The sequence below is a fragment of the Enhygromyxa salina genome (assembly GCF_000737335.2).
Taxonomy (GTDB): domain Bacteria; phylum Myxococcota_A; class Polyangia; order Nannocystales; family Nannocystaceae; genus Plesiocystis; species Plesiocystis salina_C.
Window position 1 is genome coordinate 1 of sequence record NZ_JMCC02000119.1, and the last position, 52,722, is coordinate 52,722.

Consider the following 52,722-nt stretch of genomic DNA (forward strand, 5'->3'; position numbering starts at 1 on the left):
GCTGCGAGCCGCCGCGCTGGCCGAGACCCACGCCGCGCGCAAGCGGGGGCTCCGGGCATGGATCGACAGCGAGGCCGACCTCGAGCAGGCCCAGCGGCAAGCCGAGCGCCGGGCCGCGGATCGGCTCACCTGGCTGCGGGTGGTCGGGCGCGGGAGCGCAGCAACCATCGTGCGTCAACGCCTGCGTCGCAGCGGCGCGACGTGGCGGCAAGAGTCGGAGAAGATCATGACCAAGCAAGGGCAGGAGCACACATGAGTACGCTGGCGGTGGTTGGGGCGCAGTGGGGGGACGAGGGCAAGGGCAAGGTCGTCGACGTGCTCGCGGCCGAGGCCGACTTGGTCGCCCGGTTTGCCGGGGGCAACAACGCCGGCCACACCTTGGTCGTCGACGGCGTCAAGATCGTCACGCACCTGGTGCCTTCGGGCTGCACCTACCCCGGCACGCGCTGCTTGCTGGGGGCGGGGATGGTCATCGATCCCGAGGTGTTCGCCGAAGAGATCGCCCAGCTGCGCACCCACGGCTTGCTCGAGCAGGACGAGCTGCGGGTCTCCCTCGACGCCCACGTGATCTTCGAGTTTCATCGCGAGCTCGACGCGCTGCGCGAGGACGCCTCGACCGCGCAGAAGATCGGCACCACGCGACGTGGGATCGGCCCCGCCTACGAAGCCAAGGTGGCCAGGCGGGGGATTCGGATCCGCGACCTGCTCAACCCCGCGCGTCTGCGTGAGCGGCTCGAGCACAACAAGCGCGCGCTCGATCCCGAGTTCGCCCGGTTTGGCAGCGATCGCAGCGTCAACATCGACGCGCTGTGCGAGGCCGCGGCCAAGTGGGTCGACTGGATCGGGCCGATGACTTGTGACGCCGGCGCCGAGGTCCTCGACTTCGTTGGCGCTGGCAAGCGTGTGCTGTTCGAGGGCGCGCAGGGGGCCTTGCTCGACGTCGATCACGGCACCTATCCGTACGTGACCTCGAGCTCGACGATCGCCGGCGGCGTGTGCACGGGGCTCGGGATCGGGCCAACGCTGATCGACGGCGTCTGGGGCATCACCAAGGCCTACACGACGCGCGTCGGTGCGGGTCCGTTTCCAACCAAGCTCGACGGCGAGCAGGGCGATCGCATCCGGGCCGCTGGCGGGGAGTACGGCGCAACGACGGGCCGCCCGCGTGACTGCGGGTGGTTGGACTTGCCAGCGCTGCGCCTCGCCGCGCGCCGCAACGGACTGACCGGCCTCGTCGTCACCAAGCTCGACGTGCTCGCGCAGCTTCCAGCCATCGAGATCTGCACGCGCTACCAGGACGATCTCGATCCCGGCCGCGACGGCTTTGATGACGCGGTCCCAGTCTACGAGCCGGTCGCAGGGTGGGGGGGCGCCGGTTGGGCCGAGCAGGTGAGCGCCGCGCGCTCGCTCGAGCAGCTGCCCAAGGCCGTGCGCGCGTACCTGGATCTGGTCAGTGACTACGTCGAGGTCCCGATCACGCTGGTCTCGATCGGCCCAGACCGCGAACAGACCATACGTCTGACGCCCGCGTTTTGAGCCCGCGTGTGGGTTGAGGGCGGTCGGATCTCTCGTGCTGGGCAACGCCCGGATCCGGGTGTTCGTCAAGATCCGCTGCGCGGGTTCAGCAGCCCCGCGAGCTTGTTGGTGGCCGCTGCGGACCGGGCGAGTTGGGTTCGCGGGTATCCCACGCCGGCAACTCGCCGGATCCCGGGATGCCTCGCTACACCCCCACGGGGGGTCCCAGGCGCTCATTCGCCAGCTTCTTGGCCCCGCTTGGCGTATTCTCCGCGGCCGTTTCAAATCAACCAAATTTGCACGGTTGTCGGCGAAGACTTGGTTCCATATACTGCGGCCCCACCCGGTCGGGGTAGGGGCGAACCGAGCCCCCAATTGCTTTCTCCCAATTGCCCTGACACATCGACTCCCCGTCTCCCATGACGCCTCGTTTCAACTTCAAGAGTGGGCACAGCGCCGGACCAAATCCTAGGCCTCGCGCTGGGTCCCAAGCGCAGCCATCTGACAAGACCAGCAAGCGACGATTGGCAGAGGGCGTGTCGTGAGGATTGAATGCGATAAATGCGCGGCGAAGTACTCGATCGCGGACGAAAAAGTCCGCGGTAAGACCTTCAAAATTCGCTGCAAGAAGTGCAGCAACGTCATCATCGTCCGTGACAAGGCGGCGAGCGCCGAGGCTGACGCCGGGGCGAGCGAGCCCGCGTCCGAAGAGCCAGCTGGTTGGCACTTGGCGATCGACGGCGACACGGTCGGCCCGCTCCCCGAAGACGAAGTTCGGCGGCGCTACGACGCTGGCCAGATCGACAAGTCGACCTCCGTTTGGCAAGAGGGCTTCGAGGACTGGCTCGAGCTCGGCCAGATCGAGGCGTTCGCGGATCTGCCCGATCGTGCGGCGGGAGGGGGCGGCATCGCAGCGGCTGCGGCGGCTGACGATCCCTTCGCCAGCTCCGGCTCGGACGACGCGTTCGCGGCAGGGAGCGGCGAGTTTGGTGGCGGCGGGTTCGGCTCTGAGCCAGCGCCCTCGCAGGCGGCTCCCGCGGCAGCCGAGTCACCTCGCGTCGACTCGCTGACCGGGCAGCGCAACGAGAACTCGGTCTTGTTCTCACTCGACAGCCTCAAGGCGATGGCGTCGACCTCGAAGCCGGCTTCGGCCGGGCCTGTTCGCCAAGCTCCGTCCACGACGGCGCCTTCATCCGAGGGCTCCGGCCTCATCGACATTCGGGCGATGGGCGCGATGATGGACATGGGCAGCTCCGACGGTGGCGGCGGCGGCGGCGGTGGTGGCGGCGAGGAAGAAATGCTGCCCAGCTTCGGCGGTGGCGGACTTGGCGGGCTCTCGGTCGAGCCGCTCGTCACCGAGACGCCTGTCGTGGCGCCGGTCGCTCCCGAGCCGCAGCGCAGCAATGCGCCCATGTACATCCTGATCTTCCTGCTCGCCGCAGGCTTGATCGGGCTTGGTGCCATGATCTTCCTCAAGGAAGATCCCGAGCCCCAAGTCATCAAGGAAGTCGTCACGGTCCCGGGGTCGGTCGAAGAGAAGGACTCCGCCAAGGACTCGGCCAAGTCAGACGAGAAGGACGAGGGCGAGGACGACGAGAAGGACGACGAGGCTGCCGAGGCTGAAGCTGGCGAGACCGAGGGTGAGACCGAAGGCGACTCGGCCGGCGGTCTGGCCGGAAAGTCGACCAGCACCACCAAGAAGAAAAAGACCACCTCCGGCGGCTCGGGCGGCGGCTCGGGCGGTGACTCGGGCGGCTCTTCCGCTGGCTCGTCGGGCGGCAGCTCGGGCGGCTCTAGTGGGGGCGCCACGAAGAAAGACCCGGACGTCGACTGTCTGCTCGATCCCAACCTGCCCAAGTGCGGCGGCGGTGGCAGCGGTGGTGGTAGCTCCAAGCCGGCGGTGGACACCAGCCTCCCGCCGAAGCTCACCAGCGGCGAGATCACCCCCGTCATCAAGGGCGTGAAGACGGCCGCCAAGAGCTGCGGCTCTGGCACCGCGGTCGAGGTCAAGTTCTCGATTCAAGGGTCCACGGGCAAGGTGATCTCTGCGACCCCACAGGGCGAGCACGCTTCCTCGTCGGTCGGCAAGTGCGTCGCCAATGCGCTGAAGAACGCGAAGTTCCCCAAGTTCCAAGCGGAGCAGCAGGGCGTCACGTTCACCTTCCGGCTGTGATGGCCTGATCGGCGCATCGCCGGAACCGAAAAAAGAGGGCCGCAGCAGCGGCCCTCTTTTTTTGACCCCGGCTTTTTTTGACCCCCCCGGAGAGCTTGGCACTTCGCAGGTCACTCGCTTCGCTCGCTCCCGACGGGGCGCTTGTATGCGGGGGCATGATTGGCCCCCTCGAAGGGGGCTTTTTTTGACCCCCCCGGAGAGCTTGGCACTTCGCAGGTCACTCGCTTCGCTCGCTCCCGACGGGGCGCTTGTATGCGGGGGCATGATTGGCCCCCTCGAAGGGGGCTTTTTTTGACCCCCCCGGGGAGCTTGGCACTTCGCAGGTCACTCGCTTCAAGTGCTTCAGCTCAGCACGCGACGGATGCGATCGATCGCCGTGGTGATCGCGGCGTCATCGATGCCCAGGTGCACGACCAGACGGATCTCGTCGTACTTGTTGGGGTAGCAGAGGACCCCCGCCTCGCGTAGAGGCGCGCACAAGACCTCTGCGTCTGGGCCATCGGGGAGCGCGAACAGGGCGATGTTGGTCTCGGGTTCGATCGCTCGCCAGCAGCCGAGATCTGCGAGGGCGTGGGACAGCTCGCGGGCCCGACGGTGATCATCTCGCAGCCGATCGACGTGGTGTTCGAGCGCGTGCAGACCTGCAGCCGCCAACACACCCGACTGGCGCATCGCGCCGCCGAACGCGTGACGGCTCGCGCGGGCCCGACTCACGAACTCGAGCTCGCCACACAGCAGCGAGCCGACCGGGCAGCCCAGGCCCTTGCTGAGGCAGACGCTGACGCTGTCGGCCACGCTGGCGAGCTCGGCCATCGAGCGGCCGGTGGCGACGTGGGCGTTCCACAGCCGCGCCCCGTCGAGGTGGATCGGTCGTCGCTCGGCGTGCGCGAGCTCGGCGATCGCTCGCAGCTGCTCGAACTTCCAGACCAAGCCCCCCGCGAGACCGAGGGTGTTCTCCAACCACACCAGGCCCACGCGCGGCCACCCGGTGCTCTCTTCGCGTAGACGCTGCAACAGCTGCGCGGCCGAGAATCCACGTCGATCACCGATCGGCATGGTCTGGACACCCGAGAGCCGGGCAGGGGCGGCGTCCTCGTGGACCAACACGTGGGCCTCGGGTGCGCACGCGAGCGCCTCACCGGGGCGGGCATGGGTCGCAACCGCGAGCTGGTTGGCCATGGTCCCGGACGGCACGAACACCGCGGCTGGCTTGCCAAGCAGCTGCGCGACCCGTCGCTCGAGCTCATTGACGCTGGGGTCGTCGGCGTAGCAGTCGTCGCCGACCTCGGCGCGGGCCATGGCTTCGCGCATGGCTTGGGTCGGCTTCGAGACCGTGTCGCTGCGAAGGTCGATCAGTTGCACGCGTGGGTTCTACTACGTGCACCCGCTGCCGGGTCGCTCAGGGGTCTTCCGAGGGGGGCATGAGCGGGACCGAGTGATCGTCCTGTGGATCGTCCTGCTTGGGGGGCGGCTCTTCTTGGTTGGGCGGCGGCGGAGGCGGCGACGGCTGGCCCCGCTCGGCGCGGACCTTGGCCGAGATCCCGTCCAAGATCGAGTTTGGCAGGTGCACGGGACCCGCACCGGTGTTCACGCTCATGCTGACGCTGGCGCGGCCCGCAGCGTCGTCGGTGGCGAACATCTCGAGGCTGCCCGATCCGATCCGTTGGCCCTCGAGCGGAAACTGAAACAGAATGTAGCCCGCGTCCTGATCACGATCGGTGATCTCGAAGCCGCGATCGATCCGCAGATAGCGGATCGCCGCTGGCCAGACTTGATCGAGCGGGTAGCTGAGCAGGCGTCGGTTCTCGATCAGCGCGAGCGGGGCGACACCGAAGGCCATCGTGCTCGGCGAGCTGTGCGTCGGCTCGGCGAGGGCGCCGGCGCGCGCCCCGATCGCAAGGGTGGGGATCGCCAACACCGTCAACGCGAGCGCGCCAACCACCGCTGCCGATCGGCCCGTCAACCGACTCGATCCGTGGCTTCGTCGCTCGCCTCGCCCGATCGCGGCGGCACGAGCGGTAGCTATGTTGGCTTGCTGTGAGCCGGAACCGGTCATGTCAGCACGCTAGGTAGTCCTGGCGAACTGATCAAAATTCCGGCATTTTTGAGTGGCACTCGGCGAGCGTTCGGAGGTAGACCAAGAGTCCAGCAGGAGCGTTCGGCCGTCGGTCCGTGCTCCCCGATACCGAAGGGTCAGCGAGCATTCGACCTCACGGCCATCGCCGTTCGCCACTAGCCATGGCTGTCGCCGGCAGCCCCAGCCCAGCAGCCCAGACTGTCCATCGATTCGTCGCCCGTCCAAGCGGAGGTCCCAGCATGTCACGAGAAAACTCAGCCCTGATCGCGCTCGAAGAGCTCAAGAACCTCGAAGCCCAGCGTGTCCAGCAGGTAGAGGACGAAGTCCGCGCCAGCGAAGACGCACAGCGCCGCGCCAAAGAAGAGGCCGAGCGCAAGGCTCGCGAGGAAGAAGAGCGGATCCGCAGCGAGAAAGCGGAGCAAGCCCGCCTCGCCCAAGAAGAGCACGATCGCAAAGAGCGTGAGGAGCGGATCCGTGTCGCCGAGGCCGAGGCCCGCAGCCGCGCCGAGCAAGAGGCCCGGCTCCGCGAAGAGCAGATGCGGCTCGACGCGCAGGTCAAGATGGCCGAGCGCAAGAAGACCCCCTACTGGCTGTACGCGACCGCGGCGGTGCTGTGCATCGGCTTGGTCGGCGGCGGAATTTTCTTCTACCAAAAGCGCCAAGAGGACCAAGCAGAGAAGGACAAGATCGCCGCCCAGCTGGCCGAGAAGGAGCAAGAGCTCAAAGACCTCGAGGCCAAGGCCCAAGAGCTGCAGGACAACATGGCCGCCAACGCGGCCAAGCAGGCCGAGCTCGAGGCCTCCCTCGCCAGCGCCACGTCCGACGCCGAGAAGGCCAAGATCATGGCGGAGATCGAGAAGAAGAAGCAAGAGCAAGAGGCGCTCGACGAGGCGCTCGCCGCCAACAAGAACAAGCGCAAGGGCGGCGGCGGTGGTGGTGGTGGCGGTGGCAGCAGCACGCCAGCCAAGAAGCCGGTCACCAAAGAGCGCAAGGACAAGCTCAGCATTGGTGGCGGCGACGCCCCACTCGGCGGCATCTAGCAAGATCCTGGCCGAGGCTGCCCAAGTCGCAGCTGCGCACCACGCCGACGCGAGCCTTCGCGTCGGCGTCTTCGTTTGCAGCTTGCGGGCCCTCGCGGGCCATGTTAGATGACCGGCCCCCAAGACGGCTGACTGCGGCGCGGTGGCCAAGTGGTAAGGCGGAGCTCTGCAAAAGCTCTATTCGCCGGTTCGAATCCGGCCCGTGCCTCACAAAGAAGGACCCTCCCCGGGTCCTTCGGCTTTTTTTTACCCCCACAGAGACTTTGGCCCTTCGCCGACTGCAGCCGCTGACGCGTCTGGTCGCTTCGCTCCTCGGGGCCGTTTGTTCGCATCCGCATGTGTGGCCCCCTAGAAGGGGGCTCGCGTGGCTTCGGCGGACGGGTACAGGTTGTGCTTCGCCGACTGCAGCCGCGTCAGCGGCTGCAGTCGGCGAAGGGCCAAAGTCTCTGTGGGGGTAAAAACTAGATCGCGGCGCGGGCGGTCTTTGGGAGCTCGTTCCAGCGCAGATAGATCTGCGCCATCTGGTACTCGAAGTCGCCCATCATCTGCTGCTCGAGGACCTTGGTCATGAGCTCGAGGCCGGCCGCCTGCCGACCGTCTCGCCAGCGCGCGAGGCCCTCGTAGAAACAGGCTTCGGAGCGCTCGCGGGTGTCGCTGGCGGCCTGGGTGAGGTCCCCGTAGCTGAGCTGGCCGAGCGCGTGACGGGCCAGCTTGCGCTGCCACGGCTCGGCGGCTTCGTTGGCGGCGTAGCTGCCGAGGTAGTCGCTGGCGAGCGCGGGGGCGGGCTGTCCAAGCCGCGCGGCGAGGTCGAGGATCCACAGCGAGTAGTAGACCTCGAGCTCGGCACCGCTCGCGTCGCGGGCCAGGGCGGCAGCGAAGATCTCGGCGGCCTCGTCGAGGTGGGCGTGCAGCACCGTGAACATGAGCGGCTCGGTGTAGGCGTCCGCGCGATTGGGGGCGAGCCGCTGGGTGTCGCGGACGTCGCTCATCGCGAGGTCGATCTCGCCCAGGTAGAAGAACACCCGCGCGCGCCGTAGAGAAAATTCCGCGCGCAGCTGATCGGCGAGGCCGGCGTAGCTCAGCAGCGTGTTGAGCAGGCTCAGGGCCTCGCGCAGCTCGCTGACGCTGGCCTCGCGGTCACCGGCGAGGGCCTCGACCTCGGCGAGGCTCATGCGCGCGCTGATCTGCCAGTCGTAGCGGTCGAGCTGATCGCTGGAGCTGGCCGCGAGCTTCTCGAGCCGGCGCAGCTGGGCGCGCGCGTCGTCGAGCTGGCCGCGCCGCGTGGCGATCGTGCCAAGCAGGGACAGCGCGGCGGGCTCGGGGGTCAGCGCGATGGTCTGCTCGAGCAGCGCGGACGCACGATCGATGTGGCCGGCGTTGAACTCCGCCATCGCCACGCTCATCCACGCGAACTCGATGCCGGGCGCGACCGGCCGCTGCGGCCAGGTGTGGGCGGCGCGGTCGTGGAAGTCCTCGACGCGCGCGAGCATCTGCTCCGTACCAGCGGCCCCAGACTCTGCGCGGACCTCGAGCGCGAACTGGTACAGCTGGGCGAGCTCCGACCAGGCTTGGTGGAGATCTTCGCGGTCCGTCGCGCGGGTCTTGCCCCCTAGCGCTCGCTCGTAGTGGATGATCGCGGCTTCGACATAGCTGCGCGAGCGCAGCGCCCGGCCCCGCGCGAGGTGAGCGGGCGGGTGATCGGGGAACCGCGCGAGGCTGCGAGCGGCGAGGTTGTCGACGATGCCCCAGGCCTGGTTGACGATCTCTTCGGGGAGCCGGTTGTCGGGCTCGGGGACGAACTCGCGGGTGAGCTGATCCAGATCGGCGGGCGAGCGGTTGTCGATGTTCGCGGCGTCGCGGATCAGCTCGCGCAGGGCCTGGGTCGGGCCGTCGATCTCGATCTTGTCCAGCGCCGCCACGGCCCCGTCGAGATCGTCGGCGCGCAGGTACAGGCGCGCCAACAAGTAGCCGGTGAAGGGCACGCGAGGATCGCTGACGCTGGAGAAGCTGCCCTGGCGCTGGGCGTTGCGGTAGCGCTGGAGGTAGACGTTGGCGAGCTGATCGACGAGGAAGGGCGAGGGGAAGTGGGCCGTCACGTCCTCGAGCAGGCGGTCGAGGTGATCGTCGAAGCTGGGATCGCTGCCGAACCCGCTGGTTCGTCCGATCCAGTCCTGCATCGCGGCGTAGCCTTGCTCTGCGTCGGCGCGACCCGAGCTGTCAGAGAACGCTTGAACGAGCGCGAGCGCGAGCAGGGCGGGGCGCTCGTCGCCCGCGCGGGCGACCCGCTGGTACACGCGCCCGGCCGCAGCGGCGAGCTGGGGATCGGGGCTGAGCCCGCGCAGCTCGGCGGCGACCCACAGCCCGCTGAGCTGCTCGAGCGCGTCGACGGCCTGGGTCAGCTGATCGCCCGACAGCGCGCGATCGAGGTAGCCGATCAAGTAGTCGCGCAGCTGCGCCCGCGCTGCCGGGCGGCCGACGTCATCGACGCTCAACAGCGCGTAGGCGTTGCGCGCGGCCGCGTAGTCATCGAGATCGTTGATCGTTTTGGGAGCGACGAGCAGCGGGGCGTTGCTGTCTGGACCCGTCGTCTTGGTGCAAGCCGGCGCACACACCAACAGGGGGACCAGCACAGCGAGGAGCGACACGGGGCGTGGAGCCACGGCGACAGTGTACGGAGTGGATCGGGGCGGGGCCAGGACCCGTTTTCAGCGGGGCAGATGTCGTCATTTGCGGTTCTTCGGCAGCTCACGGGCGCCGAACCCACGCTCGGACCAGCGCACGCCCAACATCACGGTGTGCACGGCTCCGGTGTACACGCCGGCGTTGGTTGGGAGCCCCCGACCTGCCAGCACCGAGTTGGCGGCGGGCGAGTTGAGGTCGGCCCCGCTGGCTTCGAATTCGATCGCGGCCGCGGGCGTGAACGCCGGGTCGTGACCGCCGGGGCCGACGCGGGTGGGAACCAAGAAGTCGACGCCATACCCAGGCACCAGCGACCATGTGCCGTTGCGACCCGGCAGGTTGAAGCTGGTGCCGATCGTGGCGAGCAAGGTCCAGCCATCGCTGTTGGTCACGGTCAGCGCGCCGGGCCGCACACCCGGGGAGTTGAAGCCAACCCCGAGCAGCAGGTCCGCCCGTGGAACACATCGCAGGCGCTTGCCGGTCGCGGGATCGATCCCCTCGCTCCCGCTGCACAACACCTTGTAGTAGGGCAGGTTGGCGCCGATCAGATCGTCGAGGCGATAGCGGGCCCACAGCTCGGCGCCGAACAGATCCTTGAAGCCCCGGTAGATCGTGGTCTCTGGCAGCGTCGACGCGTCTTGATCGAGGCCAACCAGCTCGAGCGAGCGGCTGTCTCGGTTGTCGCAGCCTTTTGGCGTTCCGCCCGGGCAGCGGTCGATCCAATACAGGTTGGCGTCGAGCGCCCAGTTCCCGATCTCGCCAGCGGCGCCAACCGCCAGCTCTTGAGGGATCTGCTCGGACAAGGTCGCGTCGATCGAGGTCGCGCCCTCGCAAGCTGGGAGCCCGCTGTCAGCGTTGCTTCCCGTTGGCAGGCACACGGCGCTCGACCCGTTGAGGGTGATCGAGCCGCCCCCAAGCAGCGGCTGCGTGCGATAGCGCAGACCAAGCACGACGCGATCGCGAATGTCGAACGCGACCCCGAAGGTCACGGCGAGATCCAGGCGCGTCGAGGGGAGCTGGTTGAGCCCAAACCAACGCAGCCGCGAGCTTCCCCTGAAGCTCAGGCGCTCCGCGCAGGCGGCGTTCTCGACCGACGCGGACTGCGGGTCACAGCCGGTGTCCGCGTTGGCCCCGGTCAGCACCGAGTCGACGTCTCGCGCGAAGTAGGTGCGCTGGCGGGGCAGGTGCACGGTCGCGCCGATGCTCATGAAGTCGAGGGCGTTCCACGCCAGCGCGATGTCGAAGTCGGTGCGCATCTCGAGCATCCCGCCCTTGCGCAGCTGCGGGCAGATCCGCGAGCCATCGAGCGCGCAGCCGATGTCGGTCTCGGACACGAGGTGGTAGTCGAGGCTGGGATCGCTGTTGATGCGAAACCGCGAACCCAGCGTGTGGACGGCGACCCCGATCGCGATTGGATCGAGCAGGAAGCTCGCGCCGATGAAGTAGTCCGCCGCCGGGTTGACGAGGTTGACGGGTCCCCCGAGCGCGTCGATCGGCTGGCCGTTGGTCGCGATCCCAAATCGACGGACCGAGAGGTGATCGACGCCAGCGCGCAGCGTGGTCTCGAAGCTCAAGCCGGGGAGCTGCCCGAGCATCGCGGGGTTGTGATAGATGCCCGTGACCGAAGCGGTCGCGGGTCCTTGCGCGTTGGGGCCGGCGAGCCGGTTCGCGACCCCCGGCGCCGCGTGGGCCTCATCGGTGACACCAAGCAGCGCGAGCCCGCACGCGAGGCCACACGCGAGGCCCGTGCCGCGCGCCCGCACGCGCCGTCGCGAACCACTGGCGCGGAGCGTGGAAGGTGGGCGGCCGATCTCGCTCGGGAGGCCGTGCGAGCGGCAGAGCATCGGCCCGCAGCATACCTCCACAGCGCAGCTGCGCCGATTCGCGCGGTGCGCGAGCGGCCGCGATGCCCTGGCGCTCGGGTCCAGTTGGTGATCCTACGACCGCCAGATCGCGCCTGCGTGAGCTGACTGTCGGACCGATCAGGCTGATCACCCGTCTGGTCGGTGCCCACGTGAGCGGCGCTTAGTTGACCCTTCGCCGACCCTCGACCTAGGCTCAGGCTTGTCGCACGGCGCAGAACCGGCGATGAGAGCTGCGCAGGCAGTTCAGGAAACGGCATGAACAAGACGGCTCACCAGTTCGAGTGCCGAGACGACATCTGGAAGCGGGTCGAGGCGCTCGCCAAGCGTCGCGGCGTATCCACCGACGAAATCGTCCAGGCCGCGTTGATCCAGTTGTTCACGCGCAAAAAATCGCCCACTGCGGCGAGCGAAGCGAACACGCCCGCACCCGCGCCGCCGCCAGGTCCGCCTGGGGGGCGTGGCGGTCCACCGCGCCCGCGGGCTGCATCGGGTGGTCGTCCGACCTTGCCTCGCCCCGGCGCCCCGGCCAGGCCGAGCGGTCCACCCAGTGCTCCAGGCAGTGGGGGAACCCCCGGCAGCGGACCCAGTCGGTTGCCGCCACCTGGTGGCCGGCCGCCACCTCCAGGCACACCGCCGCCCTCATCCGCGCCGCAGGCCGGTGAGGACCGACCGCTCTATCTGTTCTTCGAGGGCAACTGGTACACGGTTGATCAAGAGCAGTTCGTGATCGGTCGCGGGAGCAAGTTCTCGGATCTGCCGATCAAGGACGCCAACATTTAGCGACGGCACTGCGCTGTCGTCCGACGCGGCGGCGAGTACTACATCAAGGATCTCGGCAGCACGAACGGGATCGAGTTTGCCGGTGAGCGGGTGGATGATCACCACGTCGAAGAGGGCAACGTGTACTACCTCTGCGATCACGAGCTGCGGTTCTCTTTCCAAGCGCCGTACTGAGCTGGTCGCGGGGGGTGTTCCCCGGGGTGCTCGGATCTCCTAGGCTGCGTGGCGCAGATGGGCAGCGATCCCCTCGAGCGACTGCGGCTCGCGCTCCGCGAGGCAGCGACTGATCAGTTCGCCGGCGTGCTCGCCGACGATCTGGGCGCGCGGCTGCGCGAGTCGACGGACCAACTGCTCACGGCCGGGGTGGGGGCGCAAGAGCGCGAGCTTCGGCATTTTCGAGGCGGGCTCGATCGCTTCGACGAGCGGGGCCGACAGGATCGCAGCCGCGTCGTCGCGCACGGGCTGCGGCTGTGCATGACGCTCACTGCTGTGCGCACGGACGCGTCCGAGGCCGCACAGCCTCGCTCGCGTCGGCGCAAGCAGGACCTCGGGCGGCGACTCGGAAAGTCCGGTGGGGCCACGAACGACAGCGCGGGGCCGGTCGAGGGCCAGGGTAGGGGAGCGGCGAGCGATGCCGTCGCCGCGCCCCCCGACGAATCGGCGGCCGAGAAGTCTGGCAGCAAGAAAGCGGCCGAGAAGTCTGGCAGCAAGAAGTCGGGCAGCAAGAAAGCTGGCAGCAAGAAGTCTGGCAGCAAGAAGTCGGGCAGCAAGAAAGCGGGCGGCAAGTCGAGCGCCAAGCCGACGCGAGGTTCACCAGATCCAACGACGCACGCGAACGCTGACCCGAAGCGAGGCGCCAAAAAACCGACGACCTCGACACCCACGGCCACCTCGCTCTCTCCCACGCACGCCGTCGAGCTCGCGGCGCTGCAGGCCGCGGCGCAAGTGCGACAGGCGAGCGTCGAGGTACTCCCCGGCGTCGGCGGGCGGACCCGCGAGAAGCTGAGCGCCCGCGGCCTCGAGACGATCGAGGATCTCGCGTACCTGTTGCCGCTCGGCTACGAAGATCGCAGGCACACCACCTCGCTACAGGATGTAGAGGAGGGCGCGTCGGTGGTCGTGGATGGCGTGATCCGCAGCTTTCGCCAAGGTTGGTTTGGCGGCCGCTACTCGGCCACGCTGCGCCTCGAACAGACCCAAAAAAACGGCGCGCGGCTCGGGCTCGAGGCCAAGTGGTTTCACCCGGTCGGCGGCCTGGGCCAGCGCGTCACCACGGGCACGCCGATCATCCTCGCGGGGGTCGTCAAGCACTTCCGCGGGAAGCTGAGCATGGTCCACCCAGACGTGCTCGACCCGGCGCTTGGCCTTGGCATCGCGCTGCGCTACCCGATCGTCGAAGGCATCGGCCAGCGCACGCTGCAAAAGCTGTGTCGCGCGGCGATCGAGCGGCTCCACGCGGCCGAGCTGAGTGAGCCGCTGCCGGCCGAGCTCGTTCGCGCGCACGCGCTGCCGAGCCAGATCGACGCGCTGAGCATGCTCCACGATCCCCCCGAGGATCTGTCCGAGCCGGCGTTGCAAGCGTTGATGCGGCGCGACAGCCCGGCGCACCGTCGCTTGGCGTTCGAGGAGTTCTTCTTCTTGCAGCTCGGGTTGCTGCGCCAGCGCGGGGTCTATCGATCAACCCCCTGCGCGCTGCCGCCACTGGCCGCGGGCAGCTTCGATCGCGAGCGACTGCGGGCCTGCCTGCCGTTCGAGCCAACCGCGGCGCAGTGGCGGGTCGTCGCCGAGATCGAGCGTGACCTCGCGCGGGCCAAGCCGATGCTGCGGCTGGTCCAGGGTGACGTTGGATCCGGCAAGACCGCGGTCGCGTTCGCGGCGGCGCTGGCGGTGATCGACGCGGGGGCCCAGGCCGCCCTGATGGCTCCGACGGAGATCCTCGCCGAGCAGCACCGGACCAGCCTGGCGTCGTGGTGTGAGCTGGCTGGGGTCCGCGTGGGCTTGCTGACCGGGTCAACCCCGCGGGCCCAACGAGCCAGCTTGTTGGCGTTGCTCGGGGCGGGCGAGATCGATCTGTTGATCGGCACCCACGCGCTGCTGGTCGACGGCGTCGACTTCAGCCGGCTCGCGCTGGTCATCGTCGACGAGCAGCACCGGTTTGGGGTCGAGCAGCGCGGGGCTCTGCGGGGCAAGGGCGAGGCGCCGCACCTGATGGTCATGACCGCCACGCCGATCCCCCGCAGCCTGGCCCTGACCGCGTTCGGCGAGCTCGACGTGTCGGTGATCGACGAGCTCCCGCCCGGTCGCGTCGCGCCGAAGACCAAGGTGTTCGCGGGGCCGCGCTCACTCGGCCGCGCGCGGGCGGCGTTGGTCGATCGGGTCCGCGCGGGTGACAAGGCCTACGTGGTCGTCCCGCTCGTCGAGGCCAGCGAGGCGATCAACGCGTCGGACGTCGAGGCCACCGCCGCGGCGTTTCGCAAGCTGCTGCCCAAGCACGAGCTCGCGGTCGTCCATGGCCGGATGCTCGGTCGCGAGAAGGACGCGGTCATGCAGCGATTCCGCTCCGGCGAGGTCCAGGTGCTGGTGGCGACCACCGTGATCGAGGTGGGCGTCGACGTCCCCGACGCGCGGGCGATCTTGGTCGAGCACGCCGAGCGCTTCGGCCTCGCGCAGCTGCACCAGCTGCGCGGTCGCGTGGGTCGCTCGCCCGGGTACTCGGAGTGTCTGCTGCACACCGCGAACGAGCGCGGATCAGACGCGGGCGAGCGCCTGCAAGTGCTCGAGGCCAGCACCGATGGGTTTGTGGTGGCAGAGCGGGATCTGGAGCTGCGCGGGCCGGGTGAGGTGTTTGGCACCCGGCAGTCCGGCGTGCCTCGGCTGCGCTTCGCAAGCTTCTCGGGTGAGGGCATGAAGATGTTGGTCGCCGCGCGCGAGGCTGCGCTGGCGATCATCGAAGACGATCCCAACCTGGCCCGGCACCCGGTCCTGCGCATGGAGCTGCGCCTGCGCACGGGCGACGCGCAGCTGTGGGCGGGCGAGTCGGGCTGATTGATCGGGCCCGGGCCGCTCGACTCAGGGATTCGCCCCGTTGGCGATCCAGTCGCGGACCAGCGCGACGCTCTGATCGCCGAGCAGCGTCGGCGCGTTGCGGGGCATGTGGGTCTGCGTGACGCCGCCGTCGGTCATGGGCTCGCAGCTGGCCAGGACCTGGTACAGCCACGACGCCTCGGGATCGCCAGGCTCGATCAGCGCGCCGCCAGGGTTGCCAAGGACCTCGTGCTCGAGCAGCTCGGTGAGCAGATCGGGCGCCTGGAGGTTGAGCCCGGCGGCCTGACCCGAGACGCCGTGGCAGGCGTTGAACATGCACGATGGCTGAAACACGGCGGCGAACACGTTCTCCAGCGTGGGCGCGAGGACGGGCGCGACGCTGGGATCGTGATCGGTGCACTCTGGGATCGGCGGGATGCCCTCGTCGCCGCTGTCGGGCACCAGCAGCGGGCCATCGCGCTCGGCTTCGGTGGGCAGCCCGAGCGCAGGGTTCTTGGGGACCGCCAGGATCCCGCACGGACCCTCGTACTCGACCACGCCGTTCGCGTCGACGCCCACAGCCTGGGTCCCGCCGGTGACCGACAGATCCAGCAGGATCTTGGTCTCGGCCAGAGCCAGCATCACGCACATTTCTTGGTCACCGATGCCCCAGCCAACGTTGACGTCGCGCCAGTTGTCGTAGCCGCAGGTGTAGCGCACCCCCTCGACCCCGGTCAGATCGAGGGGCGGATCGAACACGCCCCCGATCGCGCTGGCGTCGAAGCCGTCGACGGTGAACACGTCTTGGCCGTCGAGCGGCCCGCCCATGAAGCTCAGGTTGAAGTGGTTGCCGAGGTAGTGATAGTGCGGCAGCACGTAGTGCAGCTTCATGTCGAGCGGCGCCCCGGTTGCCTCGGCGTAGCGCTGACCAAAGTCGTTGCAGACCCCGGTGAACTTGCTGACCTCGCCCGCCGGGATGTCCAGGTCAATGTAGCTGGCCCGGATCGCCGCGAGCACGACGTCGACGTCCTTGGGGTGGATCACCTCGAGCGTCATGAACAGGTCGGTCGACACCGTGTCGGGCCCGACGTTGAGCATGTGCAGGTCGGCGATGACCTTGTGATTGGGCGGGATCTTGATGACCGCGCCCGCGCCCGTGCGCTGCTCTTCGACGAAGGACTGGGTCGACTGGGCGTAGAGCACGGTCCCGCCCGTGGCCGCGCCGAGCTCGTTGAAGCCGCGGTCGCTGCACTTGAAGTAGCCGTCTTCACCGGCGTACAGCTCGTTGGGGACCACGAACCAATTCGAGTGGTGGAAGTAGCCCAGGTTGCTCAGCGTGACCGCCTGAACGTAGAGCGGCGCCTCGTTGTCCAAGGTCCACTGCACGCAGGGCTCGGTCTCTTGGTAGGGCGAGAGCTCGCGGGTGCCGAACCGGTGGGTCAAGGTCGCGGACTCGAGGTCGCCGTCGCCGGTGTCGGTGCCGGTCTCCGTGTCGGTGCCGGTGTCGAGATCACCGTCGCCGTCGCCGTCACCGGCGTCGGTCTCGCCGTCGTTGGCGGTGTCATCGGCGTCGTCGCTCTTGCAGCCGGACGCAGCGAGCGTGGTGACGAGCAGGGCCAGGCACAGGGGGCCTCGAACATGGTGGAGCGTGCTGTCGTTCATGGGTCCTGACCTGTCGCCTGCGGCGTCGCATCGCAATTGAAGCGCAAACACCAAACGTGGCGAGATACGCGTAGATGCTGCCACGTGCAGGGTGCACGGAGCAATGACCGGCGCCGTGGGCCCCGTCTTCGTTGGCCGATCCATCCGTAGAGGTGCCCCCGGTCCCGGTGTCGCCGGTCGCTCGAGGGTCGCCGTCGCCGTCGCCATCGCCGTCCCCGTCGCCATCGCCGTCGCCGTCGCCGTCGCCCGTGTCGCTGGGACCGAACACGATCACCGGGTCGAGCCCGTGGCCGACGTAGCCGTCACCAAGCGGCTGCTCGAGGACAGCCCGCAGCACGATCGTCAAGCCCAAGCTCGCCTCGGGCGGGGTGAAGGGGACAACCAGCTGGTCGGGACCCTCGACGGCGATCTGGGCGAGCTGTTCGATCGCCTTCCACTCGAGCAGCTCGGGCTTGCTTGGCGCCCACTCGATCGAGAGCGCGGAGCCGGCGGTCGCGTGAACACAGATCGGCAGCTCGACGACCTCGTCGCCGTACAGGTAGTCCGCGGTGTCGGCGATGCTCACGGCGGCCTGCGCTGGCTCGGCTGGCGCCGGTTCGTCGAGCACGCGGAGCACCCACGGGGCCCGTCGCCACAGGTTGTAGGGGGGCTCCCAGGTGTAGCCAGCGACAAGCCACGTGCCCGGTTCGACCCCCGCTGGATCGAGCGTGTCCCAGATCACCGGCAGCGCGGCGACCTCGAAGGTGATCGGGCGGCGATCGTCGTCGGCCGTGATCCTGGTCCAGCACCCGCTCCACACCTCGCTGGTCTCGAGCGTCGACTCGGGGTCGTCGAGCAGCTCGGGGAGCTCGAGGTCCGCCGCGACGGAGCGCTCGAGGTCGTAGAGCGAGATGTAGCGAGGCGGCGGACGCCCGGCCGGCCACTGCCGACAAAACCCGATGAACTGATGGCGACGGCTGTCGGCGAATTCGTCGCCCGACAGCTGCGTGTCTTCGCTGGGGATCTCGTAGCTGAACGCGAAGCTTGGATCGGCGCTGCGATCGACGGTCTGAATGCAGGGGGCATCGGGCCACAGCACTGGCGTCCTGGGATGGACGTTGTTGCTCGCGTGTGCGCTTGGGGCCACGCTGACGCAGGTCCCAAGCGCGACGAGCCCAACGACAGTGCCAGCGCCGATCAGGTTTGGGTACGACATCCGCGGCGCCGCTCAGCGTTTGTGACTGCCCATGGGCGCCGACGTTCGGCGCCCGCCGCTGTCGTCGACCAGCTCGTCGAACAGCGACAGCTGGCGCAGTGACTTGGGTGCGCGATGCCGGGCGAGCTCGAGCCGCGCGTGGTCGCGGAGCAGCGCACGGATCGGCTCGTGACAGCTCCGGCACCCGGTCCCAGCCTCGCAGTAGTGGCCGACGGACTCGAGCGAGTCGGCGCCGCTGCGGATCGCGTGCAGGACCTCGGACTCGGCGACCGCGAGGCAGTGGCACACGAGCGGATCCTTCTCGCGCATCCTTGGTCTTTTAGCACCAAAAAGATGCAAACGGGCTGGCTGGTGGTCGACGAAGCTCGCATGCGTGCGCCCAGCTGGCTGCCCTCGCTGCTGACCGGTGTCGCCCTGGTCGGCGCCCTGATCGGCTCGCTGTTGGGTCTGTGTCCGCCGCCCGCCAGCCTTGGCGCGCCCTTGGCCTGCGAGCGGGCCCAGCTGATCGAGGGCCGGCTGTGGTGTGACCACGAGCTGCTCCGCGACCTCCAGGCCCACTGCCGGGCCGCGCCGTCTCGTGCGCTGGGTCCTGGTGACAGCGTTGCACTCGGCGCCTGCGTCTGCGCAGCCCATCCCGGCTTGCGCCAGCTTGGCCTCGGCTGCGCGCGCCCGCCCGTCGCCCGCATGGCCCCAGACCAGCTCGCCGCGCTCGAGCAGGTCGTGGATCTGAACACCGCCACCGCGACGGAGCTGGCCAGCCTCGCCGGGATCGGCCCAAAGCTCGCCGAGCGGATCATCGCCGGCCGGCCCTACCCGCGCGTCGACGACCTGCTCGAGGTCAAGGGGATCGGCCCCAAGCGGCTCGCGGCGATCCGCTCTCGCGCTCGCGCTCGCGCTCGCGCCGAGTGACCGCAGCTAGAAAAACTATCCACGCCCAATGATCGCCTCGAGCTCCGCGATCTGCTTGGGCGCGGCCGCGCTCAGGATCTCCGGCCCCTCCGCGCGAACGAGCACGTCGTCCTCGATCCGCACGCCGAGGCCCCGAAACCGCGCTGGCGCATCGCTGGCGTCGGCCGCGATGTAGAGCGCCGGCTCGACCGTCAGGACGTGGCCGGGCGCCAGCGGCCGGGGCACGCCACCAAGCGTGTAGCGGCCAGCGTCGTGGACATCGATCCCCAGCCAGTGGCTGGTGCGGTGCATGTAGTAGCGCTTGTAGAGGGCCTCATCTCGGATCTGCGCGGCCGCGGCAGCGCCCAACCCGGCCAGCGACTCGAACAGGCCCAGCTCCGCCATGCCCTCGCACAGCACGTCCAGGCAGGTCTCGTGGATCGCGTCGATGTTGCTGCCGACGACCGCCCGCTCGATGCCCGCGAGGTTGGCCGCGAGCACCACCTCGTAGACGGCCCGCTGCTCGCCCGTGAACCGGCCCGAGACCGGCCAGCTGCGGGTGATGTCACCGCTGAAATAGTCCCACTCGGCGCCGGCGTCGATCAGCAGGACCTCGCCGTCGCGCATCTGGTCGCAGTTGTCGACGTAGTGGAGCACCGTGGCGTTGTCGCCGCTGCCGACGATGCTGCCGTAGCCAGACCCCGAGCTCCCGCGTCGGCGGAACTCGTACTCGAGCAGCGCCTCGATCTCGTACTCCCACATCCCGGGCTTGGCCTGGCGCATGGCCGCGACGTGTCCGGCCGCGCTGAGGTCGATCGCCCGGCGCAAGCTAGCGAGCCCGGCGGCGTCCTTGAGGATGCGATCTTCACCGACGAGATCCGCAGCCTCGCCGTAGCGCAGCGGCGGGGTCCGACCCTCGCGGTTGCGTCGGCGTAGCGAGCTGACCGCTTTGGCCAGCGAAGCGTCGAGGGTGGGCCACCGCCCGACGGGTAGGTACACGGTCTCGCACCCGTCGAGCAGGGCAGGGAGTCGCTCGTCGAGCTCGGCCAGCGCAAACGCCTCACTTGCCCCAAATTGCTCGATTGCACCGGTCGGTCCAATGCGCCGTCCGCTCCAGATCTCCGCGTCACGATCGCGCTCCCGCACGAACAGAACAAACCGGGGATCGCCGCCCTGGGCTCCCGGAACCAACAGCATGACTGCGCCCGGCTCTTCGAGGCCCGTCAGGTAGTGAAAATCCGAGTCCGGCCGAAACCGAAATTCCGTGTCGTTGGCTCGGGTTTGCAGGGCGCCGCCGTACAGCAAGAGCGCGCCCGACTCGGATCCAAGCCGGTTAGCGATGCGCGCGCGACGTTCGGCGTAGGCCTCGACCGAGGGACGGGGACCAGTAGGCATGCCGCGAGTTTGTCACAACGCCGAACCGCGCGGGACCTCGAGCGGTGGGACGCGGATGTGAATGTGCGTTCGCGTGTCCATCGGCACAGCTCGCGGTGAGTTCGGTAGGCGTCGACCCGGTCCGGGGTCGGGGTCCTGTCCCCGCGCTCACCTTGCCAACAACGAGCGCGCGGACGATTGTTGCCCCCGATGTCTCCGCGCGAGCTGAGTAACCGTCGAATTCACGAAGTCCGCGACGCGCTGGCCTCCTATCGGCCAGCGCTGGAGGGGACCGATATCAATAACCTGTCCCGGCTGTGCCAAGCCGTGATCTTGTCGATCGACGTTCGCGACCTACGCGACACGACCACGGTCGAGTTGATCGAGCAGCTCGAGCACGTGCTCGCGATGCTCGAGCAGCGCAGCACCGGCGAGATCAAGACCGCCGTGCGCCTGCACGACAGCGACGTGATCGTGCTCGAGAGCTGCATCGACGATCAACCGTTCTTGGTCTCGGGCGTGCGAGCCCTGCTCGCTCACGAGCGCCTCGAGATCCGCGCGTCACTCAACGCCGTGACCAAGCTGCGCCGCGATCGCAAGGGCCAGCTCGTCGACTTCAACACCGGCACCCGCGAGTCGATCATTCGGGTCGAGGCCCGGATCCCCGACGGCTACGACGTCAGCAGCGAGGCGCTCGAGCGCCTGCGTGGGCGGCTCGAGCAGCGCCTGCGCCTGACCTCGGCGATGGTCGGCGACTTCTCGGCGATGAAGTCACACATCCGCTCGCTGGCCGACGAGTACGCGAGCGCGGCGGCGATGAGCGCGGCCGAGCTGTCCGTCGATCTGCGCGAGGCTGAAGGTCTGCTTCGGTGGCTGTGCGACGACAACTACGTGATCTTCTCGGTCGAGGAGTACGGCCGCGACGGTGAGAACCTCGTCGCGCTCGGGACCGCGGCGACCGGGTTGCCCGCCCGCGACGGCGAGCTCCTGCGCAAGGCCGGCAGCGAGGTCACGCGCCTCGTTCGGTACCAGCGCAGCCGCGAGGAGTCTCCGGTCCACCGGGCCGGCAAGCCTGGCCACTTCGTGTTCACGGCCGTCAACCGATCCGGCGAGCCAACCGGGGTCACGGTGGTCGATGGCCTGTTCACCTACAAGGCTCTGCACACGCCGCCAGAAGAGATCCCGTACCTGCGCGCTGCGCTGCGCGACTTCTTGCGTGATCGCGAGGTCTCGGTCGACAGCCACCGCGGCAAGAACATCACCAACGCGTTCAACTCCTTGCCGCTCGAGTACCTGCTCGCCGAGTCGCGCACCAACGTGTGGGAGCTGACCGATCGGGTGCTGCGGGCCGAGGAAGAGGGCGGCAGCGACGTTCACATTCAGGTCGGCGAGGGCGGGCGGTTCGCGTTCGTGTTCATCTCGCTGCCGCGCGAGCAGTTCTCGGAGGAGCTGCGCGTCGAGCTGCAGCAGCTGTTGCTCGCCGAGCTCGGCGCGAGCTACTCGGACTTCGGCGTGTACCTCGATCGCTACGACAACGCGATCGTCCACTTCTATGTGACCGCGGCCGATCAGCTGCGCGCGATCGAGACCGACAGCCTGCGCGCCAAGGTCCACGCGATGGCCAAGGGCTGGGGCGAGCGCCTGCGCGAGGCGCTGCAGCACTACGTCCGCGACTACGAGCCCGACCTCGAAAAATTCGAGGAGCGCGTCGATGATCTGTTCGCGGACTACGTCGACGCCTTCAACGAAGAGCACCGCCGCCGGGCCGCCGACGATCGCTTGGTTGGGGATCTGCGCTGCATCGAGAACCTCCGCGCTGGCGCGCCGCTCGACTGTGATCTGTTCATCTCGCGGACCGGCGACCACCCGGGCAGCCTCAACCTGCGGGTGTTCTCGCGTGATCCGCTGACGCTCAGCGCCCAGCTCCCGGTGATCGACAGCTTCGGGTTCGAGGTCATTGATCAGTACACCCGCGAGCTCAAGCTGCCGCACGCGATCCAGTACGAGATGCACACCTTCCGGCTCAACATCCGGCGCGAGCGACAGCGTCCGGTGCTCAGTCGGGTCGGCGAGATCACCCGGGGCCTGCGGGCGGTCTACGGCGGCAGCGCTGGCCGCGACCGCCTCAACCGTCTGGTGGTCTCGACAGATCTGGGCATCGACGACGTCGCGGTGCTGCGCGCCTACGTGGCGTACCTGCACCAGCTCGGGGTGGTCTGGGACAGCGATCTCATCCACAAGGTCTTGGTCCAGCACTCGACCGTCTCGGCCGCCTTGGTCCTGTGGTTGGCCGCGCGCTTCGATCCGCGCGAGACCGGCCTCGACGTCGCGCTGGTCACCAAGACCCTCGAGACCGAGCTGCGGGCGGTCTCCAACTACACCGCTGATCGGGTGCTGCAGGCCGTCGCCGAGGTCGTCCGCGCGACCGTGCGGACCAACGCGTTCGTCAACCCCGAGGGCGCGGCGCTGGCGTTCAAGATCGACGGCGCGGGGGTCAGCCATGGCCCGCGTCCGCGTCCGTTCCGCGAGATCTGGGTCTACCACCCGCAGATGGAGGGCGTGCATCTACGCGGCGGACGGGTCGCGCGTGGTGGTCTGCGCTTCTCGGATCGCCCCGACGACTTCCGCACCGAGATCCACGGGCTGATGGCCACGCAGATGGTCAAGAACGTGCTGATCGTGCCGATGGGGGCCAAGGGCGGGTTCGTGCTGCGGCATCCGCCTGCAGATCGCCGGCGCCTGCGTGAGGCAGGGGACAGCTACTACCAGGTGTTCATCCGCGCGCTGCTGTCGCTGACGGACAACGTCGTCGACGGCGAGGTCGTGACCCCGGACGGCATCGTCCACGCCGAATCTCCGGATCCCTACTTGGTGGTGGCCGCCGACAAGGGCACCGCGCACCTGTCCGACACCGCCAACGCGATCAGCATGGAGCAGGGCTTTTGGCTCGACGATGCCTTCGCCTCGGGCGGCTCCAACGGCTACGACCACAAGAAGACCGGCATCACGGCGCGCGGGGCCTGGGAGCTGGCCAAGCGCAACTTCAGGGAGCTCGGCGTCGAGCCCGAGCAAGACGTGATCACGGCGATCGGCGTCGGTGACATGAGCGGTGACGTGTTTGGCAACGGCTTGCTCCGCAGCAAGACCATCAAGCTGCTCGCCGCTTTCAACCACATGCACGTGTTCATTGATCCCGACCCGGATCCCGCGGCGTCGTACGCCGAGCGCGAGCGACTGTTCAACCTGCCGACCTCGAGCTGGGCCGACTACGACGCCAAGCTGCTGTCGGCCGGCGGCGGCGTGTACCAGCGCGAGTCCAAAGAAGTCCCGCTCTCGCCCGAGGCGCGGGCGATGCTCGGCATCGAGGACAACGCCGTGATCAGCGGTGACGAGCTGATCCGGGCCGTCATGCGGCTCAAAGTCGATCTGTTCTGGATGGGCGGGATCGGGACCTACGTCAAAGCCCACGACGAGACCCACGCCCAGGTCGGCGACAAGGCCAACGACAGCGTGCGCGTCGACGCCCGCGACCTCGCGTGTCGGGTGTTCGCCGAGGGCGCCAACTTGTCGATCACCGATCGCGGCCGGGTCGAATTCTCGCGCCGTGGCGGGGCCGTCTACACCGCGTTCCTCGACAACTCGGGCGGCGTCGACACCTCGGATCACGAGGTCAATATCAAGATCCTGTTCGCGCCCTTGCTGGCGTCGGGCGCGATCACTCGCGAGCAGCGCAACGCCGTGCTCGTCGAGGTCGAGGGCGAGGTCTGCCAGCGGGTCTTGGCCAACAACCGGTCGCAGGGCCGGATGGTCAGCTACGACGTTCGCCGCTCGCGCCCAGATCTGTGGCGCTACGCCAGGACCTTGACGCTGCTGACCACGGCCGTGCCCTTCGACCCCGACGCGTTCGCAATGCCCAACGCCGACGAGCTCGCCAACCGTCACCGGCGCGGCGACGGGCTGTTCAAGTGCGAGGGGGCCGTGCTCGGATCCCACGCCAAGATGTTGGCCTACCGCGAGCTGCTCAGCGACGAGCCGCTGCCCGAGCAGATGGCGCTGTCACTGGTCCGCGCGTACTTCCCAAGCCGGATCCTCGAGCTCGCCGGCGAGGAGGCGCTCGCCAACCACCTGTTGTTCCGCGAGATCGCCACGACGATGGCGGTCAACCATATCGTCGACAACGCCGGGTGCAGCTTCTTCGCCGAGATGACCACCGCGACCGGCCGCAGCCGTCGCGACGTCGCCGTGGCGTACCTGCAGGCGCTCGAGCTTGGCGGCATCGAGGCGCTGCTGGCCGAGCTTCACGCGCTCGAGGACAAGCACCGCCAAGAGGGGGTGTACCGGGCCATGGAGCGACTCGGCTTCGCGCTCGAGGACGCCACGTTCTACCTGCTGGGCCCGATCGCCGAAGGCGGGACGATCGACTCGGCCAAGACCCAAGCGCTGCTCGCAACGATCCTCGACTACGTGCCCAAGACCTCGCGGCATCGCTCGCGGCTCGAGCGTCACGTCGATCTGCTGACCGAAGCTGGGATCCCACCCGCGCTCGCGCTCGCGGTCGCGCGGACCCGGTTCTTGCTGATCGTGTTCGACGCGATCGAGATCGGTCGGACCCAGAACAAGCCGCCCGAGCAGGTCCTGCGCCTGCGCCTGGCCGTGTCCGACGCGATGCGCATGTCGGAGCTACAGTCTGCGATCTCGCGGATGGAGCTGGCCTCGACCTGGGACGGTCCCGCCGTGCTCTCGCTCGGCCGCCAGCTCGAGTTCCACGCGCACAAGATGACGCTGCTGGTAGAGGACGACGACATCGACGGCATGATCAACGCCTACGGCCTCGGCAACGTGCAAAAGCTGATCGGCGAGTACCTCGAGGGCGACGTCACCGTCGCCAGCCTGGTCATGCTCGACGGCCAGCTCCGCCGCCTGCTGCCCCCCATGCGCGGCGGCTGACAAACGCCCCCGGCGGCCGCATCAACAAAGCGCAAAGCGCATGTCGGGGGGTCCTATACCCCCCGACCCACCCCTTCCCGGTGCCCACACACCCCCCGAGAAAACGTCCCGGGGGAGCGAGCGGTCGCAGCCCACGAAGTGCGAAGCCGTATGTTGGGGGGACATATCTCCCCCCGACACAACATCCGCCGAAGCCACCCGAGCCCCCTTCCAGGGGGCCACACATACCCCCGCGAACAGCCAGCCCCGAGGAGCGAAGCGACCAGACGCGAAGCGGCTGCAGTCGGCGAAGTCTAAGGTGTATGTGGGGGTCTTAAGCGATCTCGAGTCCGCTGAAGAAGTAGCCGATCTCGAACGCCGCCGTGTCGTCCGCGTCGGACCCGTGGGTCGCGTTGCGCTCGATGTTGGTCCCGAACTGCCCACGCATGGTGTCCTTCGGCGCTTCCTTTGCGTTGGTCGGCCCCATCAGGTCACGCCAGCGCTTGATCGCCCCGTCGCCCTCGAGCACCAGCGCGACGATCGGCCCCTCGGTCATGAAGGTGACGAGGTCCCCGAAGAAGGGCCGCTCCGAGTGCACGTGGTAGAAGCCCTTCGCCTGGCGCTCGGACAGGTGCAAAGTCTTCATGGCCACGATTTTGAGGCCCGACTCCTGAATGGCTGCGATGATCTTGCCCTGGTAACCTGCGGCGAAGGCGTCGGGCTTGATGGCGGCGAAAGTTCGTTGCATGGCGGCGGAAGCTAGGAGTTCGTCCTTCGTTTGTCCAGAGTGAGCAAGGTCTGGCAAGATCCCGGCATGATTAAATGCAACCGCGCAGCCAAAACGGACGCGCAGCGGATTCAAGAGCCGCTCGCGCGCGCTCGCGGTTCAAGCGTGACCTTGCTCGCGGGCGCGCTCGCGCTGCTCGGCGGCTGCGGGCCCCACGACTTTCCGGGCCGCGAGGGCTTCACCGACAGTGGCACCGAGACCGACAGCGGCACCGAGACCGCCGCGACCGAGACCGACACCACGGAGACAGAGACGGAGACCGGCGACCCCGAGTGCCCCGAGCTGGTCAACACCGGCAACGTCGCCCTCAACTCGCCCGAGATCCTCGAGCTGCTCGACGGGGTCACCCGGATCGAGGGCGACGTCGAGATCACCGGCGAGTTCGGCGAGCTCGAGAACGGGCTCGAGAGCCTGCGCTGCCTCGATGAGATCACCGGCTTCGTCTACGTCCACGACACCGACCTGCGCAACTTCGTGGGCCTCGAGCGCCTGCGCCGGATCGGCGGTTATTTTTACGTGGGCCAGTCCTTCAACCTCGAGGATCTCACCGGGCTCAGCGCGCTGCGGCAGATCGGCGCGTACTACCACCTGACCGAGAACCCGGCGCTGCGCAGCACGATCGGCACCGATCTGCTCGTCGACGTCGGCACCTTCGTGTTCGTCGACAACAACCCGCTGCTCGAGGATCTCGACGGCCTCGCCGGGCTGCCGGGGACCAACGGGCTGCTGCGCATCGACTCCAACGCGTCGCTGCTCAACCTCGACGGGCTCTCCAACATGATCGGCGTGCGCGGCGATCTGGGCATCGTCAACAACCCCTCGCTGTCAAACACGGCCGGGCTCCAGGGCATTCAGGCCGTCGCAGGCAACGTGCTGTGGCAGAGCAACCCCGGGGTGTTCAGCCTCAACCTCGACAGCTTGAAGACGATCAAGGGCTACTTGGTGGTCACCAACATGCCCAACCTCGCCAACCTCGACGACCTGTTTGGGCTGGCCGGGATCAACAACCAGCTGTACCTGTGGGACACGGGGCTCAGCAACATCGACGGGCTGTTGGATCTCGAGTTCCTTGGCGGCACGGTCTGGCTCGAGAACAACAACAACCTGACGAACCTCGACGGCCTCTTGTCGCTGACCGAGGCGTTTGGGGCCGTGATCATCGACCAGAACCTCGCGTTGGCCGACGCCTCGGGGCTCTCGAACCTGCAGTTCGCCCACGACGGGCTGTCGATCTGGGGCAACCCCAACCTCGCCGTGCTCGAGCTCGACAGCTTGGTGTCCGTGGCCGACTACCTGCGCGTGGGCTACTCGTCGGTCGACCAGGTCAGCGCCCCGCAGCTGGCCGAGATCGGCGGCGATCTGCTGGTGTTCAACAACGACCAGCTGCAGCTGTTCGCCGGGTTCGCCCAGCTGCAGACGATCGGCGGGCGCCTGTACTTCCGCGAGAACCCCGGGCTGACCGCGGTCGGGTTCCCAGCGCTCACGCAGGTGTTCGGCCGCGTGCAGTTCATCGACAACGACGCGCTCGCCAACCTCGACGGGCTGTCGGCCGTGCAGCTGGCCCAAGGGGTCAACATCCGCGAGAACTTCTTGCTGACCAACATCGCGGGCCTGTCGGGGCTCACCCAGGTCCCCGGGATCTTCAAGGTCGTCCAGAACGAGGCGCTGTCCAACATCGGCGGCATCAACTCGCTCACCCAGATCGGCGGCGACCTCGAGATCCGCGACAACTTCAACCTCGCCGCGATCCCAGGTCTACAAGCGCTCAACGCAGTCGGCGGCGATCTAGACGTCGTCGGCAACATCGATCTGCCCACCTGCAGCGCCAACGCCTTCGCCAGCAGCGTGGCCAACGTAGGCGGCATCATCACCGTCACCGGCAACCAGCCCGACGAGTGCAGCCCCTGAGCTGTCATCAGCTCGGGCAAGGGCTTCTCGCCCGCTTGCGGACGCCTTCGACGACTGGTGCACTGATGGCAGCGAGCTGTTTTCAGCTCGGGCGAGGGCTTCTCGCCCGCTTGCGGACGCCTTCGACGACTGGTGCACTGATGGCAGCGAGCTGTTTTCAGCTCGGGCGAGGGCTTCTCGCCCGCTTGCGGACGCCTTCGACGACGGGTGCACTGATGGCAGCGAGCTGTCATCAGCTCGGGCGGCCCACGGTGAACCCGCCGCGAGCGAGGCCGCCAGGCGCGACCAGAGATCTGCATACCCCCGTGCAAACTGCGACCTCTCACACTGCGCAAGCAGCCCACGTCGAGGCGCCCCACGCGTCCGCTCCACGACGGAGAGCCCCCGGCGAACAAACGGCCCGAGGAGCGGCTGCAGTCGGCGAAGTGCCCGTAGACGTCGGCCGAAGCCACCCGAGCCCCCTCCCAGGGGGCCACACATACCCCCGCGAACAAACGGCCCGAGGAGCGGCTGCAGTCGGCGAAGTGCCCGTAGACGTCGGCCGAAGCCACCCGAGCCCCCTCCCAGGGGGCCACACATACCCCCGCGAACAAACAGCCCCGAGGAGCGAAGCGACCAGACGCGCCAGCGGCTGCAGTCGGCGAAGTGCCAAGGTGTATGTGGGGGTCTGAGATAGGTAGGCTTCCCCCATGTCCACCGACCTCACGGGCGACGCGTCGGGCGTCGACGACTTCGCGCATCTGCACCTCCATACGCAGTACTCGCTGCTCGATGGTGCGATCCGCATGAGCGATCTGTGCGCCAAGGTCCAGTCCCGCGGCATGAAGGCCGTGGCCATGACCGACCACGGCAACATGTTTGGGGCGATCCAGTTCTACCAGACGGCCAAGGCCCACGGCGTCAAGCCGATCTTCGGCTGCGAGGCGTACATCGCCGACGGCGACGCCAAGGCCAAGTCCGATCGCAAGAACTACCACATCGTGCTGCTGGCCAAGAACGAGGTCGGCTACAAGAACCTGCAGCGGCTGGTCAGCTACGGGCACCTCGAGGGCTTCTACTACAACCCCCGGATCGACCGGAAAGTGCTGCGAGAGCACAGCGAGGGCCTGATCGGGCTGTCGGCCTGCCTTGGCGGCCACATCTCGCGCTTGGTCAGCGCCGGCGACATGGACGGCGCCCGCGAGCGGGTCCGCGAGTACGCCGACATCTTCGAGCCGGGCCAGTATTTCTTGGAGCTGCAGCCCAACCGGTTGCCCGCGCAAGAGCAGGTCAACGCCGCGCTCGCGCAGCTTGGCCGGGATCTGAACGTACCCACGGCCGCGACCAACGACTGCCACTACGTCGATCAGACCGAGGCCCACGCCCACGAGGTGTTGATGTGCATGGGCATGGGCCGGACGATCAACGACGAGAAGCGGCTCAAGCACGACTGCGACGAGTTCTTCATCAAGTCCCCGGACCAGATGTGGGGCTACTTCAACCAGTACCCGGAGGCGATGGAGAACACCGCTCGGATCGCCCGGATGTGCAACGTGGAGCTCGAGCTCGGGCGGCCGGAGCTCCCAGACTTTCGCCTGCCCGAGGGCATCGCCGACGAGGTCGAGTACCTGCGCAAGGTCGCCTACAAGGGCCTCGCGGATCGGCTCGCGGAGATGCGCGCGCTCGGTCGCAAGCCCAACGAAGATGAGTACCGCGCCCGGCTCGAGCGCGAGCTGGGGATCATCATCGGCATGAAGTTCCCCGGCTACTTCTTGATCGTCTGGGACTTCATCCGTCACGCCAAGCAGATCGGCGTGCCGGTTGGCCCCGGGCGCGGATCCGGAGCGGGCAGCCTGGTCGCCTACAGCATGCGGATCACGGATCTGGATCCGCTGCAGTACGATCTGCTGTTCGAGCGGTTCTTGAACCCCGAGCGCGTGTCGATGCCGGACTTCGACATCGACTTTTGCATGGATCGCCGCGAAGAGGTGATCCGCTACGTGACCGAGCACTACGGCGCCGAGCGGGTCGGACAGATCGCAACGTTTCACAGCCTCAAGGCCCGCGGGCTGCTGCGCGACGTGTGCCGGGTGATGGAGAAGTCTCCCGGCGAGGCCAACGAGCTGGCCAAGATGATCCCCGAGGGGCCCAAGGTCTCGCTGTCGCTGTGCATGGCGGATCCCAAGGCGATCAAGGCCAAGATGAAGGCCGATCCAGACAAGGCCGGCAAGCTCGAGGGCAAGCTGCAGATCGCAGAAGCGGGGACCAAGCTGCGCAACCGCTGTGAGGTCGACGCCGGGGTCCGCAAGATCGTCGAGATCGGCTGCTCGCTCGAGGGCCTCAACCGCCACGCGGGCATGCACGCGGCCGGGATCGTGATCGGCAACCGGGCGCTGACCGAGCACGTGCCCTGCTTCAAGGCCGACGACAAGATCGTCACGCAGTACACGATGACCGACGTCGAGCAGGCCGGGCTGGTCAAGTTCGACTTCTTGGGTCTCAAGACCCTGACCGTCATCAAGCACGCGGTCGATCAGATCAACGGGCTGCCGCCAGCGTGGCGGCTGGATCCCACCAGCGTGGATCAGGAGCCCGAGCAGGGCCAAGCCGATGGGGGGGGCCTGGCCAACTTCGACATCGACAAGATCCCGCTCGACGACGCGACCGTCTACGAGATGATCTCGCGCGGCGAGACCACCGGCGTGTTTCAGCTGGAGTCTTCGGGCTTCAAGAAGCTGCTGCAGAAGCTGCGGCCCGACAAATTCGAGGACATCATCGCCGCGGTCGCGCTGTACCGGCCCGGTCCGCTCGAGGGCGGCATGGTCGATCAGTTCATCGACTGCAAGCACGGCCGCAAGCAGATCGAGTACCCGCACCCGCTGCTGGCTGGGGTCCTGCGCGAGACCTACGGCGTGTTCGTGTACCAGGAGCAGGTCATGCTCGCGGCCCAGATCCTCGCTGGGTTCTCGCTTGGCGGCGCCGACTTGATGCGCCGGGCGATGGGCAAGAAGAAGGCCTCGGAGATGGAGCGACAGCGCAAGCTGTTCGTCGACGGATGCGCGTCGCTCAACGGCATCTCGGACAAACTGGCCAACGAGATCTTCGACTTGATCGACAAGTTCGCCGGCTACGGCTTCAACAAGTCGCACTCGGCCGCGTACGGGCTGATCACCTACCAGACCGCGTATCTCAAGCACCACTATCCCGAGTGCTTCATGTGCGCGCTGATGACCTGCGACAAGGACAAGAGCGAGAACGTGGTCAAGTTCATCGCCGAGGCCCGGTCCATGGGGATCACCGCGCTGCCGCCCGACGTCAACGAGTCGGCCTCGGACTTCAACGTGGTCGTGCGTGACCGGCCGGCTGAGGAGCCGGCGGAGCAGGGGGGCGAGCCGCGGCCCAAGACCAAAAAAGCCGCGCGTCGCCGGGCCCGCGAGCGAGCCCGGCCCGAGGGTCAGATGTTGGCGATCCGGTTCGGCATGGGCGCGGTCCGCAACGTCGGGGGCAACGCCGTCGAGTCGATCCTGAGCGCGCGCGCCAGCGAGGGCCGGTTCGAGAGCGTGTTCGAGCTGTGTCGCCGGGTCGATCTCAAGCGGGTCAACAAGCGCACGATCGAAGGCTTGATCCACGCTGGCGCGCTCGACTCGATCGCGGACGGGCAGGGCCGGGCCGCCTTGGTCGGCGCGATCGATTCGGCCGTCGAGCAGGGCCAGAGCAGCCAGCGAGATCGCGACAGCGGTCAGACCGGGCTGTTCGACATGTTTGCGAGCGAGCAGGTGTTCAACGAGACCTACCCCAAGGTCGCCGAGTGGACGCCGCGCCAGCGCTTGATCAACGAGCGCGAGGCGCTGGGCTTCTACCTGACCGGGCACCCCCTCGATCGCTACCAGCAAGACGTCGACAAGCACGCGAGCGTGCGCATTGGCCAGCTGCGTCCCGAGCTGCAAGGCAGCGAGCTGGTCCTGGGTGGCGTGGTCTCGGAGCTGCGCGAGATCACGACCAAGGCCGGCAAGACCATGGGCTTTTTTCAGCTCGAAGATCAGTTTGGTCGGGTCGAGGTGATCGTGTTTCCGCGGACTTGGGCCGAGCGCACCGATCCCGAGGACGAGGACTCGCCCAGCTGGGGCGACTGGCTGCACGGGCACGGTGAGGATCCGGTGTTCGTGACGGGCAAGCTCGAGGCCGACCAGAGCGAGACCGGCGAGGTCTCGCGCTACAAGTTGTTGCTCGCCAAGGTCGAGCCCATCGCCACTGTTCGCGAAGCCCGAACTCGCGGTGTGCGCGTGCGCCTGCGCGCGGAGCAGCTCGACGACGCGCGGATCCTCGCGCTCAAGCATGTCGTCGCGGATCACCGCGGCGGTTGCTCGATGGAGCTCGAGGTCACCGTCCCGGGGCGCTACGCGACCAAGGTTGCGTTTGGAGATCAGTTCAGGGTGTCCGCGGACGACTCGCTGTTCTTGGCGCTCGAGCGCCTGTTTGGCGAGCCGGTCGCAGAGCTGGTCTGAGATCGCTCGCGGGCGGCTTCTGATCAAAACCGCGTGTGGGGGGCCGTCGAGCAATGATAGCCTCGGAGGGCGGCCGCCGGGTCGCTCGACTCTAGGTGAGGCCGCATGCAGATCCACGGATACGGAGAGACCGACGTTGGCCGCAGCCGCGCGCACAATGAGGACTATGTCCTCGTCGAGCCCGCGCTCGGCCTGTTCGTCGTCTGTGATGGAATGGGTGGTCACGCCGCTGGCGAGGTCGCGTCCGAGACGGCGGCCAAGGCGGTCCACCGTCACGTCGCCAGCCAGAACCACATCCTCAGCGGCTTCGACGGCAGCCAGCAGGCCTGTGAGGCGGTCGAGGGGTTGCTGCGCACGGCGATCCAAGGCGCGTCGGCCGAGGTGTTCGATCTAGCCCGCGCCGGGCAGGGCCGACACGGGATGGGCACGACCTGCATCGCGTTGATCGTCGTTGGCGGCAAGGGCTTCATGGGCCACGTCGGGGACAGCCGGATGTACATGGTCCGCGACGGGCGGGTCTGGCAGCTGAGCCAGGATCACACCTTCTTCAACGACGCCGTCCGCAACGGGATGATGAGCTTCGAAGAGGCGCGCTCGAGTCCGTGGGCCAACATGGTCACGCGCGGCGTCGGCATCCAGCGCTCGGTCGCCGTCGACACCCTGGTGTTCGACGTCGTCGCCAACGACACGCTGTTGCTGTGCTCCGACGGGCTCACGGCCTACATGCAGGAGCACCACGAGATCGCCTCGGTGCTGTCGGATCCGGCGCTCCCCGGTCTACCGAAGAAGCTGGTCCGGCTCGCCAACGAGCGCGGGGGAGGGGACAACATCTCGGCGATCGTGGTCCGCGGCGTGACCGAGATGCCTGCCCGCAGCGATGACGACGCGCGGCGGGTCCAGGTCACCCAGAACCTGCAGACCCTGCGGCACATCGCGCTGTTCATGGATCTGGGTGACCCCGAGATCGTCCGGCTGTTCAACAAATTTCAGGCCTTCGAGCACCCGCCCGGCGCGGTGATCATCAAGGAGGGCGACGACACCGACTCGATGTTCGTGATCGTCGAGGGCGACGTGCAGATCGTCCGGGCCGGCAAGGTCGTGGCAAGCCTGACCCGTGGCGCGCACTTCGGCGAGATGGGCCTGCTCAACCAGCGCCCGCGCTCGGCCACGGTGACCGTGACCTCGCCAACCCAGATCCTCGTGCTCGAGCGGCGCGCCTTCAACGAGGTCCTGCGCGAAGACACGGGCCTCGCCGCCAAGCTGCTCTACAAGCTCGCGCAGATCTTGAGCTTGCGACTCGACGAGAGCTTTCAGGGCGACGCGACCGAGCACGCCGAGCGCAAGACCCTCGAGCTCGGGGTCCTGTCGCCGTTTCGCCCACGCTGGTAGCGGGAGGCGCAGGCACCCCCCGCAGCGATCGTTGTCGCCGCGGCCTCGTCCACCGCGAGTGGGGGCCCGCTCGATCAGTCGTCGAGGGGTTCTTCGGAGCGCTTGCGCGACCCCGGCTGAACGAGGGTCTCGGACCGCTTGGCGTCGAGGCTCTGCTTGGGCTTTGCGACCGACTTGCGCTTGGCGGGCTTGGGGATGACCAGTGCGGGCTTGGTCTTGGCCGCCTTCTTGGCCGCCGGCTTGGCTGCGCTCCGCTTGGCTGCCGCTGGCTTGGACGTGGGTCGCTTGGTCGCGGGCCCTTTCGTGGACTTCTTGGACGCGGACTTTTTGGTAGCGGGCCCGGCTGTCGACTCTTTGGACGCGGACTTTTTGGACGCGGACTTTTTGGTCGCGGACTTTTTGGTCGCGGACTTTTTGGTCGCGGACTTCTTGGTCGCGGACTTTTTGGTCGCGGACTTCTTGGTCGCGGGCTTTTTGGTCGCGGGCTTCTTGGACGCGGGCTTCTTGGTCGCGGGCTTCTTGGCAGCGGGCTTCTTGGCAGTGGTCTTCTTGGCAGCGGGCTTCTTCGCGGCCGCCTTCTTGGACGTGGACTTCTTGGCCCCGGCCTTCCGCTTCGCGGTCGGCTGGCGACCCGTGGCCTTGTCTGCCGCTGGGAGCGTGCTCTCACCGGCCGCCAACGGCTGCTTGCGGCCAGACCCTTGACGCCGCTCACCCGACTGATCGAGCCCGGACTCCCCAGCGCTCGGCGTGGGCCCAACGTCGGTCTCGCGCCCGCGGGGGCGCGGCTCACCCAGCGCGAGCCAGTCGCTTGGTGGCAGGCCCAGCCGCTCGCGGCGGGCGTCGTCGTAGCCGAAGAACACAGCGAGCTCGTCGAACACGCTCAACTCGAGCTCCTTGTCGAGCTGCGCAGGTTCACGGGCGAGTCGCAGCAAGTTGCGGCGGTACAGGGCGAGCCCGGTCAGCGTGGGAGCGACGTCGGTGTCACGAATGCTGCGGGCGGCGAGCGCCAGTGTCCGCGCCCGGGGATCGACGCCCTCGAGCACCAGCTCGAAGGGGGGCGCCTCGTTGACGACGACCACGAACCCCGGCTCGCGCGCGAGCACGCGCAGATCTGGATCCGCGCAATTGACCAGCAGATCGACCACCTTGCTGTGGATGTCGGCGGGCTGCGGCGACCACTCGGGGCTGGCCTGGCGCGCGTCGAGCTGCAGCACCTGCAGGGCTGCGTGGGCCGCCCGAACCGGCTCGCCGGCCATGTAGGCGGCTTCGTTGCACAGGTACCAGACGTCGGCGTCGTCGCCGAAGCGGCGCAGCAGGCCGTCGAGCCAGGGCAGGGCCTCGTCGGGAACGCCGAGGTCCATGTGCAGGCGCGCCACTCGGATCGCGAACTGCACGACCCGTCCCATGATCGGCTCGATGTCCTCGCTGTCGAACTCGGGCGGATCACCCGCGAACTCGCGCAGCAATCGCGCGAGCTCCTCGCGCGGGGTCTCGGCGTCGAGCAGCTGATCGAGCACCCACAGCTCGGTGAGCTGGTCGAGGCGCTCGGCGGCGGCGCCCCGATCATCTAGCGCGACCAAGGCCTCGACCTCGATCAGGCCAAAGTCGAGCTGGTCCGCCAAGGTCGCCTCGTCGAGGTCGCGCGCGTGGCTCGCTCGCATCAGGGCGCGCTGCGGATCCTCGAGGTCATAGAGGAGCAGCTGGGCGGCGGCGAGCTGCGCGTCGACGTAGTCCGCGTCGGCCTCGATCGCGCGCTCGTACCACTCGAGGCTGCTCTCTGGGTCCGACTCCGCGAGGCTGATCGCGGCCATGAGCATGGCCGCGTCAGGCACCTCGGGCCGAATCTTCAGGGCCTGGTGGGCCGAATTGCGCGCGCGTTGATAGTCACCGCGATCGAGCAGCGACCACCCGCGGTCCAGGTGCGCAGTATATCGACTGGCCTCACCGAAGCCGTCGTCGTCTTGATCGTACTCCCGACGGGGCACCCCGCTCCTATACCACTCGCCATGGTTTTTGGGTCTTGGCTTCTGCGCACGTACACTGGCGCCCGTGGATCGGCGCCAGCTTCCGAACGAGATCACCAACACCGGGCAGGAGCCATGGCGTCGCGCTCCCCAGCGGCTGTTTTCAGCTCGGGCGAGGGCTTCTCGCCCGCTTGCGGACGCCTTCCTAGACCGGTTCACCGTGGGCAGCGGGAGGGCTTCTCGCCCGCTTGCGAGCGAGCTCTGGAGGCGCGCCCTGTGTGTGACCCTGCTGGCCGGCTTGCCCTCGGTCGTGAGCTGCCAGACCACGCGGGCTGGCCAAAACTCCAGCGGATCCCTGGTCGATCCCGGGACCGTCCCCGCTCAGATGCGCGAAGAGTGGCAGGCGCTCGTCGACGCGCAGGCGGGTGACCCTGGCTCGTCAGCCGTGGATCTGGCCGCGGACGCGCTGCTCGAACGCGAGCCGCCGCCCGAGCTGCGGGCCAGCGCGCTGCAGGCCAAAGCCGATCGACAATATTTGCTCGGCAACGACCTAGAAGCGATCCGTCTGGCCGATGAGGCGGTCGCGCTGCTGCCCGCGTCCGAGGCGCCACCCAAGTCCAAGTCGGGCGCGCAGCTGCACGTGGCCGTCCACCGGGTCCTCGCGCTGGCGCTCACGCGGGGCGGTGACCCGGCCCGGGCGCTGACCAAGCTCGATCAGCTCGAGGCCTGGGGTGGCATGGAGCGGGTCGAGCTGCGCGGCGCACGAGCGGTCGCGCTCGATCGTTCGGGTGACACCGCCGCCGCGCTCGCGGCCTTCGCAGGCTGGCGTGAGCTCGTCGCCGATGACGCGCCAGAGGCCGGGTACGCGCAGGAGCGGATCGCCGCGCTCAGCCAACATCTAGATCGGGCGACCCTCTTGGGTCTGGCCGAGGGCGCGCCCGGGCCCAACGCGGCCGACTGCCTGCGGGCGACCCTTGGCGTCGATCCGGGCGACCAGGCGCCAGCGTGGGTGCGTGGGTGTCAGCCGCTGCCGGATCGGGTTGGGATCTTGCTGCCGCGGACCGGCAAGCTGTCGGCGCTGGCCGATGCGCAGTTGGCGGCCGCGGTCGCGGCGGTCACGGTTCTGGGGCGGGCGCGCCCCGTCTCGGTCCTGTGGCGGGACAGCGGATCGGGCGCCGATACCGCTCGCGCCGGGGCGGATCGCCTGGTCGCGGATGGCGCCGAGGTCATCATCGGCCCGGTCGGCGCGACGAACGTGAGGGCCGCGATCTCCGCGGTTGGCGATGACCGGTTCTTGCTGCCCGGCGAGAGCACGGGCAGCGCGCGCGGCGTGGCCGCGACCCTCGAGCAGCGCACGCACGCGCTCGTCAACTTCGCCCGTTCCCGCGGCGCCCGCGAGATCCTCGTGATGGTCCCCGACAACGGCTACGGGACGCGCGTGAAATCGATTGAGAAATCAGTTGAGCAATCTGGTCTCAAGTCGTTGAAATTCATCGTTTATCCTGGATCGACAACAAGCTTCGCCCCGATCGTCGCCCCGCTCGTTCGCGAGCTCGAGGGCGGCGCCGCGCTCATCATCGCCGACGCCCTCCCGCGCACCGAGCTGATCGTGCGCCAGCTGCGGCGCGAGCGATTGCGCGTCGCGGGCGGCACCGTCGACAAGGAGGGGACCGAGGTGCTCGTGCTGGGCACGGGTGAGGGACTGGCGCCCGACGCGATTGGCGCCAAGCACGACAGCCTCGACGGCGTGATCCTCTCGCCCGCAGCGCACCCCGACGCGGATTCGCGCGCGTTCGAAGCCGAGTATTTTGCCCAGCAGCACAAGCGCCCGGACGACCAGGCGCTGCTGGTCTGGCGCGCAATGTCCGCGGCCTGGTCTGGCGCCTCGGCGACCCTCGAACCCACGCCGGACCTGGTCCGCATTCAAGGAAGCAACGTTGTCGCGGTCAAAGCGCCCTAAGGTCGAAGTTACGTCGGACAAGGGACAAGGGAGCCGGGGTCCCGCGGGCGCTCGAGCCCCGGGCCGGGCTTCGCGGGGGGGTCCGCGATCGCGCGGGGGCCCGCGGCTGCGCCCAGGCGAGCACGCCGTCCCGGGCGAGCGCGCCGTGCTCGAGCTCTTGGGTGGCGCGCCGGGTCGGGTTCGCCGGCTCTTGATCGAGGAAGGGCGCGAGTTCCCCGCGATCACAGCCCTGGCCGAGGCGGCAGGCGTCGCGCTCGAGCTCGTCGAGCGCGACCACCACGAGTCGCTCATCGGTCCAGGGCTCGCCCGCGGGGTGGTTGCGATCGCAGATCCACCGCGGATCTGGGAGTTCGAGGACCTGCTCGATCGGGACGATCCCCCGCGAACCCGTCGCGGGCACCAACTCGTGCTGGTCTGCGACGGGATCATGGATCCCCACAACCTCGGGGCAGTGATCCGAAGCGCAGAGTTCTTTGGCGCCAGCGGGGTGGTGTGGGCGCGCGACCGTTCCGCGCCCCTGTCACCGAGCGCGGTCCGGGCCTCGGCCGGGGCCAGCGAGCGAGTTGCGCTGTGTCAGGTCACCAACCTCGCGCGGGCGCTCGAGCAGGCCAAGCAAGACGGGCAGTGGTGGGTCATCGGGACGGTCGTGGACGACGGCACCCCGTTGCGCGAGCTCGCCAAGGACCCCCCCGGGCAGATGTTGTTGGTGCTCGGCAGCGAGCAGCGAGGTCTTCGTCGGCTCACGCGCGAGCGCTGTGATTTCTTGGTGACGATCGACGGGGCGGGGTCACTGGGCTCGCTCAACGTCTCGGCTGCGGCCGCGGTGGCCCTCGCTTCGCTCAGCTGAAATCAACGCCCACCAGCCCGGCAGATCGGGTACGATGTCGGCGGATCGAGAGCACCGTCGCGAGCGTGCGCTCCGATCCCGATCGGGGGCACCTCTGACATGTGCCGGCCGCTCATTTAATCGTGGTTTTCGCGGATCGTGTCGGCGACGACCGACCGACCCAGCCGAGCTGCGGGCCTCCAACATGGACTGCTGGGTTCGGACGCTTTGGCCTAGATACCTGCGACTCGACTCGTTACCCTTGCGCACCGTTTCGAAGCCGTCCGATTGCCCCGCACCGCGATCGCGACGCCTCGTCGACTCCCGCGCGCCCGGAGGAGTCGGCAGCAGCATCCAGGACCCGACATGGCCGAAGTTCGCTCCGCTCTCCTTTCGTACCTGCGCTCGACCGACGACACGACCCACGCTGCCTTGAGCGCGGTGATCGAGTCGACCGGACTAGATCTCGCTGCGGCCTCGCAAGCCGTGCGCGACGAGTCGAGCAACGTCGAGGCCGCCGCCCTCGTGCTCGCGCACTTGGTGGTCGCCACCCACGCCAAAGACGACGCCGACTCGCAAGCGATCGTCGACCGCGCCAAGACCCTCGCTCAGCGAGCGCCACGCAACGCCGACGGCAACGACGTCGCGCTGCTCTCGGGTGAGGTCGTGTGGCGCGTCGGCGGTCAGCCGCGCCTGGCCGAGCCCTACTTTCGTCGGGTCCGTCGCAACGACGCGAGCAACCCGGACATCGTCGGGTTCTATCGCGAGCTGTTCTCGGGCCCGGCCGACGGCAGCCAGCTGATGCAGGTGTTGGTGCAGGCCCGGCGGGCGAGCAAGGACGCCGACCACCGGTTCGAGCTCGCGGAAGAAATGGCCGCGCTCGCCCAAGATCGGCTCGGCAGCACCGATCGTGCGATCGAGGTCTGGCGCGCGGTCGTGCGCGAGGACGGCAGTGATCCGCGGGCGATCGCCAACCTCGAGCGGCTGTACCGAGAGGGCGCCAAGTGGACCGCGCTCGTCGAGCTGCTCAAGGATCAGTTCGACACGATCGAGGACAAGGACGAGACCAAGCAAGAGCGGATCGACAAGCTGCTCGAGATCACCGAGCTGTACCGCAAAGAGCTGCGGCTCGAGGCCATGGCGCTCGCAACCTTGCAGCGGATCTTGGACATCGATCCGCGCCACCAGGGCAGCCTCGAAGTGCTGGCCGACACCTACGCCAGCGGCAAGCGCTGGAACGATCTGCTTGGCGTGTACCAGCGCCTGCACGACGCCGCCAAAGAAGACGGTGACACCGAGGCCGAGGCCGACGTGCTGCGCAAGGTCGCGGGGATCTGGGTCGAGAAGCTGGGCAACCCCCAGCGCGCGCTCGAGCCCCTCGCCGAGCTGCTCGAGCTGTTGCCGGGCGACCGCGGGGCCCGGGACATGATGGCCAAGATCCACGAGCAGCGCCGCGACTGGCGGGCGTTGATCGCCCTGCGTCGCGAAGAGCTCGCCGAGCGCGAGGGCGAGGACGGACTGGAGCTTCGGCTCGAGCTCGCCGGGCTCGCCGAGGACAAGCTCGGTGATCGCCGCGAGGCGATCGCCGGTTGGAACGCGGTGCTGCAGCACCACGGCGAGCACGAGAAGGCCCTCGAGGCGCTCGCGCGGCTGTACGAGCGCGAGTCTCGGTGGGCCGAGGCCGCGGAGATCCGGCATCGTCAGGTTGCGATCGCCGACTCGGTCGGGCGCGCGGTCAAGCTGCTCACGGACATCGGCCACATCTACGCCGAGCGTCTGCGCAACCCCTACGACTCGATCCGCGTGTGGCGAGAGATCGCCCGCCTGGTGCCGGGCCACGACAAGGCCCTGCGGACCCTGCGTGACGCCTACGTGGCCTCGGGCTTGTGGGACGAGCTCACCGATCTCTACGTCGCCCAGGGCCGCGTGTCCGATCTCGTCGACGCGCTGCAGAGCGCGGCCGATCGGGTCGGCGCGACCGACGAGCGCGTGAGCTTGTATCGCCGGGTCGCGCAGCTGTGTCGTGAGCGCTTGGGCCAGCCCGAGCGGGCCGTCAAGGCGCTCGAGCGCACCCTCGCGATCCAGCCAAACAACTTGGTCGTCGCGCGCGAGCTGCTGCCGATCTACCGCGAGCAGGGCAACTGGGCGGCGTTGATGCGGACGATCAACGTCCTGCTCGAGGCCAGCGACAAGGTCGACGACAAGCTCGAGCTGATCGAGCAGCTGCGCGAGGTCGCGGCCGATCGTCTGCAGTCGCCGCAGCTCACGTTCCAGTGGGCGGCGCGAGCCTACGAGCTGCGCCCCACCGACGAGGCGCTGCGCGAGCAGCTCGAGCGGGCCTCGGCCAGCAGCGACAACTGGGACGAGCTCACGCGGATCTTCGAGCGGCGGATCGCCGGCGAGCCGCTGTCGGGCGCGGACAGTGAGAGCAGCGGTGAGGTCTCGGTCCAGGCGGTCAAGCGGGCCGAGCAGGTCGAGCAATTGTTGCTGCTCGAGAAGCTGGCCGTGATCGCCCGCGATCACCTATCGAAGCCCGACGACGCCCAGCGCTTCTTCCGGCGCATCATCGAGCTCGATCCCACCAACGAGGCCGCGATGCTGGCCCTCGAGGCGATCTACACGACCACGCGCCGCTGGGATGACCTCAGCGAGGTCTACCGAAGGCGCTTGGACGTCGCCCCCGACGACGCCGCGCGGCTGACCACCTTGCGTGGGCTCGCGCGCCTGCAAGAGGGGCAGCTCAGGGACTTCGACGCCGCGGTCGAGACCTACGACAAGATCCTCGCCCTCGACCCCGAGGACCTCGCCACCCTCGACGCGCTAGCCGAGATCCTGCGCAGCCGTGGCGAGTGGCAGCGGCTCGCCCAGGTGCTGCAGCGCAAGCTCGAGATCCCCAGCCTCCCCGCTGGTGAAGATGGCGAGCCGGCCGGCATGCGTCCGATCGAGCCCAGCGACATCCCGGTGTTGTTCGAGCTGTCCCACGTTCGGGCGGCGCGGCTCGATCAGACCGAGCAGGCGATCACCGGGTTCTTGAAGATCCTCGAGCTCGAGCCAACCCACCGCGTCGCGGTCGAGGCCCTCGAAGAGATCTATCGCGCCGATCCAGCGACCGCGGTCACGATCATGCGCGGGCTGCTGCCGTACTACCGCCGGGTCGGTGATCGCTCGCGCGAGGCCGAGGCGATGGAGGTCCTGCTCGCCGCCGTCGACGTCGACGCGGGTGACGGCGAGGCTGATGACGTCGCCGCCAGCGAGCGGCGCCGTGAGCAAAAGTCCCAGCTCGCCGCGATCTACGAGCAGATGCCCGAGCGCCGCGGCGACGCGCTGCGGATCTACGCCGAGCTGTTCGAGCGCGATCCTGCCGACTGGGAGGGGCGCCAGCTGCTTCAGCGGCTCGGTCGCAGCCTCGCGCAGATGCAGCTGGTCGCGCAGGCGTACACCAACGCGCTGGCCTCGATCTCCACGCAGGCCGCCGAGGCCGAGGCCGAGGGCCGCGCGCTCGAGCGCGCCGACGCCAACCTGCGCCGCGACCTGCTCTTGGAGCTTGGCGCGATGTTGCGTGACGACCTCGAGCAAGCGCTCGCGGCCGAGAAAGCCTACGCCGAGATCCTCGAGCGCGACGAGACTCACCAGGCCGCCTACGACGCCCTCGAGGCCCTGTTGCGCAGCCGCAGCGCGCACCAGGAGCTGCTCGATCTGTATCGGCGTCGGGTTGACGTGGTGTTCAACCAACGCGAGCAGCGTCAGCTGCTTGGTCGCATCATCGAGATCGCCCGCGAGGTGCTCGGCGATCGCGAGACCGCGATCGTGACGGCGGAAGAGCTGCTCGATCTGATCCCCGACGATCTGCCAACCATCGAGCTGCTCGCGCAGATGTACGCAGAGGGCAGCGAGCCGGAAGACCTCGACAAGCTCGAGGAGTTGCTCGGTCGCTGGGCCGAGCTGGTCGGCGATCGCGAGCTACGCCACGAGCTTGGCTGCAAGCGCGCCTCGCTGCGCATCCAACATCAGCAAGACGCGTTCGGTGCCGTCGATCTGCTTGGCTCGATCATCGGTGAGAACGCCGATCACGAGCAGGCCCGCGCGCTGCTCGAGGATCTGCTCGACGTGTCCGACGTGCAGGTCCAAGTCGGCGGCCTGCTGCAGCCGATCTATCAGCGGCGCGGCGACCACCACGGCCGGATTCGGGTCCTGCGTGTGCGTCGCGACAACGCCAGCGCCGAGCATCGGCGCGACGACGCGACCTCGTACTTGCTCGAGATCGCCAAGATCCAAGAGCGCGAGCTGCAGGACAACGAGCGCGCGTTCGCGTCGCTGCGCGAGGCCTACCTCAGCGATCCTCGCCGGCTCGACTCGCGCGAGCAGGTCGAGCGGCTTGGCACCGAGCTTGGCAAGGAGCGCGAGCTCGTCGAGATCTGGGGCGAGGCGCTCAACAGCGAAGAGGCCAGCGACAAGACCCTGCGCATCGATCTGATCCACCGCGCCGCGGTGCTGCTCGACGAGCGCCTGCACGACTCCGAGGGCGCGCGGCGGGCCTGGCTGACGCTGATCGATCTCGATCCGCCCGACGCCGCGCTGGCCCACAAGACCGTGCGCGCGCTGGTCCGCCTGCACCTCGAGGCGGGTGACTTCGCGGCCTTGGTCGCTGCCCAGCGGGCGCTGCTGCGGTTCACCGACGCGCACCACGAGCAGGTTCGGATTCGGCTCGAGATCGCCAAGATTCAGCTCCACCAGCTCATGGACAGGATCGGCGCCGCGCTGACCTGGGCCGAGGTCGTCGACATGGAGCCGGCCAACCGCGTCGCGCTCGATGCTCTCGAGAACTTGCTGCTCGAGGAGCGCGAGTGGCAGCGCCTGACCGAGGTGCTCGAGCACCGGATCAGCGTGGCCGAAGAGCCGCGCATTCAGGCCCAGCTGTGGCGGCGGATCGGCGACATTCGCCGGGCCGAGCTGCAGGATCCTCAGCAGGCGATCCAAGCGTTCCAGTCGGTCCTGGATCTCAAGACCGGCCACGACGACGCCGTCTACGCCCAGACCCAGCTCGTCGAGCTCAACCGCGCGCTCGAGCGCTGGCCCGACGTCGAAGAGGGCCTGCGCCGGTTGATCAGCCTGGCCGACGCCGACTCGGTTCGGGTCCAGCTGCTCGCCGAGACCGCCGAGGTCGTCGGCAAGAAGCTCGGGCGGCCCGACGACGCCCTGGATCTGCTCAAGCGGGTCTTGGATCTGTCGCCAACGGACGGGCGCGCCCGCTCGATGGTCGGCAGCTACCTCGAGCCCGACGACACCCGCGAGCGCTCGATCCGGATCCTCACGCCGCTCTACGAAGGTGAGCAGAACTGGGCCGCGCTGCTCGAGCTGCAAGAGCTGCAGGCGCGCAAGCAACCCAGCGGTCGCCGGCGTCTGCAGGCGCTGCTGCGTGTGGCTCGGACCCAAGAAGAGAAGCTCGAGGATCCGGCGCGGGCGTTCACCGTGTTGTGCGAGGCCATGACCGAGGCCGGGGATCAGCCCGAGCTGTCAGAGATCCTCGACAAGGTCGAGCGGCTTGGCGCCGCGTCCGAGCGCAGCGAGGCGCTCTACGAGACCTACCAGCGCACCGTCGATCACATCTTGGACTCGGAGCTGCAGCAGCGGGTGCTGCGGGCGATGGGCTTGGTCGCGCTCGCGCGGCTCGGTCGCCTGGACGACGCGCGCGCGGTCTACGAGCGGCTGCTCGAGAGCCGCCCCGACGACGACGGCGCCACCGATGCGCTCGAGCAGATCTACGTGCGCCAGGGCGCCGACGAGGCCCTCGCCAACTTGCTGGTTCGCAAGGTCGATCGCATCACCGACACGGTCGCGCGTGATGGCTTGCTGATCCGCGCCGCCGAGATCCACCGGACCCGGCTCGACGACGCCGAAGAGGCGATCCGTCTGTACGAGCGCCTGTCGGATCAGGGGCTGCAGCGCGAGGAGGTCCAGACCGTGCTCGAGCCGCTGTACGAGAGCACCGGTCGGTTCCGCGAGCTGGCCTCGCACCTGACCCGCAAGCTCGCGCACCTGCAGGGCAAGACGGCCGTCGACACCCACCTGCGCCTCGGTCGGCTGTACGGCGAGCACCTCGACGACCCGGAAGAGGGCATCCGCCACCTCGGCGCCGCCCTCAAGGCTGATCCCGATCACGCGGTCGGGACCGACGAGCTCTCGCGCTACTTGCAGGACCCGTCGATGCGCAGCCGCGCGGCCGAGATGCTCGAGCCGGTGTTCTTGGCCGTGCAGGACTGGCAGCGACTCCTGCAGATCCAGGAGGTCCGGCTCAACGAGGCCGAGGACCACGCCGACCGCGTGCAGATCATGCTGCGCATGGCTCGGATGCAAGAAGAGCAGCTCGAAGATCTCGAGAAGGCGTTCGACGCCTACGCCCGGGTGTTCAAGGAAGACCCGACCAACAGCCGCGTCCGCGATCACCTGAGCCGGCTCGCCAACGTGCTGGCCAGCACCGATCGCTACGCCGAGATCCTCACCGAGTACAGCTCCGCCAACCCCGACGACAACTCCGAGTCGATGCTCGAGGTCGTTCACGAGTGCGCGCGGCTGTGGGCGGGCTCGCTGCGGCAGCCGGCCAAGTCGGTCGTGCTGTACAAGCGCCTGCTCGAGGCCCGGCCCGACGATCGCCAGGTGTTTGGTGAGCTCGAGTCGGCCCTGAGCATGGGCGAGATGTGGCAGGAGCTCGCCGACGCCTACTGGGCCCAGGCCGAGGACAGCCTCGACGAGGATCGGCAGATCGATCTGCTGATGCGCCTGTCTCGGGTCGCGCTCGACGTGCTCGATGATCCACAGCTCGGGGCCAAGGCGTTCCGGCGGATCCTCGACACCCAGCCCGACAACGATCGCGCCCGCGCCCAGCTCGAGCAGGTCTATCAGCTGACCGAGAGCTGGGAGCAGCTGCTGGATCTCCTGCGTGATCGCCTGTCTCGCAGCATGGATCAGGACGACCGCACGCCGGTGTACCTGCAGATCGCGGAGCTGCAAGACGGCCCGCTCGACGATGGCGAGGGCGCCCTCGATACGCTCGAGAGCTTGCTTGGCGAGGTCGTCAACGAGATCAACGCGATCGCGGCGCTCGAGCGGATCGCCGACGCCCGCGTGCCCCAGCGCCAGCGGGTGTTCACGATCCTGCAGCCGATCTACGAGTCGACGGGCAACACCCCGCGCTTGGTCTCGGTCTGCGAGTGGCGGCTGACGGTCAGCGAGGATCCGAGCGCGCGACACGAGCTGCATCGCGAGCTCGCGCGGCACCTCGAGAGCATCCCCGATGGTGCTCAGTACGCGTTCCGGGCCCTCGCGCGGGCGCTGCACGAGCCCGGTCCCGCCGACGCGCTGATGGCCCTCGACGCCGAGATCGGACGGATCGCGACGGCGCTCGAGATGCCGGGCGCGCTCGCGGATGCCCAGGTCGCCGCGTCGGACAGCGAGCGGCTCACCAGCGACATCGATCGCCGCTTGGAGCTGTTGATCCGCGCGGCTCGGATCCGCAGCGAAGACTCGCCCGAGATCGCCGTCGAGATCCTGCGCAAGGCGTTGACGCTGCGCGATGATCAGGAAGACGCGCTCGCGTTGATGGACGCCGCGCTGGTCCGACTTGGCTATCACGAAGAGCTGCGCGAGGTGCTGATCCGCCGGGTCGAGGTGGAGGCCGACGACACCGAGCGCGTCGATCATCTGCGTCGGCTCGCGACCTTGTTCGAGGACATCCTCGCCAACCCAGAGGAGGCCGAGACAGCCTGGCGTCGGTTGCTGGACATCGAGCCCAACGACATCGAGGCGCTGCAACGGCTGAGCCGGACCTACGCCGCGAGCGGCTCGACCGGTGAGCTGATCGAGGTGCTCGAGCGGCGGATCGACGCGTCGAACGACGGTGAGGAGCGCCGCACGCTTCGCATGCAGCTCGCTGCGATCCACCGTGAGTCGGCCAAGAACCGCGAGGCCGAGATCGAGGTGCTGCGCTCGCTGTTGTCGGAGGCCCCCTCCGACGAAGAGGCGATGGCGACCCTGTCTCGCGCGCTGCTGGCTGAAGATCGCCACGCGGAGGCGGCCGACATCATTCAGGATCGGGCGACGATCGCCGCAACCGCCGAGCGCAAGGCTAGCTTGATGCTCGACGCCGCGCGGCTCTACGCCGGCCCGCTCGAGGATCTACTCGGCGCCGTCGAGCGCTACGAGCAGGTCCTGCAACTGCTGCCAGGGCAGGAGGGCGCCGTCGCTGACCTGGTCGAGCTGTGCAAGAAAGAGGACGTGTCGGAGCAGGCCGCGAACCTGGTCCGGCCGCACCTCGAGGCCCACGGGCGCTGGCCGGATCTGGCCACGATCCTCGACGCCCGCGCGTCGCTCTCGGAGGACCCCGACGAGGTGCTCCGAGCCCTGCGCGAGCTGGCCTCGGTCCGCCACGAGAAGCTCGCCGACGCAGCCGGGGCCCTCGAGGCCACGATGAAGCTGGTCGACAAGTCGTCGGCCTACGAGCTGCAAGAGCCGCTGACGGCGGCGATGCGTCTGGCCGGTGAGCTCGACGGGCTCGAGCCGCTGATCGAGCAGCTTGGCTCGCGGGCCAAGGACGACAGCCGGGATCCCGAAGCTCGGGTGGCGATCGGTCTGGCGGCTGCCTTCGCCGCGTCGGACTACATGGGTGACCCCGACAAGGCGCTCGAGGTCCTGATCCCGCTGCTCGACGCCGAGCTGGCCGATCTTGCGACCTGTGAGCGGATCGAGGAGCTCGCGGGGCGCAAGGAAGACGTCGCGTTGATCGAGCGTGCGCTGCGTGAAGGCGCGCGGATCGGGGCGGGGACCGAGAAGCACCTGCCGATGCTGGTGCGCTTGGGCGAGGCCCGGGTGACCCTGGGCAGCTGGCCCGAGGCGGTCGAGGCGTTCCGTGACGTGCTCGACATGCAGGTCGGGCTCGAGGCGGCGGTCCGCGGGCTCGAGGTCGTGCTGACCCGGACGCTCGGCGAAGACGGCCAAGGCGACGTGCCCGACGGCTTGTTGGATGCGCTCGAGAGCTCGTACCAGATGGCCAACAACGCCGCTGGGTTGGCTGAGATCGCGCGGGTGCGCCTGCGTCACGCCGAGGGGTCCGATCGCATCGGGCTGCTGCAGACCCTTGGCGGTCTGATCGAGCAAGGCGGCGGCACGCCGCTCGAGGCGCTCGAGGCCTGGGGGGCGCTGCTGGCCCTCGACGGCGACTCGGTCCAGGCGCTCGAGCGCACGCTGGCGTTGGCCGAGCAGTCCGAGCTCACGGCGCGGGCCGGTGAGTTGATGACCGCGGCGGTCGAGGCCGCCGCGCAAGCGGATCGGATCAGCCCGGCGTCGTGCCTCGCGGCCGCCCGCTTGTGGCTGACCCGGCTCAACGCCGCCGACCGTGCGATGGCCGTGCTCTCGCCCTTGCTCGAGGAGCAGCCCGAACACCCCGAGGCGCTTGGCCTGCTGGTCGAGACCGCGCGGGCGCTGGGCGACGCGAACGGCTTGCACGAGGCGCTCACCCGGGCGGCTTCGGCCCAGGCTGATCCGCTGATGGCCGCGGGTCTGTGGCGCGAGGCCGCCGGCGTGGCCGAGTCGATGCTCGCCGATCCGGCCGTGGCGATCGCGGATCTACGCCAGCTGATCGAGGCCGACGAGTCCGATCGCCCAGGCTGGACTCGGCTGCTGGCCTTGCTCGGTCAGGCCAACGATCACGAGGTGCTCAGCGAGGCGCTTGGCCATCGCGTGATGATCACCGACGACGACGCCGAGCGTCGCGAGCTTCGCTATCGCCAGGCCAACCACCTGGTCGACAAGCTCGAGCGCTTCGAGGACGCGATCATCGTCTACAACGACATGCTGGGCGCCGATCCAGCCGACACGGTCGCGCTCGCCGAGCTCGAGCTGTTGCTGCGTCGGCTCGAGCGCTGGCAAGACGTCCGCGACCTGCTCGAGCGCAAGCTCGAGGTCGTCGAGGGCGAGGCCCGGGTCGAGGTGCAAGAAGAGATGGCGCGGCTCGCCGAGGACAAGCTCGACGACGCGACGGATGCGGTCGAGGTGCTGCAGGCGGTGGTGCTCGAGTATCCCGATCGTGACGCGACCCGGGTCTGGCTCGAGCGCTTGCTGACCAAGGAAGAGCGCTGGCACGATCTGTCCGAGCTGCTGGGTGGTCGCATGGATCGCCTGCGCGAGGCGGGCGACACCGACGGCTACCGCGAGCTCGCCTCGCAGCTCGCCAGCTTGTTGGCCGAGAAGCTCGACGACAGCGATCGCGCGCAGGACATCCTGACCGAGCTGCTCGAGGTCGATCCCAGCTACGTCCCCGCGTTGCTCTCGCTGGCTTCGGTCTACGAGGCCCGCGGCGACGACTCGGCCATGCGCGAGACCCTCGAGCGCGCGGCCGCCCTCGATCCGCAGGGCTCGATCGGGGCCCGCTTGCGGCTGCGGCTCGCCGGCCTGTCCGAGGATCCGGCCGAGCGTCGCGCCCACCTCGAGAAGGCGCTTCAGCTCGATCCTTCCAACGCCGAGGCGGGCCGCGAGCTGCTCGCGCTCTCGAAGTCCGAGCAGCGCTGGGATCAGGTCGCGTACTTGCTCGAGATGGCCGTGGGTCGGGCCAAGAGCGACGACAAGCGGCGCAGCTTGCAGCTCGAGCGCGTGGACGTGATGACCGGCAAGCTGTCGGACAGCGAGGGCGCGCTGCGGGTCCTCGCCAGCATCTACGAGCACGTGCAGGACGACGTCGACGTCAACCGTCGGATCGCCGACGCGCTGTTCATCGCCGATCGCTACGAAGAGGCCGTTGGCATGTACCACTGGCTGGTCGAGATGACCGCCGGCAAGCGCAGCAAGAAGCGCGCGCACTACCTGACCCGGCTCGCCCGGATCGAGATCGCCGGCGAGCAACCCGAGGGCGCCCAAAAGCGGCTCGAAGAGGCCTACCGGCTCGACACCACCAACGTCGAGACCCTGCTGACGCTCGGCAACTTGCACGAGCAAAACCAGCGCTGGCCCGACGCGCTGAAGATCTACCGCTCGATGCTGCTGCAGAACGCCGACAAGTCCGGCCTGCTCCGGCGCGGTGACATCTACCTGCGCCTGTCGCAGGTCCACATGGGTCTGGGCGAGAAGCCCAAGGCACAAGCGATGCTGCGCCGCGGGATCGAAGAAGACCAAGAGCACTCGGGCCTCAAAGAAGCCTTGGACGCGATCGGCGGGTAGGCTCACCCGCCAAGCCACGGCACGCGGTCGTCTGCGCCCCCCTCGGGGGGCGCTCAGACGACTGCGAACAAGCGACCGCGAGCGGAGATGAGCGAGCGGGCGCGGGGGCTAGACAGCCGCGCGCAGGCGGGCGACCAGGACATCGATCGCGACTCGGTTCTCGCCGCCTTCGGGGATGATCAAGTCGGCGGTCCGCTTGCTCGGCTCCACGAACTGCACGTGCATCGGTCGCACGGTCTCGTAGTACTGCTTGCGAACCGCCTCGAAGTCGCGGCCGCGCTGGCGCATGTCTCGGCGGATCCTTCGGATCGCCCGGATGTCCGGCTCGGTGTCGACGAAGATCTTGATGTCGAGTTCGCGCCGCAGGTGCTCGTCGACGAACACCAAGATGCCCTCGACGATGATCACGGGGGAGGGATCGAGGCGCTCGGTCGTTGGCTTGCGACGGTGGGTCTTGAAGTCGTAGACCGGCACCTCGATGCTGTTGCCAGCCTTGAGGTGTTGGAGGTGCTCGATCAGCAGCGTGGTCTCGAGCGACTCCGGGTGGTCGTAGTTGACCCGGTTGCGCTGCTCGATGCTGAGCTCGGGCTGGTCCCGGTAATAGTGATCGTGGCGCAAGGTTGCGACCGAGCCCACAGGCAGCGAGGCCGCGAGCGCGTCGGCGACCGTGCTCTTACCTGATCCACTGCCGCCGGCGATGCCGATCACGAGGCTAGGTCGCTGGTGCTCCACCGCCGGCAGGTATAGATCCATGCGCCCCCCAAAAACAGTCGCCATCCGGTCCGGTCCGGTCCGCGTCAGACGCTCACATACGATAGCGAACAGCGGTTGCGGTCGGCGCAGTCCGAGCTGAATGCGGGGTTCGAACGATTCGCTGCAGAGGGCGAAGCGCACCAGACGAACGTGCAGGGCGTCCAAGAAGCACCAGACGAACGTGCAGGACGTCCAAGCAGCACCAGACGAACGTGCAGGACGTCCAAGAAGCACCAGACGAACGTGCAGGACGTCCGAGACCGGTACACGAGCCCCCTTCAAGGGGGCCACACATGCCCTCGCGGACAGCCACCCCCGAGGAGCGAAGCGACCAGACGCGCAGCGGCTGCAGTCGGCGCAGTCTGAGGTGTATGTGGGGGTCTAAGGACTTTTGATGATGCCGGCTTTTCGGGCTTCTTCGGCGGAGATGCAGTCTTCGTCGACCGTGTTGTCGCAGTCGTCGTCGATCTTGTTGCAGATCTCGACGGTGCGCACATGGGTTGGCTGGCACTGGATCGAGCCAGCGACGCACTGCTTGGTCCCGGCGGCGCAGGCCCCCGCTTGCCCGGTCTTGCACTCGGCCCCGGTGCCATCGACGTCACCGTCGTCGATGGCGCCGTCACAGTCGTTGTCTTTGCCGTCGCAGACCTCGGTGGAGGGCGCCTTGGCCTTGGCGCTGCAGACGGACTCGCTGCCGTCGGGGCTGCACGCGTAGCTACCGGCTACCCGACACTCACCCTCGCCGGCGAAGCACTTGGTCCCGTCGCGCTCGAAGCCATCGTCGACGCGGCCGTTGCAGTCGTCGTCGATGTTGTTGCACAGCTCGACACCCGGGAGCACAGCGCCATCGCAGGCGGCCCAGAACCCCTTGTCGTCGCAGGTGCGCTCGCCCTCTTTGCAGATCCCGCGGCCAATGGTGCCGTCGGGGCCGGCGACGCCGTCGTCGAGGAAGTAGCAAGGCTCCTTGCTAGCGGGGTAGCACTCCGCTGCGGTGCGCTTGCCAGCCTGCTTGCGGGCCTTGGCGAGCTCTTTGTCGACCTCGCTCATGCCCTGCTTTTGGCAGCCGAAGCCAAGCCCAGCCAGGAAAGCGAAGCTCAAGGTGAGCGCAATTTTTGGGGTCCGTGGGGAGCGCGCGGACATGTGAGCCAGAGTACAACGTCTGGACCCGGCCGACTAGAGCGCCGATCAGCTCGGACCGATCAGCTCGGACCGATCAGCTCGGAGTCGCGACGTGATATGGTCCGCCCACACCGTGTCCGTTCTTGGCAGGGCATACCTGGGCGTCAGCCTGATCGTCTTCATCCTGGGCTTGATCTGGTTCACGCTCGTGCTCCAGGAGAACCGCGCCTGGGTCGAGGTCGTGCTGCTGGTGCCGCGCTTCGACTTCGTCGATCCGCTGATCCGCAAGCGCTTCAAGATGAACGTGGCCGCGATCTTGGCTGGGTGGGGCGGGTGCATGAGCTTGCTGTTGCTGATCGGGATCGTGGCGCCGTTTCGGATCCGCAGCATGGCGCTGTTTCAACGGCGCCTGCGTGAGCTCGAGCGCGAGATCCTCGATCTGCGCACGCTGCCGCTGCGGCAGCAGGAAGAGGACGAGATCCTCGCGGCCGAGGCCCACCTCGACATTCGCGCGAAGAAGGTCATGACGGAGAAACTGCGTCGCGATCGGATGCTGCGCGAGGACGTCGACGGCGAGTTTGACGACGATGACGAGCTGCCCTCGCTGGCAGGATCTGGGTTTCGACCGCCGACCGCCGCCCGCGGAGCCGCGCGGGCCCCAGCGCACGCGCCAGCGGGGACCGATCACACGAAGGGGAAGGGGACCCCGTGAGCTTCGTCCTCGTCGCGCTGATCTGCCTGGCGATCGGCTTTGGGGTTGGCTGGTGGTACGTGGTCCCGCGCCGGCTCGACCGCGAGAACGCGGCCCGGCGCAACCGCGTGCTCTACGAGCTCGCCGAGGGCGACCGCGAGAACGTCGCCCAGGAGCTCGAGCAGATCTGCGCCTCCGAACCGGGTGACCCCACGGTGTTCTTGGCCCTCGCCGCGCTCGACCGGGGTCGCGGGCGGATCGAGCGGGCCAAGGCGGTGCATCGCACGGTGTTGGCCTCGGCAGATCTCCCCTCGGAGCAGCGTGTGGCGGCGCTGGTCGGGCTGGGCCGCGACCTGCTGGCGCAGGGCAACGAGCGGGCGGCCGTCGGCGCGCTGGTCCGGGCGGTCAGCTTGGCGCCGCGCAGCGTGGCCACGCTGA

General features: G+C 68.4%; 29 protein-coding genes and 1 tRNA gene. 17 read left to right on the forward strand and 13 right to left on the reverse strand.

Features of this window, described 5'->3' with window-relative positions; genetic code table 11:
• The 3 genes from DB30_RS34015 to DB30_RS41875 all read left to right on the forward strand — a co-directional run.
• A partial coding sequence (locus tag DB30_RS34015) for a hypothetical protein (protein WP_165704077.1) occupies positions 1 to 256 on the forward strand: 256 nt, incomplete at its 5' end.
• The gene (locus DB30_RS34020) at positions 253 to 1,536 is read left to right on the forward strand and encodes an adenylosuccinate synthase (protein ID WP_052557021.1); all 1,284 of its coding nucleotides are present in this window, start codon (positions 253 to 255) and stop codon (positions 1,534 to 1,536) included. The genes DB30_RS34015 and DB30_RS34020, both read left to right, overlap by 4 nt.
• Positions 1,537 to 2,056: 520 nt before the next feature.
• The gene (locus DB30_RS41875; protein ID WP_052557025.1) at positions 2,057 to 3,688 is read left to right on the forward strand and encodes a GYF domain-containing protein; all 1,632 of its coding nucleotides are present in this window, start codon (positions 2,057 to 2,059) and stop codon (positions 3,686 to 3,688) included.
• Positions 3,689 to 4,030: 342 nt separating this feature from the next.
• Here DB30_RS41875 and DB30_RS34030 read toward each other — a convergent pair whose 3' ends face one another.
• Positions 4,031 to 5,050, reverse strand: a complete 1,020-nt coding sequence (locus DB30_RS34030) for a threonine aldolase family protein (RefSeq protein ID WP_052557027.1) — start codon at positions 5,048 to 5,050, stop codon at positions 4,031 to 4,033.
• Between the two features lie 37 nt (positions 5,051 to 5,087).
• Positions 5,088 to 5,651, reverse strand: a complete 564-nt coding sequence (locus DB30_RS34035; RefSeq protein WP_146661872.1) for a hypothetical protein — start codon at positions 5,649 to 5,651, stop codon at positions 5,088 to 5,090.
• Between the two features lie 353 nt (positions 5,652 to 6,004).
• On the opposite strand from DB30_RS34035, the gene DB30_RS34040 reads away from it, so the two are divergent.
• Positions 6,005 to 6,805, forward strand: a complete 801-nt coding sequence (locus tag DB30_RS34040; RefSeq protein WP_052557031.1) for a coiled-coil domain-containing protein — start codon at positions 6,005 to 6,007, stop codon at positions 6,803 to 6,805.
• Between the two features lie 136 nt (positions 6,806 to 6,941).
• Positions 6,942 to 7,013 (forward strand) — tRNA-Cys (locus tag DB30_RS34045).
• A 253-nt stretch (positions 7,014 to 7,266) separates the two neighbouring features.
• Here the strand turns inward: DB30_RS34045 and DB30_RS34050 are convergent.
• The 3 genes from DB30_RS34050 to DB30_RS34060 form a co-directional block, all read right to left on the reverse strand.
• Positions 7,267 to 9,465, reverse strand: coding sequence for a tetratricopeptide repeat protein (locus DB30_RS34050; RefSeq protein WP_146661874.1), 2,199 nt, complete (start codon positions 9,463 to 9,465; stop codon positions 7,267 to 7,269).
• Between the two features lie 63 nt (positions 9,466 to 9,528).
• Complete coding sequence (locus tag DB30_RS34055) at positions 9,529 to 11,328, reverse strand: hypothetical protein (RefSeq protein ID WP_146661876.1); 1,800 nt, start codon at positions 11,326 to 11,328, stop codon at positions 9,529 to 9,531.
• A gap of 290 nt (positions 11,329 to 11,618) precedes the next feature.
• Positions 11,619 to 11,768, reverse strand: coding sequence for a hypothetical protein (locus tag DB30_RS34060; protein ID WP_153258444.1), 150 nt, complete (start codon positions 11,766 to 11,768; stop codon positions 11,619 to 11,621).
• Positions 11,769 to 12,171: 403 nt separating this feature from the next.
• On the opposite strand from DB30_RS34060, the gene DB30_RS43260 reads away from it, so the two are divergent.
• Entirely contained in the window at positions 12,172 to 12,303 is a 132-nt protein-coding gene (locus tag DB30_RS43260; RefSeq protein WP_420870695.1) for an FHA domain-containing protein, read from the forward strand.
• Positions 12,304 to 12,360: 57 nt separating this feature from the next.
• Positions 12,361 to 15,174: an ATP-dependent DNA helicase RecG gene (gene recG / locus DB30_RS34070; RefSeq protein WP_052557044.1), complete on the forward strand. Its 2,814-nt coding sequence runs from the start codon at positions 12,361 to 12,363 to the stop codon at positions 15,172 to 15,174.
• A 24-nt stretch (positions 15,175 to 15,198) separates the two neighbouring features.
• Here recG and DB30_RS34075 read toward each other — a convergent pair whose 3' ends face one another.
• Genes DB30_RS34075 through DB30_RS34085 form a run of 3 tightly spaced genes read right to left on the reverse strand, consistent with a single transcriptional unit; the run spans position 15,199 to position 18,319 of the window.
• Positions 15,199 to 16,815, reverse strand: a complete 1,617-nt coding sequence (locus tag DB30_RS34075) for a hypothetical protein (RefSeq protein ID WP_052557047.1) — start codon at positions 16,813 to 16,815, stop codon at positions 15,199 to 15,201.
• The gene (locus tag DB30_RS34080) at positions 16,715 to 18,010 is read right to left on the reverse strand and encodes a hypothetical protein (protein WP_052557048.1); all 1,296 of its coding nucleotides are present in this window, start codon (positions 18,008 to 18,010) and stop codon (positions 16,715 to 16,717) included. Before DB30_RS34080 ends, DB30_RS34075 begins: the two co-directional genes overlap by 101 nt.
• 12 nt (positions 18,011 to 18,022) lie before the next feature.
• Positions 18,023 to 18,319 (reverse strand): (2Fe-2S)-binding protein, encoded by a 297-nt coding sequence (locus DB30_RS34085; protein ID WP_052557051.1) that lies wholly within the window; start codon positions 18,317 to 18,319, stop codon positions 18,023 to 18,025.
• Between the two features lie 24 nt (positions 18,320 to 18,343).
• Between DB30_RS34085 and DB30_RS41880 the strand changes: the two genes are divergently transcribed.
• Entirely contained in the window at positions 18,344 to 18,919 is a 576-nt protein-coding gene (locus tag DB30_RS41880) for a ComEA family DNA-binding protein (RefSeq protein WP_205633129.1), read from the forward strand.
• A gap of 15 nt (positions 18,920 to 18,934) precedes the next feature.
• On the opposite strand, the gene DB30_RS34095 is transcribed toward DB30_RS41880, so the two are convergent.
• The gene (locus DB30_RS34095; protein WP_052557054.1) at positions 18,935 to 20,293 is read right to left on the reverse strand and encodes an aminopeptidase P N-terminal domain-containing protein; all 1,359 of its coding nucleotides are present in this window, start codon (positions 20,291 to 20,293) and stop codon (positions 18,935 to 18,937) included.
• Positions 20,294 to 20,482: 189 nt separating this feature from the next.
• Between DB30_RS34095 and DB30_RS34100 the strand changes: the two genes are divergently transcribed.
• Positions 20,483 to 25,219, forward strand: a complete 4,737-nt coding sequence (locus tag DB30_RS34100) for an NAD-glutamate dehydrogenase domain-containing protein (RefSeq protein ID WP_052557056.1) — start codon at positions 20,483 to 20,485, stop codon at positions 25,217 to 25,219.
• Between the two features lie 313 nt (positions 25,220 to 25,532).
• On the opposite strand, the gene ndk is transcribed toward DB30_RS34100, so the two are convergent.
• The gene (ndk, locus tag DB30_RS34105; RefSeq protein ID WP_052557059.1) at positions 25,533 to 25,946 is read right to left on the reverse strand and encodes a nucleoside-diphosphate kinase; all 414 of its coding nucleotides are present in this window, start codon (positions 25,944 to 25,946) and stop codon (positions 25,533 to 25,535) included.
• A gap of 66 nt (positions 25,947 to 26,012) precedes the next feature.
• Between ndk and DB30_RS34110 the strand changes: the two genes are divergently transcribed.
• The 3 genes from DB30_RS34110 (at position 26,013) to DB30_RS34120 (ending at position 33,766) form a co-directional block, all read left to right on the forward strand.
• A complete protein-coding gene (locus DB30_RS34110; RefSeq protein ID WP_146661880.1) occupies positions 26,013 to 27,893 on the forward strand; it encodes a receptor L domain-containing protein in 1,881 nt (626 codons plus the stop codon).
• A 689-nt stretch (positions 27,894 to 28,582) separates the two neighbouring features.
• Entirely contained in the window at positions 28,583 to 32,377 is a 3,795-nt protein-coding gene (dnaE, locus tag DB30_RS34115) for a DNA polymerase III subunit alpha (protein ID WP_052557063.1), read from the forward strand.
• A gap of 105 nt (positions 32,378 to 32,482) precedes the next feature.
• Positions 32,483 to 33,766: a cyclic nucleotide-binding domain-containing protein gene (locus DB30_RS34120; RefSeq protein ID WP_052557065.1), complete on the forward strand. Its 1,284-nt coding sequence runs from the start codon at positions 32,483 to 32,485 to the stop codon at positions 33,764 to 33,766.
• 74 nt (positions 33,767 to 33,840) lie between these two features.
• Here DB30_RS34120 and DB30_RS34125 read toward each other — a convergent pair whose 3' ends face one another.
• Positions 33,841 to 35,751 (reverse strand): tetratricopeptide repeat protein, encoded by a 1,911-nt coding sequence (locus DB30_RS34125; RefSeq protein ID WP_146661883.1) that lies wholly within the window; start codon positions 35,749 to 35,751, stop codon positions 33,841 to 33,843.
• Between the two features lie 259 nt (positions 35,752 to 36,010).
• Here DB30_RS34125 and DB30_RS34130 point away from each other — a divergent pair, with 259 nt between their 5' ends.
• The 3 genes from DB30_RS34130 (at position 36,011) to DB30_RS34140 (ending at position 49,721) form a co-directional block, all read left to right on the forward strand.
• Positions 36,011 to 37,690, forward strand: a complete 1,680-nt coding sequence (locus tag DB30_RS34130) for an ABC transporter substrate-binding protein (protein ID WP_052557067.1) — start codon at positions 36,011 to 36,013, stop codon at positions 37,688 to 37,690.
• On the forward strand, positions 37,668 to 38,537 hold the full coding sequence (rlmB, locus tag DB30_RS34135) for a 23S rRNA (guanosine(2251)-2'-O)-methyltransferase RlmB (RefSeq protein WP_276204407.1): 870 nt from the start codon (positions 37,668 to 37,670) through the stop codon (positions 38,535 to 38,537). The genes DB30_RS34130 and rlmB overlap by 23 nt, the downstream gene beginning before the upstream one ends.
• Before the next feature lie 345 nt (positions 38,538 to 38,882).
• Positions 38,883 to 49,721 (forward strand): tetratricopeptide repeat protein, encoded by a 10,839-nt coding sequence (locus DB30_RS34140; protein WP_052557071.1) that lies wholly within the window; start codon positions 38,883 to 38,885, stop codon positions 49,719 to 49,721.
• A gap of 108 nt (positions 49,722 to 49,829) precedes the next feature.
• On the opposite strand, the gene udk is transcribed toward DB30_RS34140, so the two are convergent.
• Together udk and DB30_RS41885 are read right to left on the reverse strand one after the other, a co-directional pair.
• A complete protein-coding gene (gene udk / locus DB30_RS34145) occupies positions 49,830 to 50,453 on the reverse strand; it encodes a uridine kinase (protein WP_240480396.1) in 624 nt (207 codons plus the stop codon).
• Positions 50,454 to 50,855: 402 nt separating this feature from the next.
• Positions 50,856 to 51,614: a MopE-related protein gene (locus DB30_RS41885; protein WP_146661886.1), complete on the reverse strand. Its 759-nt coding sequence runs from the start codon at positions 51,612 to 51,614 to the stop codon at positions 50,856 to 50,858.
• Positions 51,615 to 51,726: 112 nt separating this feature from the next.
• Here DB30_RS41885 and DB30_RS34155 point away from each other — a divergent pair, with 112 nt between their 5' ends.
• Both DB30_RS34155 and DB30_RS34160 read left to right on the forward strand, forming a co-directional pair.
• The gene (locus DB30_RS34155; protein ID WP_052557076.1) at positions 51,727 to 52,305 is read left to right on the forward strand and encodes a hypothetical protein; all 579 of its coding nucleotides are present in this window, start codon (positions 51,727 to 51,729) and stop codon (positions 52,303 to 52,305) included.
• Positions 52,302 to 52,722, forward strand: a 421-nt coding sequence (locus DB30_RS34160) for a tetratricopeptide repeat protein (protein WP_146661888.1), incomplete at its 3' end; no start/stop codon positions are given. The genes DB30_RS34155 and DB30_RS34160, both read left to right, overlap by 4 nt.

What these genes read in the sequence shown, in the direction of transcription:
- DB30_RS34080 (WP_052557048.1), bottom strand. Translation starts at nt 18,010, where the DNA reads ATGTCGTACCCAAACCTGATCGGCGCTGGCACTGTCGTTGGGCTCGTC.
- recG (WP_052557044.1), top strand. Translation starts at nt 12,361, where the DNA reads ATGGGCAGCGATCCCCTCGAGCGACTGCGGCTCGCGCTCCGCGAGGCA.
- DB30_RS34120 (WP_052557065.1), top strand. Translation starts at nt 32,483, where the DNA reads ATGCAGATCCACGGATACGGAGAGACCGACGTTGGCCGCAGCCGCGCG.
- DB30_RS34085 (WP_052557051.1), bottom strand. Translation starts at nt 18,319, where the DNA reads ATGCGCGAGAAGGATCCGCTCGTGTGCCACTGCCTCGCGGTCGCCGAG.
- DB30_RS34075 (WP_052557047.1), bottom strand. Translation starts at nt 16,815, where the DNA reads ATGAACGACAGCACGCTCCACCATGTTCGAGGCCCCCTGTGCCTGGCC.
- dnaE (WP_052557063.1), top strand. Translation starts at nt 28,583, where the DNA reads ATGTCCACCGACCTCACGGGCGACGCGTCGGGCGTCGACGACTTCGCG.
- ndk (WP_052557059.1), bottom strand. Translation starts at nt 25,946, where the DNA reads ATGCAACGAACTTTCGCCGCCATCAAGCCCGACGCCTTCGCCGCAGGT.
- DB30_RS34055 (WP_146661876.1), bottom strand. Translation starts at nt 11,328, where the DNA reads ATGCTCTGCCGCTCGCACGGCCTCCCGAGCGAGATCGGCCGCCCACCT.
- DB30_RS34100 (WP_052557056.1), top strand. Translation starts at nt 20,483, where the DNA reads ATGTCTCCGCGCGAGCTGAGTAACCGTCGAATTCACGAAGTCCGCGAC.
- DB30_RS34140 (WP_052557071.1), top strand. Translation starts at nt 38,883, where the DNA reads ATGGCCGAAGTTCGCTCCGCTCTCCTTTCGTACCTGCGCTCGACCGAC.
- DB30_RS34095 (WP_052557054.1), bottom strand. Translation starts at nt 20,293, where the DNA reads ATGCCTACTGGTCCCCGTCCCTCGGTCGAGGCCTACGCCGAACGTCGC.
- DB30_RS34110 (WP_146661880.1), top strand. Translation starts at nt 26,013, where the DNA reads ATGATTAAATGCAACCGCGCAGCCAAAACGGACGCGCAGCGGATTCAA.
- DB30_RS34020 (WP_052557021.1), top strand. Translation starts at nt 253, where the DNA reads ATGAGTACGCTGGCGGTGGTTGGGGCGCAGTGGGGGGACGAGGGCAAG.
- DB30_RS34040 (WP_052557031.1), top strand. Translation starts at nt 6,005, where the DNA reads ATGTCACGAGAAAACTCAGCCCTGATCGCGCTCGAAGAGCTCAAGAAC.
- DB30_RS41885 (WP_146661886.1), bottom strand. Translation starts at nt 51,614, where the DNA reads ATGTCCGCGCGCTCCCCACGGACCCCAAAAATTGCGCTCACCTTGAGC.
- DB30_RS41880 (WP_205633129.1), top strand. Translation starts at nt 18,344, where the DNA reads ATGCAAACGGGCTGGCTGGTGGTCGACGAAGCTCGCATGCGTGCGCCC.